This window comes from Sphingobium sp. S6 (assembly GCF_905120495.1).
Classification (GTDB): domain Bacteria; phylum Pseudomonadota; class Alphaproteobacteria; order Sphingomonadales; family Sphingomonadaceae; genus Sphingobium; species Sphingobium agri.
In genome coordinates this window covers 227,729-277,086 of sequence record NZ_CAJHOG010000004.1, presented here as the reverse complement: position 1 = coordinate 277,086, position 49,358 = coordinate 227,729, and the positions used below count along the sequence as shown (strand labels likewise).

Sequence of the window (49,358 nt, the reverse complement as noted above, 5' to 3'; positions counted from 1 at the left end):
ATAGACGCAGGAACAACACCACAACAACGCGCACAAAATGCGGTGGATTGCGTGAGAGCATTGCTGGACCAGTGAGGCCGCGGGAGGGCCATCGAGATTGGGCGGTAGATAGGGGATTTTTTTCGCATAGCTGAACCACCCGTTTCATACGCATCATCATGATGGATGATCGCTACCATCAAAACATGCGGCGTGACGGTGCGCAGAACTGTGCATTGTTGAAGACCGGGCGGCCACGGCCAGTCATCCGCTCCCGGCCGTCAGGTGGCACTCTGAATTCCTGCACGCTATAACCCGCGCATCTACGGGAGGCATGGGGAATGCAGATACGGAATGGGCGGATGGCAGCGCCGCCCGCACTGGATGCACTGGATAATAGCATCATCGAAATCCTGCGTACCAACGGGCGGGCGACCAACCAGGACATTGCGCAGCAATTGTCGGTGACCGCCGCTACCGTTTCGGCACGGTTGCAGAAGATGGAGGATGCGCGGGCGATGCGTGTCGTCGCCGTGACCGACTTCGCGGCGAGGGGGTATAATGTCATCATCGCCGTCGGCGTCAGGGTGCAGGGGCGTGGCATTCAGGAAGTGGGGCGCGACCTTGCCAAATTCCCCGAAGTGCTGAGCGTCAATGCCATGAACGGCGGTTATGATCTGGAGCTGATGGTGGCGCTCCATGATTTCTCCGAGGTTCAGGAATTTCTCTACGACCATATCTCCGGCATCGAGGGTGTGGCGCAGATCGATTCCGGCGTGGCGGTGGACATCGTCAAATATGAGTTCAACGTCGTGCCGCTGGGGCCGACATGAGCGCGCCGCTGCTGGATCCGCTGGACCGGAGGATCGTGGACAAGCTGTCCTTCGATGCGCGCATTTCGAACCGGGCGATTGCTGCTGAACTGGGCGTCACGGAAGGGACGATCCGGGCGCGGATAAAGCGGTTGCAGAATGAGGGGCTGATCCATTTCACGGTGGTGACGGATTTCCGCCTCGCGGGGTCGCCCAACCTTTGCATGATGGGGATCAACGCCGATCCGTCGCAGGTGACGGCGATCGCGGAGCAGTTGAGGCGGATGCCGGAGATCAATTGCGTCGTGCTGCTGCTGGGCCGGTTCAATTTGCTGGCGATGGGTCTTTTCACGAATATCGAGCAGCTGAATGACCTGGTTTCGGCAAAGATTCGCACCCTGCCTGGAGTGCAGCGGGTGGAGACGGGGATTTCCGTGCATAATCTGAAATATGAGGCGGGAGTGGCGCGGATTACGCAAATGCCAAAAGGAAATAGCGAAATAAACGCGATTTCTAGGAAAAAGATCGTTGCGGTGGAGTAACAATGCAGGCGGCGGCGATGTCGTTGGTGACGTTGCCGACGGTGCGGAAAAGGTCGGGGATCGCCTCTATCGCCAGGAGTAGTGGGAGCGCCGTCACGGGCACGCCAGCGGCGATGCAGACGGGGGCGATCGTCGCGAAGAAGGAGACTTGCGCGGGAAGGCCGACCGCGCCGAGGCTGACGGGCACGGCGACGAGGGCGATCAGCGCCAGGGTGGCGATGCCGATCGCTACGCCATGCATGTGGCCGAGATAGATGGCGACAGCGACGTTCGCGGCGACGCTGGAGGCGCGGAACAGCGACACGGCCATCGGCAGGACGATGGCGGCGGTTTCTTCCGGAACGTCGAGGTCGCGGGCAGCGTCCACCATGACGGGCAGCGTTGCGAGCGAGGATTGCGTGCCGAGCGCGACTGCCTGGGCCGGGAGGGCCGATCGGGCGAAACGGAAGGGAGAGCGGCGCCCGGCCACAGCTGCCCAGATATAGGCGAGCAGCGTCGCGGCAAGGCAGCAGGCAGCGACGACCGCGATATATTGGGCAAAGGCACCCACCGCGCCGACGCCGAGCTTCGCCCCCGCGCCGAAGGCCAAGGCCGCGATGCCGATGGGCGCGACGGCCAGCACCCAACCGACGATGACCAGCATGGTTTCGACAAGGCCGGTCAGGAGCTTGAGCAAGGCGTCGGCCAGATCCCGAGTGATGCGCGCGATGGCGAAGCCGAAGAAGATCGCGAAGACGACCAGCGGCACCATGGCCGTTTCAGCGGCGGCCTTGATCGGGTTTGCGGGGATGATGCCGCTGTACCATGCGCTCTGCGGCGTAGGGGGCGGCGGCGCCCCGACCGGCGCGAAACCCTGCGCGACTGGCCAGAGGCGCAACAGCCCCTCCGCCAGAAACGCCGCGCAGACCGAAGCTGCCGTCAGCATCAGCGCGAAGAGGATGAGGGCGCGGCCCGCGATGCTGCCAGCGGCGGCGTTGCGAGAGGCAGAAGCGATGCCGGTGACGAGCAAGCCGAAGACCAGCGGCACGACCGTCATGGTCAGCGCGTCGAGCCAGAGGCTGCCGACCGGCTGAAGAATGGTCCCAAGGGTCTGCTGCAGCGGCCCACTGGTAATGATGCCCGCCGCCAAGCCGAGGACAAGGCCAGCCAGCAAGTGCAGGGGTCGCGCCTTTACGGAGATCAATTCGAGGCCGCCCGGCGTTCGATCACCGCGGTGATCAGCGCGATGCGCTCGACATCGGCATAGGCGGGGTTTTCCAGTTCCTCCCCGAACACGTCCGGATCGATTTCGGCATAGCGGAGCAGGCAGTCATGCTCTTGCGCAAGGCTGGAAAGGCGCACCTTCAGTTCGTCGTTGCCGCCGACGATGGCGCTGCCGGTATAAAGGATGAAGCGGCCGTCATCAGCCAGCCGGGGCACGGCCTGCCGCGCCATCGTCAGTGATATCTCAGCCCCGTGCATGCCGCCGCCGTCGCGATAGGCGCGGCCTGCGGAGTCGACGATATAGGGCGGGTTGGCGAGGAGCAGATCGAACGTTCCGCCGATCGGCGACAGATCCCCAGCCTCGCAGAAGCGCGCATCGACACCCGCCGCCTGCGCGTTGATCCGGGCGAGGCGGAGCGCGGCCGGATTGACGTCGGTCATGATGATTTCGACACGCGGGCAATGATGCGCGGCGACGATGCCGCCGACGCCCGCGCCCGTCCCCATGTCGACAAGCCGTGCGCCGTCGCGCTGCGGGCATCGGGACAGTTCATCGCTGATCAGGCGGGCGAAGCGGTAACTGTCCGGCCCGAAGAAGATCGCGTCCTGATCATCGGTGGGATAGGCGGAATGCAGCAGCAGATCAGGGCCGAGCGACGACACGCGGAAGCGGCTTTTGAGACCGTCGCCATGCTGTTCGAGCGCGCTCGCTCGGTCGAGAATATGGAGCAGTTCGGGCTCAAGCAGATCGGCGTCGAATGGCAGCGACCAGCCGAACACGTCGCGCAGGTCGTGGGCGCGGCGCAGTGGCGCGCGTTCGATCAGGCGTGCATGTGTCGCGGGGGTGGGGGTGATGAAATGATAGCCGCGCGCCTTGAGCAGGGCGAGCAGGTCCAGCAGGGCGGCCGCTCTGCCGTCAGTATCAGCGACAGACGGGTTCCAGCCCTGTTCCTGCGACGGATCGTTGTCAAATAGCGCCCCCGATGCCATTTGCTCCATGCATCATTCTCCCTTCCGGCTAGAGAACGCCGGGAACGGCCTATCGGGTCCGGGGCGGGCTCCAAGGGCGTTCAGGAGCACATGGACTTGCTATCTGGCGCTGCGGAGGCAGCGGGACCCCGGGTCAAGCCCGGGGTGACGGAGAAGGAGCCTTCAAAGGCCCGCGTCATTGCCGCGAAGGGTGGGGGTGATGCCGTTCAGGAAGAGTTGGGTCACAAATCGCGCGTGCGCGGCCATTTCGTCGGGGGTCAGGGGAGGACCACCGAACAACAGGCGGCGTTGCCATTCGCCAAAGGCCATGGCGACGAACTGCTTGGCGAAGGCGCGGCTATCCGCTTCCGCGACACCTTCCTTTTCCAGCAATTCCGCGACCGGGCTGACCTGATGCCGTTCAAACTGGTGGCGGGCGATCTGGCGCAGTTCGTCAAATTCGCCGCCCTCCCGATAGATGAGGCGCGCGATGCGGGTGCTGCGCGTGGATGAAAGCTGGCGCTGCATCTCTGTCGCGTAGGTGACGAGCCGGGTGTGCAGGTCGCCTTCGAGGTCGGGCAGGTCAGGCATCAGCTGCGCGCCCGAATGTTCCAGGCTGGCTTCGAAAAGAGCCAGCTTGTCGGGAAAGTGATTGTAGAGCGTTCGGCTCGACACCTCAGCCTTTTCCGCGATGTCGCGCAGGGATGCGGCGTGGAAGCCGGAGCGCGCAAATTCCTCAAGCGCGACGAGGATCAGGTTCATGCGCTTTTGTTCGGCCACCTCCGCCGTCGGGCGGCCCGCACGCCTCTTGATACGCACTTCATTCATCTTTTGCCTCGTCGCGCAGCCGGAGAAGAATGGCAAGCATAGTAATGATTGACTAATTACACGATAATGTGAAAATTCCCTGATCGATTCCGGCGGGGAGCCGGACAGGTGAAGAGCGGAAATCAACCCGGGAGAGAATGATGGAACTGCCTTTTGGTGCGGAACAGGATATCGACTTCATGTTCCTGAAGTTGGTCGTCCATGACATCGGGAAGTCCGAAGCCTTCTACAAGTCCGTGTTCGGGCTGGTGGAAATGAACCGGATGGACGCGAAGATCACTGGGCGCGATGTTGTCGAAATCGTTTATCAGCCGACTTACAAGGGTGGTCCGCTGTTCATCCTGGCGAGCTTTCCCGAGGACACGCAGCCTGCGAACAATGAATCCATCATCGGCTTTGCGAGCGGAGACCTTGGCGCCTGTTTGCAACGCGTCGAGAAGGCGGGGGGCACGGTGGTGGAAGACCGGGAGGTTCCCGGCTTTGGGCGCCATGCCTTCGTGAAGGACCCTGAAGGGCATCTCCTTCAGATCAGCCAGCGGCAGGGCTGAGCGGGTCGTGCTTGAAGGCGCGGGCCGCAACCGGGGCGCGACGTCGCGTCCCGGAATGTGGCCCGATTACCGACACGGTCCGGGGCACCAGAGACTTTGCTTGTGATGCCAAATCAAACCGACATAAGGAGAGGTCGAGTTTAGGTTTTTGGACAGAGCATGCCGCGCACGGGAAAAGGGATAGAAAAGGCTGACACTGGCGAGGCGAAAGCGGCCGGGCAGCACGCTGCCGCGCGCCGGACGGGGAGGCCGCCGAACAAGAAGGCGGGCCAGATTGATGAAGCCATCCTGACGGCGGCGCGGGACTTGTTCCTGTCGACGGGGTATGAAGCGACGTCGATGGAGGCGGTGGCCCAGGCGGCGGCGGTGTCGAAACGAACGCTCTATGCGCGCCATCCGACCAAGGAAGCGCTGATGAAAGCGGTGGTCGAGGACCGGGTTCAGCGATGGTCGAGCGATGCCAGCGCGGGCAATGCAGACCTGCCGGAGCCATTTCCCGACCGGCTGAAGCGCCACGCTCAGATTTTGATGGCGTCGCTGGGCAATCCCGAAGTCGCGCAGTTCGACCGGCTGATACTGACCACCGCGTCACGCTTTCCGGAGATCGCGCAGAGCTTTTATCAGATCGGCTATCGCTATGAGCTTCAGTTCCTGACCGGCGAGATTGTCGCGGGGACGAAGGACGACCCGGCGCCGCCAGTCGAACCCGAGCGCGTGGCGCGGCAGTTGCTCAGCATGATACAGGGCTGGCGCAGGACGGAAGAAACGATCCGGGAGGTGAGCCGGGACGAGGCTGCGCGCTTTGCCGCAGATGCGGTGGACGTCCTGCTGCGCGGACGGGAAAGCTGGTGATCGGGCTGGCCGGGATGAACCACCCCGGCCAGAAAAGCGGTGATTATTTCTTGGCGGGGAGCTTCGCGAGGTCTGCGTCGATGGCGGCAAGAACCTTGTCCGTGATGTCATCGGGCGAATATTGCTGAATATCCTTGAGCGTCATCGCGCGGGCCATATCAACCTGATCATTGGTGGTCATGCCGGGGACGTGCTTTTCCAGGACAGCCTTGGCGGCCGGATCGTCGAGCAGTGTGCCGAGTTCGGTCGAAGCGGTGGAGTAGGCCGTCTGCGCGAAGGCGGGCATGGGCGACATTGCAATCAGGGCCGCCGCGATCATCCAGTTCTTCATCATGGTCTCCGTTTAACTGTGGCGAGAAACTATTGCAGCATTGCGGACAACGCAACGCACATGTTTACTTCTGCCCGAATATCCCGATATGCCTTTCGCGCTGCTGAACGTGGCTGGGTTTCGGGACGGTGCTTCTGAAGGCAGGGCGCTGACAAGCATGAAGGGGGATGATGGGATGGCGAAGGGTAGAAGCAAGGCGTGGCGTGTCATCAAATGGGTGGCGATCATCGTCCTGCTGGCGGTAGCCATCCTGGTGGCGATGACCGTGCGGGCGATTGGTCCGGGTAATTTTGGACGCATCGTGCTGGGCGTGGGCGCGAGTTATGACGAGACGCCGCCTATCCTGCCTGCGCTGTCGGACAAGGCGATCCTCATCTTTTCCAAGACCAATGGCTTTCGCGACGATGAGCAGATCGTGGCGGCGAACCGCGCGATTGCGGAGATCGCGAAGCAGCGGGGGTGGAGCAGCTACACGACCGAAAATGCGGCCATATTCAATCCCGCGCAGCTGAAGCGGTTCAAGGCGGTGGTGTGGAGCAGCGTCAGCGGCGATGTGCTGACGCCGACTCAGCGTGACGCTTTCCGTGACTGGCTGGAAAAGGGCGGCGGCTTTGTCGGGCTGCATGGTGCCGGTGGCGATCCGCAATATGCGTGGCGCTGGTATGTCGACAATCTGATCGGCGCGCAGTTCATCGGCCATATAATGGGTCCGCAGTTTCAGGAGGCGACGCTGAACGTCGAGGATCGCGATCATCCCGCGACCCGAGAGTTGCCCAAGACGTGGCGGCGGACGGATGAATGGTACAGCTTCGACGCGAGCCCGCGCGCCAAGGGCTATCGCATCCTCGTCACCATCGATGAGAAAAGCTACAGTCCGCTGCAGAAGCTGACATCCTTCACCAAGGCGAAGGACATCCGCATGGGCGCGGATCACCCGATGGTGTGGACGCATTGCGTGGGCGATGGCCGCGCTTTCTATTCGGCGCTGGGCCATGCCGCGTCGACCTATGGCGAGCCGCTGCATCGCAAGATGATCGGAGGGGCGATCGCCTGGGCGGCGGGGCTGGAGGGGTCGCGCTGTGCTGGCGGCGAAGAGGTTCTGCCCGCGCGCTGAGCCATTTTCCTGGTCGTCGGGACGATGCATAAGGACCGCCAGGCTCCTATATCGAGCCAGACGATGGCCGGGGCGCTGCACCGCCCCTGCCGACAGGTAAAGGAAAATGCCATGCAGGATGATCCTGTTGTGATTGCTGGCTATGCCCGGACGCCCATGGGCGGCTTTCAGGGTGTGCTTTCGCCGCTGAAGGCCACTGATCTGGGCGCTGCGGCGGTGAAGGCCGCGATGGAGCGGGCAGGGGCTCCGGTGGATGCGATCGACCGCATCTATATGGGCTGCGTACTGCCTGCGGGGCTGGGTCAGGCGCCCGCGCGGCAGGCGGCTCTGGGTGCGGGGCTCGGCCTCAATACGGAGGCCACCACCGTCAACAAGATGTGCGGTTCGGGCATGCAGGCAGCGATCATGGCGCAGGAGGCGCTGATGGCGGGGGCGGCCGATCTGGTCGTGGCGGGCGGCATGGAAAGCATGACCAACGCCCCCTATGCGCTGCCAAAGCACCGGTCGGGCGCGCGGATCGGCCATGACCGGATCATCGATACGATGATGATGGACGGGCTGGAAGATGCCTATGAGCCGGGCAAGGCGATGGGCGTCTTTGCCGAGGACGCGGTGCGCGACTATCAATTTACCCGTGCGGAGCAGGACGCCTATGCGGTGCGATCGCTGGAACGGGCACAGGCGGCGATCGCGAGCGGCGCTTTCCGGCGGGAGATTGCCGCGGTGACGGTGCGGGGCCGTGGCGGCGATACTGTGGTCGACACGGACGAGCAGCCGGGGAAGGCGCGGCCGGACAAGATTCCGTCGCTCAAGCCCGCTTTCGTTACCGATGGGACGATCACGGCGGCGAACAGCTCCTCCATTTCCGATGGCGCGGCGGCGCTGGTGATGACGCGGCGGAGCGTGGCCGAGCGGCTGGGGCTGCCGGTGGTCGCAACGGTGGTGGCAAGCGCTGCCCATGCGCATGAACCATCACGCTTCACCACGGCGCCCGTCCCGGCAATGCGCAAGCTGCTGGAAAAGGCGGGCTGGCAGGTGGAGGATGTCGACCTGTTCGAGGTGAACGAAGCCTTTGCCGTGGTGGCGATGATCGCCGCGAAGGAGCTAGGCATTCCGGCTGACAAGCTGAACGTGAATGGCGGCGCCACCGCGCTGGGGCATCCGATCGGCGCTTCGGGAGCGCGCATCGTGGCGACGCTGCTGGCCGCATTGCAGGAGCGCGGCCTGAAGCGCGGGGTGGCGAGCCTGTGCATTGGTGGCGGGGAAGCGACGGCAATGGCGCTGGAGCTGGCCTGACATAGCGGGCGGCTTTCCTTTTCGCCGGAGGCCGGTAAGCGGGTGGCGGATGATCGGCTTTTGGGGAGCAGGCTGGGCATGAAGGCGGTGGGTTTCAGGCAGGGCGGCCCGATCGATCGGGAGGATGCGCTGATCGACATCGAGGTCGCCGATCCGTCGCCCGGCCCTCGCGACCTGATCGTTCGTGTCCATGCCGTGTCGGTGAACCCGGTCGATACGAAGCTGCGTGGCGGCGCCAAGCCTGCGGACGAGCCGATGGTGCTGGGTTATGATGCGGCGGGCGTGGTGGAAGCCGTTGGCTCGGAGGTGACGTTGTTCGCGCCGGGCGACGAGGTCTTCCATGCGGGCACGGTGAAGCGGCCGGGCACCAATGCTGAATTGCATGCGGTTGACGAACGCCTGGTTGGCCGCAAGCCACGCTCGATCGACTTTGCGCAAGCGGCGGCGCTGCCCCTGACGGGGCTGACGGCTTGGGAACTGCTGTTCGACCGGCTGCGCGTCCCGCGCGGCGGGGGTGAGGGGCAGTCGATCCTGATCGTCAATGGCGCGGGCGGCGTCGGTTCGATGCTGGTGCAGCTGGCCCGGCAGCTGACGAAGCTGCGCGTCATCGCGACGGCCTCGCGCGCCGAGAGCATCGCATGGGTGAGGCAGATGGGCGCGCATGATGTGATCGACCATCGCGCCCCGCTGCATGACGGGCTGAGCGGGATCGGTGTAAAGTCGGTCGATTTCATCGCCAGCCTGGCCGCCAGCGACCGGCATCTGCCCGCCTATGCCCGCATCATCGCGCCGCAGGGCAGGCTGGCCCTTATCGATGACGTGAAGAGCTTCGACATCGTGCCGCTGCGGCAGAAGTCGGTCACGGTGGCATGGGAAGGCGTGTTCACGCGCTCCATCTACGGAACGTCCGACATGGTCGAGCAGCATCATGCCTTGTGCGAGATCGCGCGGCTGGTGGACGAGGGCGTGTTGCAGGGAACGATGACACGCGATCTGGGACCGATGAGCGCGGCGGCGCTGAGGCAGGCGCATGCGTTGGTGGAAACCGGCACGGCCATCGGCAAGCTGGTTCTTCGGGGCATCCCGAAGAGCTGAATCCAGAGCAGATTCCGATCCGATGGCATCGGTTCGGCTGCTCTAAAATTTTGCTTTTTGCCGCGTTTTCCGGGCCAGCAGATGATTCCATCTGCCTGGAAAACGCTCTAGTCGCCCCTGACGATGCAGCGGAAGCCGATATGGCTGGTGGAGCTGTCGATCGCCTGCGCGTGGCGGGCGGCGGGGCGGTAGCGCTGGCAATAGTTGGCGGCGCAAAGATGCGATCCGCCCTTCAGCACCTTTCGCGGGATCGGCGTGTGCGGCATGGCCGGGTCCAGGCTTTCCCGCTTCGTGCCGCCCCTTGGGTTGGCGGGGACGCAGCAGCTTCCCTTCGCCTTGCGCTCGATGCGCGGCTGGGCGTACCAGTCGGTCGTCCATTCCCAGACATTGCCGATCATGTCGTAGAGATCGAAGCCGTTCGCCGGATAGCTTTTGACGGGCGAGGTCCGTTCATAGCCGTCCTCAAGCGTGTTGCCATAGGGGAAGGCGCCCTGCCAATAATTGGCCAGCATCTTGCCACCGGGCGCGAGCTCGTCACCCCAGGCATATTCGCTGTTATCGAGGCCGCCCCTGGCCGCAAATTCCCATTCCGCCTCGGTCGGCAAAAGCTTCCCCGCCCATTTGGCGTAGGCTTCCGCATCGGGGAAGGCGACGTGCACGACCGGATGGTCCTCCAACCCCGCTATGCTTGTGTCCGGCCCGTGGGGATGACGCCAATCGGTGCCGAAGCTGAACGTCCACCACTGGCTGTAATCCACGAGGTCGACCGGACCCCGCGTCCGCTGGAACAGCAAGGAGCCTGCATTGGCCATGGCGGGGTCCATGCCGGGATAGTCACGCGGGTCGGGCGCTGTCTCAGCCAGCGTGCGATGCCCGGTCGCTTCGACAAAGCGCGCGAAATCGGCGTTGGTGACAGGCGTTTCATCGATCCAGAAAGGATCGACGCGCACTTGGCGCGAGGGCGCTTCCTCGGGATAGAAATTGTCCGATCCCATGCGGAAAGTCCCGCCGGGAACGTGGCGCATGCCCGCCCTCATCGTGCCGCTTGATCCTTTGCCCGAAGTGATAGCCTGCCGTTCATGCTTTCGAGGGAGCCCCATAGCATAGGGTAGCGCGTGGCTTAAAGCGGTGATGATCGCACCCCGTTGAGGAAAATCGCCACGGCGCTGTCGGCCCAGCGTTCCAGATCTTGCGGGCTCCACTTTCTGATCCCGAGCGCGGTGGAGCGGAGGGGGGCGGCGAGGACCATGTCCTGGAACATGAGCATGGCGCTTGCGGGATCATCGCAGCAAATCTCGCCGCTTTCCGAAGCTTGCTCGATGATGTGCAGGACCAGGAGGCGGGCGGGGAAGGATTGGTTGTCATCGGCGGCGTGGGCGAGTTCGGGGAAGCGGTGGGCCTCGGCGGTGATGATGGTGTACATCCGCACCATCTTCGGGTCGAGCATGGCTGCCAATATCTGGCGCGCCGCTGTGCCGAGCCGGGCGGCCAGGCTGGCGTCGCCCGAGGGCTGTACCGGAAACTTGGGTTTGAGCAGTCTTTCGCTGACAGCCAGGAACAGTTTTTCCTTGCTGCCGAACCGCGCATAGATGGTCTGCTTGCTCGTGCCAGCCGCAGTGGCGATCGCTTCGATGCTGGCTCCGGAAAATCCCTGGGCGAGGAAAATCCGTTCGGCGGCGTCCAGGATCGCGTGGCTGAGGCGTAACGCGGTTGCGGTGTCCGGGCGTCCACCTTTTTCCCTCGCTTGCCTGACCGTTCCCATCTGCAATTTTCCTTTCCGGCCGGAGGTTGATGTTTTTCGCTCCAGCTTAACTTGACGGATAGACAAGTTATCGTCAACCTCATGTCAAATTGAATCAGAGCTGGCGGGCGACTCTCGCCTGGGGGAGAGATGAATGTCTGACGTCGCGATGGCTGCCCTGGATCATGACCCGCGCAAGAAGCCGGATCACGCACCCGTTCCGCCTGGTGGGAAGGCGATAACGGATTGGGGCCTCGCCATCGAAGCGCCGCTGCATGTCGCTGATCCGGACGCTCATTCGTGGGACGAGCAAGCGGATATGGTGGTCGTGGGCCTGGGGGGCGCGGGGATCGCGGCTGCCTTGCACGGATTGGAAGAGGGCCTGAGCGTCATTGCCGTCGATCAATATGATGGCGGTGGGTCGTCGGCGGCCAATGGCGGCGTCTATTATGCCGGTGGCGGAACGTCGATCCAGCGCGAAGCCGGGATCACGGATGATCCGGAGCGCATGTTCGCCTATCTGAAGATGGAGACGGGCGGCATCGTTTCCGACGAGACGCTGCGCGATTTCTGCGAGAGCAGCGCAGGGACGTTCGAATGGCTGCGCAGCCACGGCGCGCCGTTCCAGGCAAGCTATCATCCCGGCAAGACCTCTTATCCGCCCATCGACAAATTCCTCTATCATCCTGACAGCAGCCTGGCGGGGCCTTATCGCGACCTGACGCAGCCCGCCGCGCGTGGCCACCGGGTTCATTTCCGCAATGGCAACAAGCCCTGGGGCGTGGGTGCGGGCATGTACAATGCCTTGCGGGCGAGCGCCCTCGCCAAGGGCATGATGTTCCGATCCGGGGCGGAAGCCCGGCAACTGGCGCTGGACAGCGAAGGCCGCGTCATCGGCGTGCGGATCGAGGAGTTTGCCGAGCCCGAGACGCGGCGCAAACATTCGCGCCACATCGCCCTTGCCAGCAAATGGATGTCGATGCTGCCCGGCACTTTTCCGGGATCACGTATCACCATTGCCGTGGGCTATCGCTATCTCGCCAAGGCACGGAGCCTGGAGAGCAGTGTGCGCAAGAGCAGTTGGATCCGGGCGCGCAAGGGATTGGTGCTGAGCGCTGGAGGCTTCATCTGCAATCCGCCGATGGTCGAACATTTCGCGCCCGAATATGCGCCGGGACTGCCCAATGGCACGCTGGGCGACAATGGCAGCGGGATCATGCTGGGCGTGACGGCTGGCGCCGCGACCGAGTTGATGGGGCGCGTGTCCGCATGGCGCTTCCTCTCTCCGCCCGAAGCATGGGGGCAGGGGATGCTGGTCAATGGCCGTGGCGAACGCTTCGTCAACGAGACCTGGTATGGCGCGCGGATCGGCGACGAGATGGTCGAGCGCAATGGCGGGCGGGGCTACATCATATTGGACCGCAGATTGTTCCGGAAGGCGCTGCGCGATGCTTTCCGCCGTGGCACACTGGGCTTTCAGCGGGACATCACGATCGTCAACTGCTTCTTCGCCGCCAAGAAGGGACGGACGCCCGAAGATCTGGCGCGGAAGATGGGTTTCGACCCCGCGACGTTTGCGGCGGAGGTCGCTGCTTATAATCGCGCGGCAAAAGGAGAGATCAAGGATCGGTTCCACAAGGCGGCGGATGAGATGCTGCCGTTGGAAAAGGGCCCCTATTACGCCATCGATGCGTCGGTCGATGCGCAGCTTTTCCCCATCGCCTGCATGACGGTGGGCGGGCTGGCGGTGGACGAGCGGACGGGGCAGGTGCGCCGCGATGGCGGGTTGGTTCCGGGGCTATACGCCGCCGGGCGCAACGCGGTCGGCATCTGTTCCAACCTGTATGTCAGCGGTCTTTCCTATGCCGACTGCATCTATTCCGGCCGACGCGCTGCTCGCGCGATCGCGGGCGGCGCCAGTTCGGAATAGTCGCAGGCGCTGTCGTCAGGACCTGTTGCCGCCCGCTTCGCTGAAGACGTCGTTGACGAGAGTGGCGCGGCTGTCGTCGTTCAGGTCGATCGATACCAGGATGGGCGTTTCCAGCGGTGCGTCGTCGCGTTCTTCTTCCAGAGGAGCGGCGGCGTCGCTTCCGCTGATCTCCTCGCCGACACTGTTGTTCGAGCCTTGAGGTTCGATGAAGATGTCGGTGCGTTCGAACCCATGTTCCTGCACCAGATGTTCCACCGCCAGTTCAGCCTCGCGGCGGGTTGAAAAACTATATTCTATCTTCGTGCTCATTGCATTCTCCTGGAACCGCCATGGATATGACCGGTGGCACCGGACACAAGTCCATTGTTGTTCGTAGAAATGCGCGGGAAGGACATTGGTTCTAGGGGTGCATTTAATTTAGCATGATTGCCGGATCGCCGCGCTTTCACTGCATGATCTCTGTTCATCCTGTGTTTAGACACGACAGGGCGACGGAAAAGCTGCGGCAAGTCGTTGAACTAATTCATTCCCCTTGCGCTGTGCACTGACCTCATGCGCTGCATCAGGACAATCATGGAAGGAGAGCATTATGCGCAACGGAATGATTATCGCTACTCTGGCCGCCGCGGGCCTGCTTGGAACGAGCGCGATCGCTCAAACGACGGCAGGCGGTGGCGTATCGGCGTCCACTCCTGAAGGTTCGGTGGTTGGCGGCGCGACCGCAGGCAGCAACGACCGCGCCCACGGCAAGCACAAGGCAAAGCGCCATGACCGTGAGAGCCGCCGCGACGGCGCGACATCCAATTCGGCATCCACCTATGGTTCGGGCACCATCTATACCGATCGTGATCGTGCGACGGGCGGCGTGACGGCTGGCGGTTCGGCCAGCGGCACGGGATCGCAGAGCACTTCGACGTCGATTGACGCCTATGGATCGACGGATCGCAATGGCTCGACCGGCGAGGTCTATGGTGATTCCACGGCGAATTCCACCAACCCGTCTCGCTGATTTTACTCCCACCTTTTGGGGACAAGCATGCTTGTCCCCAAGAAAGGTGTCACCATGGGACCCATCATCATGATGATCGCGGCGGCGGCAGGCGTTCAGTCGTCAGATGGAACGTGCCGTCGCACCCATATTTTCGCTGATGGCCGTGTCGAAACCTCTGTCATAGCGGATGATGGCCAAGGCGCTTCAGCTGCGTCGAGCAGTTCGCATGGCACGCATGCTTCGTCGCATGTCAGTGCATCTTCCTCATCGGCAGGCGGGTCCAGGGCATCGTCCAGTGCGTCCAGCTCGTCCGATGGTTCCGGGCGATCCATGACAGTGGCGCGCGGGCCGGAAGGATGCCGGATCATCATCGACGAGCGACCGGAAAGGAACGAATGATGAAGCGAGCAATAGCTATAATCCTGGCGTCGGCCTGTCTGGCTGGCGCGGGCGGCGTTTCCGCGCAGACCAACAGCGCGGCTTCCCAATCCTCCACCCCGACGACAGGCGACGTGTCCGCTGGCACCTATGGTTCCGGCACCACGGACGCGAACAGCGTCGGCGTATCGGGTGGCGGCACCGCCACGGCCGCAGATGGCGGCACGGCGACCACGGACTCGCGCGCCAAGTTCAATGACAATATGGCGCGGCAGCGCTCCGTTGCCACGGCACGCGATGATGACGAGCGGGCGCGGTCAATGACCAACACCCATGTGCGCAAGGATGGGCAGGTTCGATCCCGCTCCATGTCGATCTACAAGGAACGTGGCGAAAAGCCCGTGATCGATCGTCAGACGGCGACGTCCAAATAGCTGGCCATGGCTGCACAGGGCGAGCCCCTTCGATGGGCCGCCCTGCGCAGGGTCCCTTACCGGGTGCGGATGGTCACCTTGTCGACCTTCGCGCGGCTGATGGGGTAGCCGAGCGGGGCGTCGGCCGGATAGCTGCCCACGGGCGCTCCCGTGTCGAGGCCCACGCCGAACGTTTCGTGAATGCTGAAGAAGACGGGGTTGGCCGGGATGGTATCGGAAGCGATCGGCTGATCGTCCACCGTCATCTTCAACGTGCCGCCCTTGCCAAAGCCGCCGCCCGCATAGTCGAAATCCACCTGGATGCTGTGCTTGCCCGATGACAGGGGAGCAGGGCCGACGAGGTCGACGGTCTTCACATCGTAGAGACGATAAGTGAATTTGGGCCGTCCTTCGCCATCGAGATAGAGCGCCATGCCGGAGTCCGTGCCGCCGAGCGCAGCAACGACGCCGCGCGCGCCGGGGGTCGCATCGATGGTGGCCCGCATGGTCCAGGAACGGCTGAACAGGCGAGGCAGCGATACCTCTGGAACGCCGATGTCGCCTTGGCGATAGTCCGCAGCGCGGCGGCCGCCGGTCGGATCGGGAAGCCTGCCCTTGTCGAGCACCTGGCCGCCCAGCGGCAGGAGCTGATTGGCCGCGGCTTCCGTCATGAAAAGCGCCTTCAACTCTTCCAGCTTCTTCGGGTTCTTCGCGGCAAGATCATTGGACTGGGAGAAGTCGGTGCGAAGGTCGTACAGTTCCCACTCGTCTTCTTCCAGCGGGCGCTCCCTTGGGGCATAGGCCATCCAGGGATAGCGGCCATGGAAGGCCGAGGCCATCCAGCCATCATGATAGATGGCGCGATTGCCGAAGACTTCGAAATATTGGGTCGTGTGCCGCTCGCGCGCCTTGGGATCGTTGAAGCTGTAGGCGAGGCTGACGCCGTTCATCGGCTTTTGCCGCACGCCATCGACTTCGGCTGGTGTCGGGATGCCGGTGACTTCCAATATGGTGGGGACGATGTCGTTCACATGGCCGAACTGGCTGCGGATGCCGCCCTTCTGCTCGATCCGGTTGGGCCAGCTGAGCACCATGCCGTTACGCGTTCCGCCAAGATGGGAGGCGACGGTCTTCGTCCATTGGAAGGGTGTATCCGACGCCCAGGCCCAGGCGGAGTTGACATGGGCATAGGTCGAAGGGCCGCCGATTTCATCGATGCGGGCGAATGACTTTGCGTCAGGCGAGGGCGACACGCCGGTCAGCCTGCCCATATAATCGAGGCTGCCTTCCAGCCCGCCTTCCGCGCTCGCGCCATTGTCGCCGACGACATAGATGAAGAGCGTGTTGTCGAACTGGCCGTTAGCCTTGAGTTCGTCGACCAGCTTGCCCACTTGCGCGTCGGTGTGCGCGAGAAAAGCGGCGTAGCTTTCCATCAGGCGCGAGGAGAAGCGCTTCTGTTCGGGGGTCAGGCTGTCCCAAGTGGGCATTTCCGCCGGGCGCGGCGTCAACTTGGTGTTGGCCGGGATCACGCCCAGCTTCTTTTGACGCGCGAAAATCTCTTCGCGCATCTTGTCCCAGCCCTGGTCGAACTTGCCGCGATATTTGTCGATCCATTCCTTGGGCACCTGGATCGGGGCATGGATGCCGCCCGGCGCAAAATAGAGGAAGAAGGGTTGGCCGGGCGCTGAGGAGCCGATGGTGTGAACCCAATCCGCCGCGCGGGCAGCGAGATCTTCCGTCAGGTGATAATTGTCGCCCGCTGGCCGCATGACTGGCGTGGTGCCCTGATAGAGTGTCGGGTTGAACTGATCGGTCTCCCCACCCTGAAAGCCGTAGAAGGTGTCGAAGCCCTCTCCCGTAGGCCAGCGGTCGAACGGGCCCGCCTGGCTCAGTTCCCAATCGGGCGTCTGGTGCCATTTGCCAAAGGCCCCGGTCGCATAGCCATTTTCACGCAGGATACGGGCGATCGTTGCGGTATCCTTGCCCTGGAACCCGCTATAGCCTGGCCGCCCGTCGGCGGAATTCATGACGGAGCCGATCCCGGTGGCATGCGGATTACGGCCGGTCAGCAGGGATGCGCGGGTCGGCGAGCAGATCGCGGTTGTGTGGAAGCGATTGTAGCGCAGCCCATCGCGGGCCAGCCGGTCGAGCGTCGTCGTTTGCGCCGGGCCGCCGAACGTCGAGGTGGCGCCAAAGCCAACATCATCGAGCAGCACGAGAACGATGTTGGGCGCTCCCTTCGGGGCTTGGCGCACATATTGAGGTAACGAAGGGGCGGCCGCGGGGGCTGAGGTTGTGGCGGGAGGCTGGGCATGGGCCATTGCGGCCACTCCAGCCGCTGAGAGAGCCAGGGTTCTTAAAAGCCGCCGCACATTCTTCATCTCGCCAACCTCTTCCGTCATTTATGTACGATACTATATAGTACAGATGGCCATGGCAATGATTTAGCGTCATGCCTATGCGCGTGCATGTCCAAGCTTGACCTCTCCCCACTAAAATCTGCAGAGACGCACGACAATTCAGGGCGGAATCAAAAGCCGTGGCGCGAGGGGATGAGCGAGTGAGCAGGGAAGAATCTGTCGAAGCCGGCGGCAGGACCAGTTTGCGGCGGGCCCATGTCGCGCTTGGCATATTCCTTCTCGCCTACATATTGTCCTTCGTCGACCGGCAGATTTTGAGCCTGATGGTCGAGCCGATCAAACAGGATCTGGGCCTCAGCGATTTGCAGGTCGGCTTGTTGCAGGGGCTGGCCTTCGCCATGCTGTACGCGGTCGTTGGGATCCCCATCGGCATGCTGGCCGACAGGATCAGCCGCCGCCGGATCATCGCGGTGGGCGTATTATTCTGGAGCGCCTGCACGGCCCTTTGCGGCTTTGCGGGAAGCTATGCCCATCTGTTCGCCGCGCGGATGGGCGTGGGATTGGGCGAAGCGTCGCTTTCTCCATCCGCCCATAGCTGGCTGAGCGATGCCTATCCGCCCGCGCAGCTTTCACGGGCGATGGCGATCTACAATCTCGGCATCACGATCGGCGGCGGACTGGCGTTGCTGGTGGGGGGCGCTGTGGTTGACATGGTCGCCGAGCAGGGGGCCTTGATGGTTCCCGGAGTCGGGCCGATGCCGACATGGCGCGCGGCCTTCATTCTGGTGGCGCTGCCCGGCCTGGTGGTGACGGCGCTTGTTTTCCTCGCGCGTGAACCGGCGCGCCGGGCGGGATGGGTAAGCGCGGGCATGCCGTTGCGCGCCGCGCTGTCGCATCTGCGCGCGCATTGGCGGACGTTCGCTGCGATCTACGGCAATTCCACAATGCTGGGGATCATGGGTTATGGCCTGATGGCCTGGTATCCGACGCTGCTGATCCGGACGTTCGGCATGACGCCGGGGCAGGCGTCGCTCCGTCTCGGCTTGATCTATCTCGTCCTCGGGAGCCTCGGGTCGCTGGCTGGCGGGTTCGCGGGGGAGAGGCTGTCGCTGAAGGGCGTTCGCGATGCCAATTTGCGGATGACGATGATCCTCGCCTTCCTGTGCCTGGTCCCGGCCGCCCTTGCGCCGATCATGTCGTCGGCGACGCTGTTGCTGCTGTTCTTCTCCCTGCTGACCTTTTGCTTCAACGGCTATTTTGGCTGCTCGCTGGCCGCGATTCAGCTTGCAACGCCGCCGAGCATGCGGGCGACGGGCGCTGCGCTGTTCCTGCTTGCCAACAGTCTGGTGGGGCTGTCGCTGGGTACTGCCATCGTGCCGTTGATCGACAGCGCCTTGTTTGGCGGGCAGGGACAGATCGGCCCGGCGCTGGCGACGGTGGGCTTCTGTGCGTCGCTCTTCGCTGCTCTGGCCGCATGGTCCGGCCTGCGCAGCTATGCGGTGACGAGCGAGGCGGTGGCGCGCGGCTGAGTGGCCCGATTTCGTGCCTGGCCGGGTGATATTGTTGATTATAGCCTTGGTTATAGCTGGCGCCAAAGGCCCCCGTTTCCGGGACGTTTCAACATATTAACCATCAAGGCGGCGATGTTGCCTTCACTTCGACCTCGGAACCCGAGGGCCGAGATGCTGGTTGGCTGCCCGCAGGTTATCCTGCAGTGCGACCCAAACTGCCCTGCCTTCTGATCAGGAGGTGGGGCTCTTTGTGTCTGGAACAGCTCAGGCCACTGGCCGCAGATGGTCAGGCAGATCGTCGGCCGAATAATCGCGGCACTCGATCCGGGGCGAAGCGCTGTAGGTGCTGAAATGTTCAAGCGGCATGGCAGAGCCGCAAAAAGTACATTCGGCAGTCATCCGGCCGATGATCCATTGTTGCCGGTCACATCCGGGACAATGGTTTGGCTCATCTTCCCGATAGAGGGGTGAATAGCTATATGTTGCCGACCAACCTGTCGCGCTTTCCATCCGCATTGATTTGCCTCATTTTTTTGACGACCTGTCAATGTAACGGAAGGCGCGACGTTCAGTTGCATGGACCTTGCTGCAGATCATGCAGCTAAGCAGCCTGTATGTTGATCCGGTTCAGGACAGCAATTTGATGATCGAGGAGAAATCCTGACCCGCTTCCCCCTTGTTCGCGAGCAGCTGGTAGAGGCTTTCCGCCTGCGCCCCCATGGGCACGCTGGCGTTGACCGACGCTGCTGCTTCGAGTGCGAGTTTGAGGTCCTTCAGCATAAGGGCGACGGCAAAACCGCCGTTATAGCCATTGTCGGCGGGTGATTGGGGGCCGACGCCCGGGACGGGGCAGTAGCTGGTCATGGACCAGCTTTGCCCTGACGAGACGCTGGAGATATCGTAGAAGGTCTGCGCGTCGAGCCCGATCTTTTCCGCCATGGCAAAGGCTTCGCAGGTCGCCACCATGGTGGCGCCGAGCAGCATGTTGTTGCAGATTTTCGCCGCCTGGCCATTGCCGTCGCTGCCGGCGTGGATCACCGCCTTGCCCATGGCGGACAGGATGGGCTTTGCCTTGGCGAACGCGTCATCGTCGCCGCCGACCATGAAGGTGAGCGACCCGGCACTGGCCGCCGCGATGCCGCCGGAAACGGGTGCGTCGGCCATCTGGAAGCCCTTCGCCTTCGCTGCGGCGATCACTCGGCGGGCGGTTGCCACGTCGATGGTCGAGCAATCGAGGAATAGCGCACCGGGTTTGGCGGCGCCGAACACCTCACCGGTATAGACGGCTTCCACATGCTTGCCCGCCGGAAGCATGGTGACGACGGCATCCGCGCCGGTGACTGCTTCGGCAGCGCTGCCCGTGCGGATCGCGCCTGCTGCCTCTGCCTTGGCAAGCGCGTCGTCGGACAGGTCGAAGGCGCGGACGGTGAAGCCGTTCTTCGCAAGATTGGCGGCCATTCCGCCGCCCATGTTGCCCAGGCCAATGAAGGCGATCGTTTCAGTCATCCTGCTTCGTCCTTATCTTGATGCACAGCGCCATCACCGCTGCGTTTCGGGCAGCGGCGTCCATTCCTTGTCAGCGGGCAGGGGCGCGAAAAAGCTGTCGATCACGGCGTCATCCACCTCTTGCGCCGTGGCCGGATCCCACTTGGGCGCATTGTCCTTGTCGACGATCACCGCGCGCACGCCCTCGATGAAGTCGGGGCGGCGGATAACCCGGCAGGCGATGCGATATTCATTGCGCATATTGTCGGCGAAATCGGTGAAGGCCGCGCCCTCGCGCAACTGGCGCAGGGCAACCTTGACGGTTTGCGGCGACTTGGTGGCGATCGTTGCCAGCTGCTGCTGCGCCCAGTCGGACCCATCGTCGCGCAGGGCGGCCATGATGTCTTCGATCCTGTCGGCGGCGAAGAGGCGGTCGATGTCGGCCCGTTGCTCCGTCAGCGAGGATGCGGGCGCGGTCTCGTTCGCTTGGTCGAGAATGGCGGCCAGATCATCCGGACGGTCGAGGATGGCTTCCTTGATCGCCTCCAACTTGTCTGAAGCGATATAATGGGTGGCGATTCCAATCGCGGCGCAGTCCGCTCCGTCGATCCGCGCGCCTGTGACGGCGAGCCATGTGCCGATCCGGCCGGGAAGGCGGGGGAGGAACCATCCGCCGCCCACGTCAGGGAAAAGGCCGATGCCGGTTTCGGGCATGGCGAAGGTCGTCCGCTCGGTCGCGACGCGATAGCGGCAGGGGAGCGACAGGCCGACGCCCCCACCCATCACGATGCCGTCGATGAAGGCGACGATCGGCTTTTCATAGGTGAACAGCAGATGGTTCATCCGGTATTCGTGACGGAAGAAATGCTCCGCTTCGACCCCGTCAGTCTTGGCGCTGCTGGCGATGAGGGCGATGTCGCCGCCCGCGCAGAAGCCGCGTCCTTCGGCATGGTCGATCATCACCGCCTTGATGGCCGGATCGCTGCGCCATTCGAGAAGCGCGACATTGATCGCATCGCACATCTCCAGCGTCAGCGCATGGAGGGCTCGGGGGCGATTGAGGCGGATGCGCCCGACGCCGTTGCTTGCCGATATCAGCAGTTGGTCGGTCATGGTCGGCCCCTTCACTGACGCAGCAGGTCGCGCGCGACGATCATGCGCATCACCTGGTTCGTACCTTCCAGGATCGAATGCACCCGCAGGTCGCGCCAAAAGCGTTCGACCGGATAGTCCATCAGATAGCCGTAGCCGCCATGCAGTTGCAGCGCCCGGTCGGCGATGGCTGACCCGGCGTCGGTGGCAAGGCGCTTGGCCATGGCCGCGAAGCGGGTCTTGTCGGGCGCGTTTTCCGTCACCTTGACCGCCGCCATGTAGAGCAGCGCGCGCGCGGCTTGAAGCTCCGTCTCCATGTCGGCCAGGGTGAATTGCGTGTTCTGGAAGTCGGCGATGGCCTGCCCGAACTGCTTGCGGTCCTTGGTGTAGGCGATGGCTTCGTCCAGGCAGCGCTGCGCCCCGCCCAGCGAGCAGGCGCCGATGTTGAGCCGCCCGCCATCAAGCCCCATCATCGCGATCCGGAAACCTTCCCCTTCGGCGCCGACGAGATTTTCAGCAGGCACGCGGACATTGTCGAAATTGACCTGCGCGGTAGGCTGCGAATGCCAGCCAAGCTTGCGCTCCTGCGCGCCGAAGCTGACGCCCGGCATGTCCTTTTCGATGACGAGGCAACTGATGCCCTTGGGCCCGTCCTCGCCCGTGCGGACCATGGTGACATAGATGTCGTTTTCACCGCCGCCGGAAATGAATTGCTTGGAACCGGTGACGAGATAGTCGCTGCCGTCCTTCACGGCGCGCGTCTTGAGCGCCGCCGCGTCCGAACCTGATCCCGCTTCGGTCAGGCAATAGCTGCCCATCCGATCCATCGGCACCATAGAGGGCAGATATTTGTCTTTGACCGGCTGCGCGCCGAAGCGGTCGATCATCCAGGCGGCCATGTTGTGGATCGATATGAACGCGCTGGTCGATGGACAGCCATAGGCCATGGCTTCCATGATGAGCGCGGATTCCAGCCGCCCAAGGCCAATGCCGCCGGATTCTTCCGACACATAGATGCCGCCGAAGCCAAGCTCTGCCGCCGCGCGGATCGTGTCGCGCGGGAAGATATGGCTTTCATCCCATTCAGCCGCATGGGGCGTGATCGCGTCGGCGGTGAAGCGCCGCGCCATGTCCTGAATCTGGCGTTGGTCGTCGGTGAGGTCGAACTGGGTCATCATGCATCCTGTGGAGTGATGGGAGAGCATGCGCTCTCCCCTCGCGGCTGTCACCCCATGGTGGGGATGACGAAGGCGCTGTCGCCGGACGCGCCGCCATCGGGCCAGCGCTGGGTGATGGTCTTCACCTTGGTCCAGAATTTGACGCCTTCCATGCCATGCTGGTTGGTGTCGCCAAAGGCCGACCGCTTCCAGCCGCCGAATGTGTGATAGGCGACCGGCACCGGGATCGGCACGTTGATGCCGACCATGCCGACATTCACCCGCGCGGCGAATTCGCGCGCGGCATGGCCGTTGCGGGTGAAGATGGCGACGCCATTGCCATATTGATGCTGGCTGGGCAGGGCGAGCGCGTCCTCGAAGCTTTCGGCGCGCACCATTTGCAGCACGGGGCCGAAGATTTCTTCTTGGTAGGTCCGCATCGTGGGCTTTACTTGGTCGAACAGCGTCGGGCCGACGAAGAAGCCCTGCTCATGCCCCTGCAGCGTGAAGCCACGGCCATCGACGACCAGTTCAGCCCCTTCATCGACGCCCATCTGGATATAGTTTTCGATCTTCGCCTTGTGCGCGGCGTTGATCACCGGACCATAATGGGCTTCGGGATCGGTCGAAACGCCGACGCGCAGCGCCTGGATCGCGGGGATCAGCTTTTCGCGCAGGGCAAGCGCGGTCTTTTCACCCACGGGCACGACGACGGGCAGCGCCATGCAGCGTTCGCCAGCCGAACCGAAGGCCGCACCGGACAGATCGTTGACGACCTGGTCGAGATCGGCGTCCGGCATGACGATGCCGTGGTTCTTCGCGCCGCCCATTGCCTGGACGCGCTTGCCGTTGTCGACACCGCGCTTGTAGACATAATGGGCGATGTCGGACGATCCGACAAAGCTGATCGCGCCGATATCCGGGTGGTCAAGGATGGCGTCCACCATCTCCTTGTCCCCCTGGATGACCTGGAAAATGCCCTCGGGCAGGCCAGCTTCCAGAAAGAGTTCGCCAAGGCGCACGGCGACGGATGGATCGCGCTCCGATGGCTTCAGGATGAAGGCGTTGCCGGTGGCGATCGCGACGCCGGACATCCACAGCGGGATCATCGCCGGGAAGTTGAAGGGCGTGATGCCCGCGCCGATGCCGATCGGCTGGCGCATGGAATAGACATCGATGCCGGGGCCCGCGCCCTGGGTATATTCGCCCTTCAGCGCATGGGGGATGCCGCAGCAAAATTCGATGACTTCCAGGCCGCGCTGAATGTCGCCCCTGGAATCGGCGATCACCTTGCCATGTTCGGACGAGAGCAGATGGGCGAGTTCGTCCATGTTCTTTTCGACCAGCGCCTTGAAGTTGAACATGACGCGGGCGCGCCGCTGCGGATTGACCGCTGCCCAGGCAGGCTGCGCCGCCTTCGCCGCTTCGACCGCCCGGTCGAGCAGCGCACGGTCGCCCAGGGCGACGCGGGCCTGAACCTGCCCGTCATTGGGATTGAACACATCACTGTAACGCGCAGCTTCGCCGTCATGGGCAAAGGCGAGCTTGTGGGAAATATCGCGCATGGCATCCTCTCGATGAGATTTGCCTTATCATGCCGAAAGGCGATAATGCATTCAATTCCCCTTTATTGCAGAGTTGATCTGCATTTTTGCATGGGTGCGGTTGATGTTCGATTGGGACGATTTGCGGATATTCCTGACGGTCGCGCGGTTGAAGCGAGTGGCTCCGGCGGCGCGGATGCTCGGCATTGATGCGACGACGATTTCCCGCCGATTGTCGCGCCTGTCACAGGCGCTCGATGCGCAATTGTTCGAGCAGACGGGGGCGGAAAGGGCGCTGACGGAGCATGGTGCGGCCTTGCTCCGCCATGCAGAAAGCATCGAGAGCGCGGCAATGTCGGCCATCGTCGATGTGAAGGGGGAACGGCACAGTCTGAACGGACAGGTGCGCTTGTCCGTGGCGGAAGGCTTTGGCCGATGGATATTGGCGCCTGCGATTCCCGGCTTTCATGCGCGTCATCCCGGCATCCGGCTGGACGTCATCACCGCTTCCGGTTTCCTTAATCCGTCAAAGCGGGAGGCGGACATGGCGGTGATGCTGGCGCGGCCGCAGCGCGGGCATCTGGCGGTGCGCAAGCTCGCTGATTACACGCTGCATCTCTATGCCTCGCCCGCCTATCTCGCGGCGCGCGGCGCTCCGGCAGCCCGGGAACAGCTGCATGAGCATATGCTGATCGGCTATGTCCCCGAGTTCCTCTATTCGCCGGAACTGGATTATCTGGACGAGGTGCAGGCGGGGTTGGAAGCCTCGCTAAGGTCCAGCAGCATCGGCATGCAGCGCCAGCTGATCCTGGATGGCGCGGGCATCGGCGTGCTGCCCGATTTCATCGTGGCCGATGATGAGACGCTGGTGCGCCTCTTCCCGGAGGAGGTGGAGATTGCACGCTCCTTCTGGCTGGTGACGCACCCGGAAATGGCGAAGCTCGCCCGCATCCTCGCCGTGTCCGACATGCTGCGGGAACGATCGGAAGCGCTGCTGGGCCGGGGCACTTCAGTCAGTTGAAGAACCCCGGCGGAGGCGGCGAGGTCAGGCGACCAGACGCGGTTCGACCGGGTCCTGCGGTACGCCCTTGGGCTTTCCGACATCATAGACGCGGGTCAGCAGGCCGATGAAATTGGTGTCATGCAGCGGATCGCTCGGCATCTCGAAGATTTCGCCGCGCGCCCGAAGGTCCTTCACGAAAATCTCGAACGCCATGTCTGTCGTGATGTCATCGCTATGGTCGCGCGAAATCCGCAGGTCGTTGAGGTCAGTGTAAACCTGGGCATTCCAGTGAAGGAGCAGGCGGAACTCCTGCTCCGGGATCTTCGCCACTACATCGTCGCCGGTCATGATCCGCCAGCCGCCAGCCACGTCAGGATCAGCCGACATGGTCGAATTGATCGCGAGGCCCGCCGGCTTGCGCTGATCCACCGGGCCACAGCCCTGCGCGGTGTGGAACATCATCTCATTTTCCACAACGACGCCGCGCCCCCACATCGGCGCTTCCAGGCAGGCAGGGTCATTTTGCGGCCCGTTCGGCCAATAGTGGAAGCCGCCGCCGATCGAACCCTGATAATACCAGGCGATGACCTGCGCCTTCTTCGCCTGCCAGCGTTTGAAGAGGCCGGACTTGGCCATGATGTTCAGCAACCAGATCGGGCAGTTGACTTCGTACAGGCCGCGAAACTGCGTGCCATCGACATGCGGCGAACCGCCCGCCGAGCTTGGACCCTGAATGTTGAACATCAGCTGGTCGCATTCGACATAGGGCGTGTTCCAATAGCTGCGCGCCATGTCCAGGAACTTCTTGTTGTAGAAGCAGTCGTCGAGTTCGGGAAAGCGATTGACGCCGTTGTCGGCGATGTAGCCGCGAAACACCGGGTTCATGAACATGTCCCAGGTCGGCGTGAACCCTTCCGGAATGGAGCCGGTGGAGGTCGCGATCACTTCTTCGGGCGAAGAGAAATATTGCGCGAGAATGAGGGACCAGGGGCCTTCGCGGCGAATGACATCCAAGACTCGCTGATGCTGGTCTTCGGTGTAGAGATCGTCGACGATCCTGGGCGGCGCGACGGGCAGGAAAGTGGAAGCGACATCGGCAGGCATATGCTCTCTCCAGCGATCGATTTCCCCACGTGAACGGCAGGGTCGAAGGTGGGAATATCCCATCGTCGCCCAGCCTGCAATAATTTCCGAAAATATGTTCGACTATTCGCCGCGTCGCGCCGCCACTCCGTCGAGCACCAGTGCCAATGTGGTGCGCCAGCGGGGGAGGGCAGTGTCGGCATAACGGTCAGGATGCGCGGCGATGACCGGCACATCTTCCGCCGAACGCTGATCGATCGAAGCGCGCACGGCGTCGCGATATTCCGCTTCGCCGCCTGCCACCGCGCGGGCGTAGGAAGAGAGGAACGCGCCGCCCAGCACGATCAGGTCGATGGAGCGTAACAGGTCGAGCGCTTCCGGCAGGTCGAACCCGCGCGCCAGCATGACTTGCAGCCATTGTTCCGAACTGTCGATTTCGACCGCAGGTCCCAGATTGCCGCTGACGAGGGTGGAGACAAGCTGCCCCTCCTCCACCAGCTTGTGGAGCGCTTGTGCATATTGGGTGGCATATTCGCGCCAGGATTGGCCTTCGTCCTCCGGGAAGGTGGCGGCCCCCGAAGCGCGCTGCGCCGCCAGCCGGACCAGTTCCTTCCGCCCGGTGACATAGGTGTAGAGCACCGCCGGGCGAACGCCGAGCCGATCGGCGAGCGCCGCGATCCTCAGGCCATCCAGCCCCATCTCGATCGCTGCGTCCAGGATCTGCGCCAAGGTCAATCGCCGCGGCCGTCCGACAGAGCGGGCAGCAGGTGGCGGCCCTTCCGCCTCGACAGGGGAAGATTCAAGATTTTCGCTGCTCATCGGCTGACCCATAACGATGGAAATATCAGGCGTCGATCCGATGCAATCGGTCAAGGAAGCTGGCGAAGGATGATCGATCCGGACGATTATGCGCGCTTCACGACATAAAATGGGGCTGATGACGCGCCAGAGCTTGCGGTAGGCATCGGCCGCCGAGAGCGGGCATGGTATAAGGCTGTTGGAGAGGCAGGGAGAAAATCCGGTGAGGACAAGCCTGGTCCATCTCATTGGAGTGGCGAGCCGGCATGCGCTGACGGAAAGCGGGCAGGATCTCGATGCGATCATGGCGACGATGGAGGGCGAGCCGACCTACCAATATTTCCCTGTCGGCCGACGCTTTACCGGTTTTGAAAAGACGCGCCGCCTCTACCGCCATTTCATCGATGACGTGCAGCCGCGTATCGCCAACTATCATGTCATCAGTGAGTCCGTTGGCCCGCAAGGCGTAGTGCAGGAATATGACATCCAGATCAGGTTAATCGGGGAAACAGAGCTCAGCTGGCATCGCATCATGGCGATCCTGGTCTTTGGAGAACAGGGGCTGACCGGAGAGCGGATGTATTCGGACGAAGAGCTGTTCCGGACGCTGACTGGCCCCATCTGGGATGAGATGGAGACGATCTCGCCCGATCCTCAACAGATATGAACGACGTATATCAGGACTTCCTCCAGACAGGCGACGACTTCAATGGCCTCCAATTCTTTGCAACATCTTCTTTCCCCCGGCCGGATCGGCGGCATGGAATTGCGCAACCGGATCGCCGTGACGGCCATGGGGGCGAGCCTTGCCGAAGCCGATGGCCACTGCGGCGAGCGGATCATTCGCTATCATGAGGAGCAGGCGAAGGGCGGCGTCGGGCTCATCATCACGGGCGTTGCCGGTGTGGCGTGGCCGGTCGGAGGCAATCAGGTCAACCAGATCGCGATTTCCGACGATCGCTTCCTGCCGGGCCTGAAGGCGCTTGCAGAGGCGGTCCACAAGCATGGCGCGAAGATCGCGCCGCAAATCCATCATGGCGGCCTTGTCGCGATGGAGGATATGCTGGGCGGCCGACCGGTCTGGTGCCCGTCGCTGCCCGAAGCACCCGAAGGCGACTTTACAGAGGCGTTCCTGCTCGAAGAACTCGCCGTCGCGCCGTTCAGCAAGATCCAGGCTGTCAGCTTCAAAGAAATGACGCTTGAGGACATCCGGACGGTCATCGGCCAGTTCGCCGCCGCCGCAGACCGGGCGAAGCGCGCCGGGTTCGATGGCGTGGAAATTCATGGTGGGCATGGATATCTTCTGTCATCCTTCATCTCGCCGAAATCGAACCGGCGGACGGATGCCTATGGCGGGCCGCTGGAGAACCGCGTCCGCATCCTGGTCGAAGTCATCCAGGCCGTTCGGCAGGCTGTAGGTCCTGACTTCCCCGTCTGGTGCAAGCTGGACTCTCGCGAAGTCGGGAAAAAAGGCGGCCTGACGATCGAAGACGCCGCGCAGGTCGCCCGCATGGCGGAAGCCGCAGGCGCCGACGCGATCACGGTGACGGCCTATCACGACACGGCGCAGGGAAAGCTGCACTCGGGATCGCACACGCCCCACGAACCCGCCGTGAACCTTCCCTATGCGGCGCAGATCAAGGCTGCGGTCTCCATTCCCGTCATCGCATCCGGCCGGATCGAGCCTGATGTCGGCGACAAGGCGATTGCCACCCGGCAGATCGACTTTGTTTCAATGGGCCGCAAGTTGCTGGCTGATCCGCACCTGCCGCGCAAGCTGACGGAAGGCCGGGCGGCAGATGTCTTGCCCTGCATCTATTGCTATACCTGCATCAGCGCCATCTATGTCTGCGATCCGCTGCGCTGCGCGGTCAATCCGGAAACGGGATTTGAATATCTGCGTTCGGAAGCGCCATCATCCGCGCCCAAACGGATAGTGGTCATTGGCGGCGGGCCGGGCGGCATGGAAGCCGCGCGCCGACTGGATGGCCTGGGGCATCAGGTCATCCTGCTCGAACAGGGTGAATATCTGGGCGGCACGTTGCGCTTCGCGGCCCTTGCCTATCCGGCGAATGAGCGGTTGCTTGACTGGCTGCAACGGCAGATCGCGTCTTCACAGGTCGATGTGCGGCTGCGCACCCCCGCGACGCCAGAGCTTCTGCGTACGCTTCAGCCTGACGCGGTCGTGGTCGCGACGGGCGCGGTGCGTGGGATGCCGGACATTCCGGGCAATGACCTGGCCCATGTGTTCTCGGGCGATGACATGCGCCGGATGGTGCTTGGTCAAAGTTCCGACGAACTCAAGCGCAAGACCGGGCTGCTGACGCGGGCCGCGACGAAGCTCGGCTCCATGACAGGCATGACCGCCAACCTCGATTTCGTGCGCAAGGCGACGCACCAATGGATGCCGCTGGGCAAGCGGGTCGTCATTATCGGTGGAGAACTGGTCGGCCTTGAACTGGCAGAGTTCCTGAATGAACGTGGCCGCGAGGTGATCGTGGTCGATGATGCCCCGCGCCTTGGCGCCGGTCTGACGATCGTCCGCCGGATGCGGTTGCTCGGGGAACTGAAGGAGCATGGCGTTGATCTCCATGCGGGGGCGAGCGCAATCCGGATCGAGCGGGACGCCATCCGCTTCATGGACAAGGATGGGGCGGAGCAGTCGGCTGCTGCCGATCATGTGATTGTCGCTAAGGGCGCAACCGGGGACCTGACGCTCGCCAACCAATTGGAGGAGCAAGGCTTCACCGTTCACGTCGTCGGCGATGCCAAGGGGGTTGGTTATATCGAAGGGGCGATGCGCGGCGCGGCGGAGGCGGTGGACGCAATAGCCGGGTGAACGCCCGGCCCATATTCACGCGGAACCAGCGGGGGAATGTGCGCTGCGGTCCGGAAATATCGATGATCGAGGCCATATGAACCGGACTGATACACGCCTTTCCTTTCAGGATGTGGAGCCTGCGGCGGCGGGCGGCGGCAACGGGACGCGGGGGAAGAGAGGCCGCCGTGGCTGGCGCCGCGCTGTCCTGATCGGTACTGGCGCCATTGCCGTCCTGGGCGGCGCATATTGGGCCTATAGCGAAAACCTGTTCCGGCCGACTCCCGCGATCGACTATAGCGGACCGACGGCGGGCTGGAGCTATTATGGCGGGGATGCGGGCGGGACGCGCTATTCGCCGCTGACCCAGATCACGCCTGAAAATGTCTGGGCGCTAAAGCCTGCATGGACCTATCATATCGGGATGGTGACGGCCCCTGAGCCGCTTTCCCCGACATTTCAGGCGACGCCGATCATCGCGGAAAACCGGCTTTATCTCTGCTCGGGCAACGGCCGCATCGCGGCGGTGGACCCGGAGACGGGCAAGGAAATCTGGGCCAAGCAGCCAAGCTCGGACAATTTCAGCACCTATCTGCTGAACTGCCGTGGCGTCACCTATGCCCGTGACGAAAGCGTGCCAGCCGGTGCGGAATGCGCGGGGCGGATCTTCGCCGGGACGCTGGACGGGCGGCTGGTGGCGCTCGATTCCGCCACGGGCCGCGAGTGCCGCTCCTTCGGCCGCAACGCCGTGGTCGATCTGAAACCGGGCCTTGGCAAGATGGAGCGGGGCGACCTGTCCATCTCTTCGCCGCCCGTCGTCATCGGCAATGCCATTGTTGTGAATGGCCGACTTACCGACAATATGCGGGTCGACATGCCCGCGGGTGCAATCCGTGCCTTCGACATCCATTCCGGCAAGCCCTTATGGTCATGGAACGGCCTGCCGCCGGGGATGAGCGATGCCAAGGATGCGCCCGAGGGTGAGCAGTTCGTCCGGCGCACGCCCAATAGCTGGGCACCGATGGCGGTCGATCCGAAGCTGAACCTCGTCTATGTGCCGATGGGCAACGCACCGCCCGACCATTATGCCGCCAACCGGCGTGGCCTGGACTATTATGCAAGTTCGGTCGTAGCGCTTGACGGAACGACCGGCGAAGTCAAATGGCGTTTCCAGACGGTCCATAACGATGTGTGGGACTATGATCTTCCCGCGCAGCCGGTGCTGTTCGACTTGCCCACGGGCAGGGGGTCCATCCCCGCGCTCGCGCAGACCACGAAGGTCGGGCATATCTTCATTCTCGACCGGCGCACCGGCAAGCCGATTTTCCCCGTCGTCGAACGGCCCGTCCCGCAAGAGGGCAAGGTGCCGGGCGAAAAGCTGTCGCCTACCCAGCCATTCCCCGCCAATCCCGCGTTCATCATTCGTGACCCGGACCTGCGCGAAGAGGATATGTGGGGCTTCACCCCCTATGACAAATATAAGTGCCGGGAACTGTTCCGATCGGTGAACTATAAGGGCGTCTTCACGCCTCCCTCGACAAGAGGGTGGCTGCAATGGCCAAGCTTCGAGGGCGCTTCCAACTGGGGTGGGGTAACCGTCGATCCGCAGCGCGGCATCCTGATCGCCAACACGACGCAGGTGGGCGCGATCATGAAGCTGATCCCGCAGGCAGAGGTCGCGTCCCGCACCGCCGCGGGCGAGCCCATCCTTCCCACCAAGGGCGCGCCCTATGGTCTGCAGATGAAGCCGATGCTGTCGCCATTCGGCGCGCCATGCAACCGTCCGCCCTGGGGCCGCCTGACCGCGATCGATTTGAAAGCAGGCAAGACGCTGTGGAATGTGCCGCTCGGCACCACGCGCGACCAGGCGCCGCCGCCCATGTGGCTGAAACTTGGCGTGCCGAATCTTGGCGGCAGTATCGCTACGGCTTCGGGGCTGGTGTTCCTTGGCGCGACTACGGACAATTATCTGCGGGCCTATGACATCGCTTCCGGCAAGGTCGTGTGGCGCGTTCGCCTTCCTGCCGGGGGACAGGCTACGCCCATGACCTACCGCCTGAAAGAGGATGGCCGCCAATATGTGGTGATCGCTGCGGGCGGGCACAAATTCCTTGGCACAAAGCTTGGGGATTCACTGGTCGCTTATGCCTTGCCCAAATGAGCTGTCCGGCGGCGGCTGATCAATCTTGTCGCCGCCGCCGCGTCTTTCCAATAAGAGAGGGGAAAGACTCAGCCCGCATATGGCGCGGCGGATGGAGAGCGCGGCAGTGCACGAATATGTCAGCTGGACGGAGGAACGGCTTGCGACATCGCGCCTTCCGGGTGTGCTCGTCCGGCTCAACCTTCCTCATGGCGGGCATCTGCCGCACCATTTGGCGGGACGCGTAGCAACTCATCAAGTGGGGCTTTGGACGTCCAGCATCCACCGGCCACGCGGGCGTTTCCGTTATGCCAACCAGCGCGATTATCATGAGATGAAGCAGGCCACGTTCGTCCCTGCCGAAATCGACTGGGTCGCCGAAGTCGAGGAGTCAGGTCCGCTGAAGCCTGCGATCTTTTGCGACTTTGAAAATGACTATATTCACGAGACGACCGGCATCGATCCACATCATTGCACTGAGCAGTTGATGGCGTGCGAAAATGGCGATGTGTCTCAACAGGCTTTGAGGTTGCTGGCGGATGAGCTTCGCGCGCCGGGCTTTTCCCATGCCGTGAAGGTGGACTCGCTGTGCCGGTTGATCCTGGTGGAACTGGCGCGGCAACTCGACGGCGTGGGCCCTAATGTAGTTGGAGGCGTGAAAGGCAAGCTTGCCGCATGGCAGCTTCGCCGTATTCGCGATCTTGTGGAGACCGTTGAGGGGCGTCCGTTGACCGTGTGTCGACTGGCCGAGGAATGCGGCATCAGCGCGTCCCATCTGCGCCGCCTGTTCAGGGCAACGATGGGGACGTCCGTCAGCACCTATGTCGAAGGCATTCGGCTGGAACGCGCAAAGGCGATGCTCGCCGACAGGACGCTGCCGCTGAAGGGGATCGCCCACCGTCTGGGCTTTGCCAACGCCAGCGCCTTTTCCGCCGCGTTCAGGCGCGAGGCGGGGACCAGCCCTAACAAATACCGGCAGCAGATTATCGCCTGACACTCCCGTGCCGACCGGGCTTGTGTGGTCTGCCTGAACGCCGGGCGAGCAAGACCAAGGAACGGCTTCATCAAAGGCGCGTTTGCGGTCTTGAAATACAGGGAGATGAAAAAATGCGCATCACATTGATGATCGTCGGCGCCGGGCTTACGCTCGCGGCCTGTAATCAGGCGAGTGAACAACGCACTGCCGACGCATTGGACTCCGCTTCCAATACAGCAGAGCGTGCGGGCGACCGCATCGAAAATGTGGCGGACAATGCGCTTAACTCCTTGAAACCGGCACCGAACGCGCAGGAATTCGTGAACCTCGCCGCCAAGAGCGATGCGTTCGAAATCGCCGCTGCGAAACTCGCTGCGACCAATGCCGCGTCGCCCGAGGTCAAGGCGTTCGCACAGCAGATGATCAAGGCGCATTCGGAATCCACCGCGAAGATCAAGGCGGCTGCTGGCAAGTCACGCCCGACCGTGACGCCCGACCCGGCGCTGACGGCTGATCAGAAAGAAGAGCTGGACGAGCTGCGGCAAAAGAAGGGCGCGGCCTTTGACGAGGAATATGTCGATGGGCAGGTGGATGCGCATGAGGATGCGCTGGCGCTGATGCGATCCTACGCATCCGGCGGCACGCATGCGGCGCTGAAGGCGGTAGCGGGCGAGATCGCGCCGGTTGTCGAAGGTCATTTGAAGATGGCGCGTGATCTGGAGGCGAAGACTGATAAATAACGGTCCGGCAGCGGCAGCCTGCACGGAGCCGCTGTTCCGGTCTCTGCCTTGTCCTGAACGCATAAAATGAACCTGTTTGACCTCGATCTCGCTCTGCCAATCCTTGGTGCTATCGTCGCCGGTGGTATCGTTGGTGCCGAGCGGGAATATCGCGCCAGCCCTGCCGGGTTTCGCACGCATATTCTGGTCAGCCTGTCCTGCGCGCTGCTGATGCTGGCGGCCGTGCACCAGGTTCGGTGGCTCAGCGACACGCCGGACGATATTATCCGGATCGACCCCGTGCGCATGGCGCATGGCGTGCTGACCGGTATCGGCTTTCTGTGTGGTGGCGTGATATTTCGCGAAGGGTTCAACGTCCGGGGCCTCACCACCGCTGCATCGCTATGGTCCACATCCTCGCTGGGAGTGCTGTTCGGCGTCGGCTTTTACAGCCTCGCCATCGGGGGAACGGTGGCGACTTTGCTCGTCCTCACGGCGGTGAATATCTCCGACCGCTTCCTGCCGCAGCGCCGCCATGCCCTCGTCAAGGTGCGCTATGATCGTGGTTCGCCGGTTTCGCAGAAAGCGTTCCGCTCTCTTCTTGCGGACGCTCATCTGCATCCCAGTTCGATACGGCAGCAGCTGAAGGACGATTATCTGGAGTTCAGCACGACGGTCGCGGGTGATAATGAGGAGAGGATGGAGCTCCTGACCAGCGCGCTGAGGCAAGATGCGCATGTCGTGGGCTTCGACTATGTGCCCCATGGGGCATAACCCAATGGTTATCGATCCTGTCAACTAGACTGGAGCGGCTGGCGAAGGGGCTCTCCCGAGGATCATGTCGGAAGCCTTCTCGGCAATCATGATCGTCGGCGCATTGGTGTTGCCGGAAACCACCTGCGGCATGATGGAAGCGTCCACAACGCGCAGTTTCTCGGTCCCGTGCACCCGCAGGGTGGCGTCCACGACCGCGTCATCTCCGCTGCCCATCTTGCACGTTCCGGCAGCATGATGATCGTTGGTCAGGGTCGCGCGGATATAAGCGTCGAGCGCCGTATCATCGTCCAAGTCGCGAACGGGAATGTCTGCCTGCACGCCAAATTCCTGGAAGGCTGGCTGGCGGTAAATCTCGATCGCCGTACGCAAGGCCGCTCGCAAACGCTTCCGGTCCCCTTCTTCCCCCAGATAATTGGCGTCGAGGATCGGCAAGGCCGACGGATCTGCGGAGGCGAGGCGCAACTCGCCCCGGCTTTCCGGCACGGTAAGCTCCATCCGGTTGACCATGCCATGTTCGGGCAAGGGATCGCCCGTCATATGATCGAGCCTGATGGGGACGAACTGATATTTGATGTCCGGCACCGCCTGTTCCTGCACCGATCGGATCATGCCCACCGCCTCGATCGAACATTCCGCCATGAAGCCACTTCGGCCAAAGACCCCCCGCATCAACTCTTTTCCGGCATAGAGCGGGCTCAGCAGCCTAGCTTGCGACAAGGGCGCGGTGCAGGTCGCGTGGGCAGTGATGCTGGCATGATCGTGCAGATTGCGGCCCACGCCCTTCAGGTCCGCATGAGCGGCAATGCCGTGGGAGGCCAGTTGGTCGCCATCGCCGATGCCGGAAAGCAGAAGCAGATGTGGAGACTGGAACGCACCGGCGGACAGGATCACTTCGCCCGCCGCGAAGCGATGCAGGTTCCTGCCTTGCCGCAGTTCGATGCCGGTGGCCCTTTGCTTCTCCAATATGATGCGGGTGACGTGGGCACCCGTCATCACCGTCAGGTTCGGCCGATGGCGGGCAGGACGGAGATAGGCCGACGCCGTACTCCAGCGCCGCCCGCGCCAGATCGTGGACTCGGCAGGCCCGAAGCCTTCCCTGCGCGCCCCGTTTATATCTTCATTATAGGGATAGCCCTCCTGTACCCCCGCCTGGATGAAGGCCTTCGCCAGCGGGTTGTTCACCGGCGACCGCTGCACATGCAGTGGTCCTCCCGTGCCATGATAGGCGTCCTCACCGCATGCATGATCTTCCGCGCGCTTGAAGTAGGGCAGCACCTCCCGATAGCTCCAGCCATCATTCCCCATCGCGGCCCAACCATCATAGTCCTGCGCCGCGCCACGGCAGTAAAGCATGCCGTTGGTGGAGCTTGACCCGCCCAGCACCTTGCCGCGCACATCGCGCATGACCCGGCCGTCGACATGGGCCTGCGGCGCGGTGGGATAGACCCAGGCGAACTTGCCGGGCCGGTACATGGCGGTGAAGAAGCCGGGCATATGGATCAGGGGGCTGCGATCGGCAGGGCCAGCCTCCAGCAGCAGCACGTGCAATCCCGTGCCATCCGTCAGGCGATTGGCCAAAACGCAACCGGCGGACCCGGCGCCGACGATGATGATGTCAAAATGCTTTCGCGCCACTGCCCACGTCTCTCCTGCCGGGCATTGATGCAGCGGAGGAGCGTCTCTTCCTCCCGATGCTCATGCCTCTTGTGGAGGAGTGGTACTCAACTGTTCGGTTGCCGTAAAGGAGGATGCATGCCCTCTTAGACGACGCCATTTCCTAACCTGAGATGGCGGCTGTTTCGATCGGCGGAACCCGGCCCCCATGAAAGGAGTCGCTTGTAGACCTGGCGCATCATGCGCGCTGGCAAGGAGGTTCTCATGGCTCAAAAAGGTGCAGGCGGTAATCCGGGGGCGATCACGAAGAAGGGCGGCGATGGCGCCAGCGGAAGCACGGGCACGGGACGCGGCGGCGGCAACAATGCCCGGGGGTCGCAGTCCGCCTCGAAGGGCAAGGACAAGCAGATGCAAGCGCAGGAGAATGCCGCTCAAAAGCGCAAGGACGAAGGCGGCTATCAGTAACCACCAGGGTTTGAGCCGTTCATCCCGGCGAGGAAGGCGCGAAACTGACGTCCAGAAAGTCCTTCAGCGCCTTCCATGACAGGATATGCGCGGCGCGATCATAGCGCATGCGGGGGTCGCCGAGCGAACCGACATCTTCATTGGTGAAGCTGTGGAAGGCTGGGCCGTAGTTCGTCAGCTGCCAGACCGCCTCCGCATGCCGCATCTCTTCCTCGAAAGCGGCCACATCTTCCGGCGGCACGAGCGGGTCACGATCGCCGGTGAACACAGCGATCCGCGCCATCTTCTGATCAGGGCGTGCCGGTGCGTTCGTCGTCAAGAGGCCGTGGAAGCTGCCGACAGCGGCGACCGGCGCACCCGACCGCGCCAGTTCCAGCACGGTGAATCCGCCAAAGCAGAAGCCGATCGCCGCACATTGCGTAGCATCGACGCCGGAGATCGCCAGCAGTTCGTCAAACCCCGACCGCACTCGTTGCCGCAGCAGCGGAGGATCGTCCTTGAACCGCTGAAGAGCCGCGAACATCGCCTCGCCTTGCAGCACATGGCCGCCGCCATGCATGTCCGCCGCCAGCACGAAATAGCCGTCCTCTGCGAGCATGGCGCAATGACGCCGGACATTGCCGCCGATTCCATCTGCTTCATGGACGACCAGCATCGCCCTGCCATTAGGCTGACCCGAAGGGCGGTAGATCTCGCCGATCAATTCGACATCGCCGTCGCGATAGACATGCGGTTGGCCAGCGGCGATCGAGTTCATGCGCGTCTCCCAAGCGGTTTGCAGGCTCAACCTTGTGGGTAGGAAATCGATCCCGCCTCAATGCAGCCCGATGGCGTGTAATGCGGCCTTCAGGCCTTGGCCCGCGCATGTTCCAGATGGGAGTCGATCAACGCCGCGCAGGTGTCTTCCAGCGCCTGTGCCGGACCCTGGCTGCCGAAGACATGATGCGTCGCCATCGCGCCCTCGATGACCAGGATCAGCCCGTCAGCCAGCTTCTCCGGCTCGGCCACGCCCAGATCCCGGCTGAGATCGCAAAACAGCGCACGGAAATCCGATTTACAGCTTTCCACGATCAGGCGGCCCGGATGACCGGGCTCGGGCAGTTCGACCGCGACATTGCTGATCAGGCAGCCGCGAAAATCGGCCCGGCGCATCTTTTCCGCCTTGTGCCGGATCACGGCATCCAACCGATCGCGCGGGTCCGGACCGGCCGCGTTCAGCGCCGCGTAAATACCCGCAACGCCAGCCTCCACATCTTCCCGCAGGCAGGCGGCGACAAGTTCGTCCTTTGACCGGTATGCGCGGTACAGGCTGGGTTTGGTGACGCCTGCCTCGCAGACGATCTCATCCACCCCCACGGCCCTGATTCCGCGCCTGTAGAAGAGATCCTTGGCCGTCTCGAATATCTTCGAAGCTGCTGTTTTCTTTGGCGTTCCTTCCGCGCAGCCGCAATCGGAACCAAATGTCAGGCCCATAAACAAAAATTCCGCATCCTCTCGCTTGACGGCCATGTAACAGATCGGTACGTACCGCGCAAGAGACGTACCGGTCAGTAACATAACCGTAAGATAAGTGTGGGGCAGACGATGTATCTTTCCAAAGTCAAAGCCGACTCGGAAATCCAACAGGATGCGCCTGAAGGACGGCGTTGGAAGCCTGCCTACCTTCTGCTTCCGGCGGCAGGAGTGCTCGCCATATGGGCGGGCATGAGCTGGTGGAACGGCACGCCCGCACCCGCCGCACCGCCTCCGGCGGTGGTAACCGTCGCCACGCCGCTATCCCGGATGGTCGTCGATTGGGACGATTATGTCGGCCGGTTCGAGGCAAGCAAGGCAGTGGAGGTCCGGCCCCGCGTGTCAGGCCAGCTTGTCGGCATCCACTTCCGCGATGGCGATGTGGTGAAGAAGGGGCAGCTGCTCTTCACCATTGACCCGCGACCCTTCACAGCCGCGTTGCAGGAATCGCAGGCACAGGTCGCCAGTGCATCGACCGCATTGGGGCTTGCCCGGGCTGAGCTTGGCCGTGCCACGCGGCTGATCGCTGACGAAGCCGTCAGCGCGGAGGAAGTCGATTCCCTTCGCGCCCGGGTGCGATCGGCGCAGGCGCAGCTTGCCGCCGCCCAGGCAGGTGTACGGGCGCGCCGCCTCAATGTCGAGTTCGCCTATATTCGCGCGCCGATCACCGGGCGGATTTCCGACCGCCAGGTGGATGTCGGCAATCTGGTGGCGGGCGATACGGCCGCTGGGGCAACGGTGTTGACGACGATCAACGCGCTCGACCCGATCTACTTCTCCTTTAACGGCTCCGAAGCGCTCTACCTGAAGCATCGCCGCCAGGCGGATGCGAGCCAGCAGGTGGAGATCCGGCTCCAGGACGAAACCGGCTACAAGTGGAAGGGCAGGGTCGACTTCACCGACAATGCGATCGATCGCGGGTCGGGCACCATCCGGGGCAGGGCGGTCGTTTCCAATCCTGAATCCTTCCTGGTGCCCGGCATGTTCGGCAATATGCGCCTGGGCTCTGGCGCGCCGCATCGCGCGTTGCTGGTCCCGGATGGGGCCGTCATGACCGATCAGGCGCGCAAGCTGGTATATGTCGTCAACAAGGATGGCAGCACCACGGCCAAGCCGGTCCAGATCGGCGCGCTCGCCAATGGCCTGCGGGTCATCCGGTCGGGCCTGTCGCCATCCGATCAGGTAGTCATTCAGGGCAGCCAGTTCATCCAGCCCGGCAAGAAGGTCAAACCCGTCGCGGGGCGTATCGAAGCAGCACCGTCATCGACCAGCGAACCGGTTTCCGCGCCGGTCGCGTCGCAGGCCACGCTGGCCGACTGACCATAGGGCCGGCATGGGAGCCGCAGCGCCGGACGGCGCCACGGCGGCCCCTGCCCGGGAAAGGGAATAAGGGAAGAGATCATGCGTCTCAGCCACGTCTTCATCAAACGGCCGATCTTCGCCGGCGTCATCGCAGTGATCATCACCATCGTCGGCGCGCTTGCCTATTTCGGCTTGCCCGTCGCGCAATATCCCGACGTCGTGCCCCCCACGGTCACGGTCAGCGCCAACTATCCGGGCGCGTCGTCCGAAACGATCGCCGACACCGTGGCCGCGCCGCTGGAGCAGGAAATCAACGGCGTCGACGACATGCTCTACATGTCGAGCCAGTCGACCGGCGACGGACGGCTGACCATCACGGTCACCTTCAAGCAGGGCACCGACCTGGATGAAGCGCAGGTGCTGGTGCAGAACCGGGTCGCGCTCGCCGAACCCCGGCTGCCCGAGGATGTGCGGCGGCAGGGCGTGGTGACGCGCAAGACCACACCCGACTTCCTGCTGGTCGCGAACTTGATTTCGCCCGGCAACACGCTCGATCGCGCTTACCTTTCCAACTATGCGCTGACCCAGATGAAGGACCGGCTCGCGCGCATCGACGGCGTGGGTGAGGTTCGCATCTTCGGCGCGCGTGACTATGCGATGCGCGTGTGGATCGATCCCGGCCGGGCGGCTGCGCGCAACATGACGGCGGGCGAGATTGTCGAGGCGCTTCGGTCCCAGAATGTACAGGTCGCCGCCGGCGCCATCGGCAAGCCGCCGGAAAGCAGCGCGCCCGCCTATGAGGTGAACCTGGAAACGCAGGGCCGCTTCACCGCGCCCGATCAGTTCGCCAACATCGTCATCAAGAGCGATGGCGATGGCCGCCTGACCCGTCTGTCCGACGTTGCCCGAGTGGAGCTTGGCGCGGAGGATTACGGCATCAACACCTATTTGTCCGGCCAGCCTTCGGTCGGCATCGGCATCTTCCAGCGTCCGGGCAGCAATGCCCTGGCATCCGCGGACGCCGTGCTTGCCGAGCTGAAGACGATGTCCGCCAAATTCCCGGCGGGCATGGAATATCGCGTCATCTACAATCCCACCGACTTCATCCGGGAATCCGTGAGCGCGGTCCAGCACACGCTGCTGGAGGCGGTGGTGCTGGTCGTCATCGTCATCCTCGTCTTCCTGCAAAGCTGGCGTGCGGCGATCATTCCCGTCCTTGCCATCCCCGTATCGCTGGTCGGGACCTTCGCGGTGTTGGCGGGACTTGGCTATTCGCTCAACAACCTGTCGCTGTTCGGGCTGGTGCTCGCCATCGGCATCGTCGTCGATGACGCCATCGTCGTCGTCGAAAATGTCGAGCGCAATCTGGAACATGGCATGACCCCGCGCGAGGCGTCGCATCGATCGATGGACGAAGTGTCGACCGCGCTGGTCGCCATCGTGCTGGTGCTGTGCGCGGTGTTCATCCCGACGATGTTCCTGACTGGCCTGACGGGTGAATTCTACCGCCAGTTCGCCGTCACCATCTCGGCGGCGACGATCATCTCGCTCATCCTGTCGCTGACCTTGTCGCCCGCGCTCGCCGCCTTGCTGCTGCGTCCGAAGGCGGAGGATGAGCCCGAAGGCCGGTGGAAGCGCATGGCCTATCGCGGGGGCAAGCGGTTCAACGCCGCCTTTGATCGGCTCAGCCACTGGTATGCCACCGTCACCCGCGCGATGCTGGGGCGGTTGAAGCTGGTGCTGCTCATCTATGTCGGGCTGGTCGGCCTGACGGCACTGGTGTTCATGTCCACCAAGGCAGGGTTCGTGCCCGCGCAGGACCAGGGCTATGCCATCACGGCGGTGTTCACGCCGTCCGGCACGTCGCTCGCCCAGACCGACAAGGTGCTGCGCGAAACAGCGGCCAAGATGGGCAAGATCCCGGGCGTCAGGGGAACCGTCATGCTGACCGGCTATCATGCGCCGAGCGGCACCGTCGCCCCCAACGCCGCTGCGGCGTTCCTCGTCTTCGACAGCTTTGAAGAGCGCGGCAAGCATGGCTGGACAGAACAGTCCATCATGGCCGAGGCGCGCAAGATCGCGGCGCAAGTCAATGAAGGCCGGGTATTCGTCATCCCGCCGCCGCTGATCCGCGGCATCAGCACCGGCGGCGGCTTCAAGATGATGATCCAGGATCGATCGGGGCGCGGCTATGCGGAACTGAACAAGATCATCGGCGGGCTGCTTGCCGAAGCGAACAAGGATCCCAACCTCTTCTTCGTACACACGAAGTTCGAGGCGTCGGCTCCCCGCATCTTCGCCGATGTCGATCGTGCCAAGGCGGACATGATCGGCGTGTCGCCTGCCCGCGTGTTCGAAGCGATGCAGGTCTATCTTGGCTCGGCTTATGTGAACGACTTCAACCTGCTCGGCCGCACCTATCGCGTGATCGCGCAGGCCGACCTGCCGTTCCGGGATGATGCGGGCGACGTCGCGCAGCTGAAGACGCGCTCGGCCTCGGGCGAGATGGTGCCGGTGGGCGCCGTCGCCACCCTGCATGACAAGACGGGCCCCTATCGCGCCGTTCGCTACAATCTCTATCCCGCGATCGATGTGGAGGGCGATGTCGCGCCCGGCCATTCCTCGGGTCAGGCGATGGCGGCGATGGAGCGTCTGGCGGCCAAGCTTCCGACCGGGGTCACCAGCGAATGGACGGAGGTCGCCTATCTTCAGAAGGTGGCGGGCAATGCGGCGATACTGGTGTTCGCCGCGGCAACGCTCTTCGTCTTCCTGGTGCTGGCGGCGCAGTTTGAAAGCCTGATGCTGCCGCTGGCGATCATCCTGATCGTGCCGATGACGCTGCTCGCTGCCATGATCGGGGTCAATCTGCGCGGCATGGACAATAATATCCTGACGCAGATCGGGCTTGTCGTGTTGATCGGCCTCGCCGCCAAAAATGCGATCCTGATCGTCGAGTTCGCCAAGCAGGCGGAAGAAGAAGGCATGGGTCCGATCGACGCCGTGGTTCGCGCGGCGCAAAACCGGCTGCGGCCGATCCTGATGACCAGCTTCGCCTTCATCCTTGGCGTTGTGCCGCTCGTCATCGCAAGCGGTCCCGGTGCGGAGTTGCGGCAGGCGCTGGGAACGGCGGTCTTCTCCGGTATGCTCGGCGTCACCTTCTTCGGCCTTGTCTTCACGCCAGCCTTCTACGTGGTCACTCGCGCGCTGTCGGAACGGATGCAGCGTTGGCGGGAGCGGAAGGGGCCACGTCATGCGGTGCCCGTGCTGGGCCCAGCGGAATGAGAAAAATGATGACGACACGATATCTGCTGATCGGCGCAGCCTCCCTGACGCTCGCCGCCTGTGCTGCGGGGCCAGACTATGTCCGTCCGCAGCCGGGGGCCAGCGCGCAGGGCCAGTTCGTCGCCGCACGCCCCGCGATCACCACGCCTGATGCGCCGCAGGACGGCTGGTGGCGCCTGTATCAGGACCCGGTGCTTGACGGCCTCGTCGGCAACGCCCTGGCCGCCAATACCGACCTGCGGGTAGCGATCGCCAATCTGGAACGAGCGCAGGCGTCGCTGCGGGAAAGCCGCACGCAATTGCTGCCCCAGACCACCGTTTCGGCACAGCCTACCTATGGCCGCACCTCCGCGCTCCAGCGGGCGCCCGGCTTGCCAGCGGAAGACTGGCGCATCGATGCGGGCCTGAACGTCAATTATGAGGTCGATCTGTTCGGCCGCGTTCGCCGCGCGCTCGAAGCGTCACGCGCCGATGTGGGTGCCGCTGTCGCCGCCGCCGATGCCGTGCGCGTCACCGTGGTTGCCGAGACGGTCAGGGCCTATGCCGAGGCATCGTCGGCGGCCGAGCGGATCGCGGTGGCAGAGCGCACGCTGGACCTGCTCGATCGCACCGTCGATCTCAGCGCCAAGCGCTTCGCCGCCGGGCGCACCAGCCGCCTCGACGTCGCGCGCGTGACTGCGCTGCGGAGCCAGCAGCAGGCGACCATTCCACCCCTTCGCGCCCAGCGCGACGCAGCGCTGTTCCGGTTGGCCCTCCTCACCGGAAGAGCGCCGGCTGACCTCCCCCCCGAGGTCGGCCAGCGCGCGGTCACCCTCAGACTGGATCGCCCCATTCCGGTCGGGGATGGCCGCGCGCTACTTGCCCGGCGGCCGGACGTGCGGGAGGCGGAGCGCAGACTTGCGGCTGAGACCGCCCGGATCGGCGTGGCAACGGCTGATCTGTATCCGCGCATCACCCTGGGCGGGTCGATCGGATCGACCAGCAACACGATAAGCGACATGTTCGGGGCCGGACCGCTGCGCTGGCTTGCCGGGCCACTGCTCAGCTGGGCCTTCCCCAATATGGAAGGAGGCCGCGCGCGCGTGGCGCAGGCGGAAGCGGCCACCCGATCGGCGCTCGCGACTTTCGACGGGGCGGTGTTGAAGGCGCTTCAGGAAACGGAAACGGCGCTGTCTGCCTATGCGCACAGGCTGGAACAGCGGCAGGCACTACTATCTGCCGTAGAGCAGGCGCGCGTCGCGGCGCGGATCAGCCGGGCGCAGCTTCGCGAAGGGCGCGCGGACTCGCTCACCGTCCTTGATGCGGAGCGGACTCTGGCCGGAGCGGAGGCTGATCTTGCCAATGCCGATGCGCAGGTCGCCGCCAGCCAGATCGACCTGTTCCGGGCGCTCGGCGGCGGTTGGCAGACGGACGCGGCTCCGACGGCTCAAGCTGCCAGCAGCGTCCAGTGATGAGGGGGTGGGCCGCAGCCCACCCCGCACATCTTATAGGCCGTCCAGGCCCTTACTGACCAGAATGTTCACCGCGACACGGCGGTTCTGGGCCTTGCCTTCAGGCGTATCGTTGCTCGCGACCGGATCGGCTTCGGACATGCCGGTCGGCGTCAGCATGCGGTAGGGCTTCCACTTGCAGGCCTGCTGCAGATAGTTGACGACCCGGCCAGCGCGCTTCTCGCTAAGCTCCTGGTTATATTCCTCGTCACCCACCGAATCGGTGTAGCCCACGACCAGCAGCAGGGCGTTGTTCATGCCCTCGGCGGTGCTCGCCGCTGCGCACAGGTCATTCTTGGCCTGCGGCGACAGCACGGCCTTGCCAGTGTCGAAATTCACGTTGGTCGTGGCTTTGACATTATACTGGTCGATCTCGCTCATGCGTCCGCGCAGCGCATCGGTCGCCGCCGTCTGCTCGGCGAAGCGCTGGTCCGTGCCGTTGTAGATCATCGACGCGGTCTTCAGATCCTTGTTCTGAAGCTTGATCGCGCTCGCCACCAGGCCATCGCCTGACTGAAGCGTCTGGACGGTCACCGGCACGCCGTTCAGCAGCGAGGTTGCAGCCAGCCGCGCGCGACCAAGGCCCAGGAAGCCCTTGACGGCGCTGATCTTCGTCGCGTCGTTGATGGTGATCACCGACTTGGTGCCGTCTTCCGCCGTCACCTGCATCCTGTCACCGCTGCGCGCGGAGATGATTCCCTTGACCTCGGGGCCCTTGACGGCCTCGGCCGAAGGAACATAGGCAGTTGCCGAGACATCCGCTGCAGGCTGTTCCTGGGTCTGCTCCTGCGTCTGCGCCAGGCTGGCCGAAGACACCCCGCCAAGCAGGGTCAGCATTAAGAGACAATTATATCCCTTTGAAAAGACAGTCATCACGCTACTCCTTTTAAGATCCGGACAGTCGGGCCTGCTTCATTGCAGCTTTTCGTCCGACCGCCGATCGCGTGATGGCGTATTCAGCTGTCAGAACCCCCTCCATTACTTCACAAGATATGCCGCATGGCGCCAAGAATAGCGCCACGTGCGCCTTGCCTGTTCTTGCCAACCTTTCTCTTACATGAACGCGCGGTTGTTGCCCTGACATGTTCGGCCATTGGAGCGTCTCGTGCGCCGGATGGATGCGCGCCGATATGCGCTTGATGCGTTCAGGGCGTTCGCTCACTCATCATGTCGGACTTAGTCCATTTGTGGGTGGTCGCCACGAATCTGGCAGCGAATAATGCCGCTCGCCACCCGCTAAGTGGGGGTATGAGCCTTCTCAAGGGCCGGTAAGGAGAGACGATGACTGCCGACGATTATTTCGCCATTCAGAATGTGCTGTTCAGCTATCCCTTCGCGCTCGATGCCGGTGATTTCGATGCGGTGGGTGAATTGCTGGGCGATGCCGTGGTGCGCAGTGGTGGCGCGATCATGGCGGACCGTGATGCCGCAGCGGTCGCAAAGTCATTTCGCGACTGGGTGCTGACCTATGCCGATGGATCGCCGCGCACGCGCCACATGCTGGCCAATGTGATGATCGTGCCCGAAGGCGAGGGGAGGGCGAAAGTCAGTTCCTACGTCATGGTCTTCCAACAGGCGGATGGCGGCCCGCTTCAGCCGGTCATCGGCGGCGACTATCTCGACCGGATGGAAAAGATCGACGGGCGGTGGCGCATTGTCGAACGGACCATGGGCAATGACCTGATCGGCGACCTGTCCCGTCATGGGCGCGACTTCGGCATCATCCGGCCGACGCGCGCAAATGGCGCGCGGCCGCTGTCAGAATAGCGCAGCGCCGCCTTCACTCCCCAAGGAGAACAGCCAACCTCGCGGCTTGTGCTCTGACTGCGCTTAGAGATGCCACGGGCATGTCGGCTACATTCATCCTGGCTCTCCTTCTGCTATGCGCGGGAGAGCGCGGCCACGGCGAGCATCCGGGAGACCTACAAATTGACTAGATGAAGCAGAAACTCTTGGCCAACCTCCCATCTGGGAAGCGGTAGCACCGGGGCAGCTGCTAGAATCGTCGCCATAAAAAGGAGAGACATGATGAGCGACGATCCGGTGACAAACGGCCATGCGTGGCGCGCCTTTTGTAACGAACTGGCGGACCTGGGGGACCTTGTCCTCGATCCCGGCAATCCCGCCTCGCCGCTCGACCGGGCGGAGGGCTACCGCTACCTCACACGCCTCCTGCGCCTAGGGCTGGAGCAGCATGTGGAGGCGCGCGATACCAGCTTTCCCTTCTTCTACCAGCTCAGCCATACGACCGGGAAAATTGGTGCGGACAATCCCGACAATGTCTATTGGAATGCCCGGATCGACGGCCGGTTCGACTATCGACTGACGGTGAAGCGCGGCACGATGGCTTACCTTTCGATCGTCGCCAACGCCTTCCGCTATCATGAGGATGGCACGAACAAGGCGACGGGCGCGCTCGTCGACAGCGAGATCATATGGGATGAGAATGGCGTCGCCGAGATCATCGCCAGCACGACGCCCCAGCCGAAGAACTGGCTGCGGCTGGAGCCTGATGCGAGCATGATCATCGTCCGGCAAAGCTATCTCGATCGGTCCAGCGAGAAGCCCGGCGAGTTCAGGATCGAACGCATCGATGGCCCCGCGACGCCCACGCCGCTCGACGCTGCTGCACTGGGCGCGGGGCTGAAGGAAACGACCGCCTTCATCCGTGGCATTGTCAGCACCTTCATCGACTGGTCGAAGCTGTTCCGCGAAACGCCCAATCAGTTTCCCGACATCGACCAGTCGATGTTCCAGAAGGGCGGCGGGGCCAAGGATATCTTTTATGCTCATGCCTATTGGAAACTGGCACCCGATGAAGCCTGGGTGATCGAAGTCACCCCGCCGGACTGCTATTACTGGAATTTCCAGATCGACAATTGGTGGATGGAATCGCTCGACTATCGTTTCCTCAAAGTCACGGTGAACCAGAGCAGCGCGCATCTGGAGCCGGGCGGACGCCTCATCATGGTTGTCGCCGCTCAGGACCCGGGCTTTGGCAACTGGCTCGACACTGCCGGTCATGAGGAAGGAACGGCACTGCTTCGCTGGGCAGGGGCGACTGATCATCCCTTGCCGACGGCAAAGGTCGTGAAGCTGAGCGACATCAGGCGATGATTTCATGACCAACATATCACCCCGTCACAGCAGGCGGGGCGATATGTTGCTTCAATCTTCGCGCGTGAAGTTGTCCGGCCCCCAATAGGCGACCATTTCCGTGATCAGTCCCGCGTCATCAAAGGTCATGACGTCGAGCGTTTCGACACGGTACACAGGGCGGCTGCGAAGGGTCCGGACGATGAAGGCGGCCGCTGCCTGATTGCCCGCGATGCGCACGGCGCCTTCCAGCTTCATGTCATTCGCGCCGCCCGATGCGGCAAAGCCCGCCTCGAAAAAGGACCGCAATGCAGCCTTGCCGTGATGGGAAGGCGCATTGGCGGGATCACGCACTACCGCCTCCTCCGCGAACAGCGCAAGGATGCCCTCGACATCGCCCGCGCTTTGCCGTTCCGCATAAGCTCCGAAAACGGACCTTATATGGTCGGCAGGCGGCCCTTTGCTCTCCTGCGGGGCCATGTCACTCGCGATGCTGGGCAGTTCTGCCATCCCATGTTCTCCGTTGTGTCAGGCGGATAGCCAAAGCAGGACGGGAGCCATGCCGCCTCCCCCATTTGGACTAATCGCGGATCAATGCGCGAGCGAAGGCATGGTCCGGGCGCTGGAACTCTATCAGCGGTTCGAACAATCAAGGTCGGAACGGGCCGTGATGATTGAGGCTGTCGAGCAGTTCGCCGTCGGCACGATCCTGCTCGATGCCGCCCGTTCGCGCTCGCCCCCACCGAAGGCGCGATCGCGGCAGCGCTTGCCAACGGCGCGTCCCTCTGGGAAGCCGCCCGACGACCGCGCACGGCGGAAAATACCGTCCGTGCGCATCTGCACTCGATCTTCTCCAAGCTCGGGATAAACCGGCAGTTGCAGCTGGTTCACCTGATCCACACCAGCTTCCCGGAAATCCTCTAATTCAGCCCGATACCGGCCGCATCAGCTCGATCCGCACCCCATCGGGATCAGCGCCATGCAGCAATTCGATCTGCGGCGTCTTCACATGCGCCTCTTCCACAAAATAGCCGCCCCGCTCGCTGAGCGCTGCTGATGTCTTTTCCGGCTCATCATCCCAGAAAGCCAGATGCGTCAGGCCAAAGCGATTGAGCGGCTGGCGCTCACGCGATCCGAAGCTGTCCGGTTCGAACACTTTCAAAAGCTCGACCGTGTTGCCCTGCGCGTCGCGCACCATCTGCGCGCGCAGCTTGATGCCGGGCACCTCGTTGATCACGCCCAGCCAATCAAGCCCCTGATCCAGAACATAATTCTCCGCCGCCGTGAAGCCCAGCGCCTCATAATAGCGGAGCGAAACGTCGATATCCTGCACGCAGATGCCGCTGTGCGAGAAGCGTTCCGCCTCGCCCGGTGCTTTCATCAACTCGACACGCACCCCATCGGGATCGGTGCAATAGAGCATCGTCGTGTCGTTCCCGGCAAAATAAGCGCGCGTTTCTTCATAGACCTTGCCTCCCGCCTCACGGATCCGCGCGGCCCAGGCATCGATGTCGTCCACGTAAAAGGAAATGTGCACCAGCCCATATTGCAGCGTCGACCGCTTTTCCCGTGGGCCGGTCGCCGCAGGTGCCAGAAACTGGAGCAGTTCGATCACCGGCCCATCGGCCCGCTTCAGCATCACCGCCCGCAACCGCACGCCGGGCAGTTGCATGGTCTTTTCCATGTCGGCGCCTTCGATGACGCCATGGTCCTGATAGGGTTCGAAACCAAGCGCATCCTGATAGAAGCGCGACGATGTTTCGATGTCGCTCACGCAAATGCCGCGATGTGATAATGTGACCATAGCTCTCTCCTGGATAGAGGCCGCAGTCTGGGTGCCCCAGCCCGGTCCTTCTTTCGAAAATTCGCTTATGAATCACTCGTAGACGAGCAAGGCCGACGCGGCCACAAAGAATTACGCAGATGCACTCTTTTTGCCTGGCTTATCCCTGAAGATAGGTCGACCTCAGCGCTTCGATCTCCGCATCTCCCAAGCCCAGCCCCTCGCGAACATAGGCGTCAAAGCTGCCATAGCGCTTCGCCACTTCATCGAACGCGGCCTCCAGATAGCTGGCCCGCACAGTCATCACCGGGTCCAGATGGGCAGGATCG

General features: G+C 63.1%; 47 protein-coding genes (1 of these 47 cut by a window edge). 25 read left to right on the top strand and 22 right to left on the bottom strand.

Annotated elements, in window-relative coordinates:
* The first annotated feature begins 341 nt into the window (after nt 1-341).
* Nucleotides 342-812 carry an Lrp/AsnC family transcriptional regulator gene (locus SPHS8_RS14570; protein WP_201516144.1) on the top strand — a complete coding sequence of 157 codons (471 nt, stop codon included), beginning with the start codon at nt 342-344 and terminating at the stop codon, nt 810-812.
* Nucleotides 809-1,333, top strand: coding sequence for an Lrp/AsnC family transcriptional regulator (locus tag SPHS8_RS14565; RefSeq protein ID WP_201516143.1), 525 nt, complete (start codon nt 809-811; stop codon nt 1,331-1,333). Before SPHS8_RS14570 ends, SPHS8_RS14565 begins: the two co-directional genes overlap by 4 nt.
* Here the strand turns inward: SPHS8_RS14565 and SPHS8_RS14560 are convergent.
* The 3 genes from SPHS8_RS14560 to SPHS8_RS14550 form a co-directional block, all read right to left on the bottom strand.
* Nucleotides 1,305-2,486, bottom strand: a complete 1,182-nt coding sequence (locus SPHS8_RS14560; RefSeq protein ID WP_236575179.1) for a dicarboxylate/amino acid:cation symporter — start codon at nt 2,484-2,486, stop codon at nt 1,305-1,307. The two genes, SPHS8_RS14565 and SPHS8_RS14560, sit on opposite strands and share 29 nt — an antisense overlap.
* A gap of 26 nt (nt 2,487-2,512) precedes the next feature.
* Nucleotides 2,513-3,535, bottom strand: a complete 1,023-nt coding sequence (locus tag SPHS8_RS14555) for a methyltransferase (RefSeq protein ID WP_236575178.1) — start codon at nt 3,533-3,535, stop codon at nt 2,513-2,515.
* Between the two features lie 153 nt (nt 3,536-3,688).
* Nucleotides 3,689-4,333, bottom strand: coding sequence for a TetR/AcrR family transcriptional regulator (locus tag SPHS8_RS14550; RefSeq protein ID WP_236575177.1), 645 nt, complete (start codon nt 4,331-4,333; stop codon nt 3,689-3,691).
* 137 nt (nt 4,334-4,470) lie between these two features.
* Here SPHS8_RS14550 and SPHS8_RS14545 point away from each other — a divergent pair, with 137 nt between their 5' ends.
* Together SPHS8_RS14545 and SPHS8_RS14540 are read left to right on the top strand one after the other, a co-directional pair.
* The gene (locus SPHS8_RS14545) at nt 4,471-4,881 is read left to right on the top strand and encodes a VOC family protein (RefSeq protein WP_201531143.1); all 411 of its coding nucleotides are present in this window, start codon (nt 4,471-4,473) and stop codon (nt 4,879-4,881) included.
* A 159-nt stretch (nt 4,882-5,040) separates the two neighbouring features.
* Nucleotides 5,041-5,733: a TetR/AcrR family transcriptional regulator gene (locus SPHS8_RS14540; protein WP_201516140.1), complete on the top strand. Its 693-nt coding sequence runs from the start codon at nt 5,041-5,043 to the stop codon at nt 5,731-5,733.
* A 43-nt stretch (nt 5,734-5,776) separates the two neighbouring features.
* Here SPHS8_RS14540 and SPHS8_RS14535 read toward each other — a convergent pair whose 3' ends face one another.
* Nucleotides 5,777-6,067 carry a hypothetical protein gene (locus tag SPHS8_RS14535; RefSeq protein ID WP_328805341.1) on the bottom strand — a complete coding sequence of 97 codons (291 nt, stop codon included), beginning with the start codon at nt 6,065-6,067 and terminating at the stop codon, nt 5,777-5,779.
* Between the two features lie 172 nt (nt 6,068-6,239).
* On the opposite strand from SPHS8_RS14535, the gene SPHS8_RS14530 reads away from it, so the two are divergent.
* The 3 genes from SPHS8_RS14530 to SPHS8_RS14520 all read left to right on the top strand — a co-directional run bounded on the left by SPHS8_RS14530 (nt 6,240) and on the right by SPHS8_RS14520 (nt 9,569).
* A complete protein-coding gene (locus SPHS8_RS14530) occupies nt 6,240-7,178 on the top strand; it encodes a ThuA domain-containing protein (protein ID WP_201516138.1) in 939 nt (312 codons plus the stop codon).
* Between the two features lie 111 nt (nt 7,179-7,289).
* Nucleotides 7,290-8,474, top strand: coding sequence for an acetyl-CoA C-acyltransferase (locus SPHS8_RS14525; protein ID WP_201516137.1), 1,185 nt, complete (start codon nt 7,290-7,292; stop codon nt 8,472-8,474).
* A 78-nt stretch (nt 8,475-8,552) separates the two neighbouring features.
* Entirely contained in the window at nt 8,553-9,569 is a 1,017-nt protein-coding gene (locus tag SPHS8_RS14520) for a zinc-binding alcohol dehydrogenase family protein (RefSeq protein ID WP_201516136.1), read from the top strand.
* Between the two features lie 107 nt (nt 9,570-9,676).
* On the opposite strand, the gene SPHS8_RS14515 is transcribed toward SPHS8_RS14520, so the two are convergent.
* Nucleotides 9,677-10,594 carry a formylglycine-generating enzyme family protein gene (locus tag SPHS8_RS14515; protein WP_201516135.1) on the bottom strand — a complete coding sequence of 306 codons (918 nt, stop codon included), beginning with the start codon at nt 10,592-10,594 and terminating at the stop codon, nt 9,677-9,679.
* Nucleotides 10,595-10,689: 95 nt separating this feature from the next.
* Nucleotides 10,690-11,331 carry a TetR/AcrR family transcriptional regulator gene (locus SPHS8_RS14510; RefSeq protein ID WP_201516134.1) on the bottom strand — a complete coding sequence of 214 codons (642 nt, stop codon included), beginning with the start codon at nt 11,329-11,331 and terminating at the stop codon, nt 10,690-10,692.
* Between the two features lie 133 nt (nt 11,332-11,464).
* On the opposite strand from SPHS8_RS14510, the gene SPHS8_RS14505 reads away from it, so the two are divergent.
* On the top strand, nt 11,465-13,240 hold the full coding sequence (locus tag SPHS8_RS14505) for an FAD-binding protein (protein WP_236575176.1): 1,776 nt from the start codon (nt 11,465-11,467) through the stop codon (nt 13,238-13,240).
* Between the two features lie 15 nt (nt 13,241-13,255).
* Here SPHS8_RS14505 and SPHS8_RS14500 read toward each other — a convergent pair whose 3' ends face one another.
* A complete protein-coding gene (locus tag SPHS8_RS14500) occupies nt 13,256-13,549 on the bottom strand; it encodes a hypothetical protein (protein ID WP_201516133.1) in 294 nt (97 codons plus the stop codon).
* 280 nt (nt 13,550-13,829) lie between these two features.
* Between SPHS8_RS14500 and SPHS8_RS14495 the strand changes: the two genes are divergently transcribed.
* Both SPHS8_RS14495 and SPHS8_RS14490 read left to right on the top strand, forming a co-directional pair.
* Nucleotides 13,830-14,249: a hypothetical protein gene (locus tag SPHS8_RS14495; protein ID WP_201516132.1), complete on the top strand. Its 420-nt coding sequence runs from the start codon at nt 13,830-13,832 to the stop codon at nt 14,247-14,249.
* A 377-nt stretch (nt 14,250-14,626) separates the two neighbouring features.
* On the top strand, nt 14,627-15,043 hold the full coding sequence (locus tag SPHS8_RS14490; RefSeq protein ID WP_201531145.1) for a hypothetical protein: 417 nt from the start codon (nt 14,627-14,629) through the stop codon (nt 15,041-15,043).
* Between the two features lie 56 nt (nt 15,044-15,099).
* Here SPHS8_RS14490 and SPHS8_RS14485 read toward each other — a convergent pair whose 3' ends face one another.
* Nucleotides 15,100-17,424 (bottom strand): arylsulfatase, encoded by a 2,325-nt coding sequence (locus SPHS8_RS14485; protein ID WP_236575175.1) that lies wholly within the window; start codon nt 17,422-17,424, stop codon nt 15,100-15,102.
* 158 nt (nt 17,425-17,582) lie between these two features.
* Here SPHS8_RS14485 and SPHS8_RS14480 point away from each other — a divergent pair, with 158 nt between their 5' ends.
* Nucleotides 17,583-18,911: an MFS transporter gene (locus SPHS8_RS14480; RefSeq protein ID WP_201516129.1), complete on the top strand. Its 1,329-nt coding sequence runs from the start codon at nt 17,583-17,585 to the stop codon at nt 18,909-18,911.
* 246 nt (nt 18,912-19,157) lie between these two features.
* On the opposite strand, the gene SPHS8_RS20610 is transcribed toward SPHS8_RS14480, so the two are convergent.
* The 5 genes from SPHS8_RS20610 to SPHS8_RS14460 all read right to left on the bottom strand — a co-directional run bounded on the left by SPHS8_RS20610 (nt 19,158) and on the right by SPHS8_RS14460 (nt 24,192).
* Nucleotides 19,158-19,292, bottom strand: a complete 135-nt coding sequence (locus SPHS8_RS20610; RefSeq protein WP_268933213.1) for a hypothetical protein — start codon at nt 19,290-19,292, stop codon at nt 19,158-19,160.
* Nucleotides 19,293-19,520: 228 nt separating this feature from the next.
* The gene (gene mmsB, locus SPHS8_RS14475) at nt 19,521-20,399 is read right to left on the bottom strand and encodes a 3-hydroxyisobutyrate dehydrogenase (protein ID WP_201516128.1); all 879 of its coding nucleotides are present in this window, start codon (nt 20,397-20,399) and stop codon (nt 19,521-19,523) included.
* 33 nt (nt 20,400-20,432) lie between these two features.
* On the bottom strand, nt 20,433-21,491 hold the full coding sequence (locus tag SPHS8_RS14470; protein ID WP_201516127.1) for an enoyl-CoA hydratase/isomerase family protein: 1,059 nt from the start codon (nt 21,489-21,491) through the stop codon (nt 20,433-20,435).
* 11 nt (nt 21,492-21,502) lie between these two features.
* Nucleotides 21,503-22,648: an acyl-CoA dehydrogenase family protein gene (locus SPHS8_RS14465; protein ID WP_097093619.1), complete on the bottom strand. Its 1,146-nt coding sequence runs from the start codon at nt 22,646-22,648 to the stop codon at nt 21,503-21,505.
* Nucleotides 22,649-22,695: 47 nt separating this feature from the next.
* A complete protein-coding gene (locus tag SPHS8_RS14460) occupies nt 22,696-24,192 on the bottom strand; it encodes a CoA-acylating methylmalonate-semialdehyde dehydrogenase (RefSeq protein ID WP_201516126.1) in 1,497 nt (498 codons plus the stop codon).
* 103 nt (nt 24,193-24,295) lie between these two features.
* On the opposite strand from SPHS8_RS14460, the gene SPHS8_RS14455 reads away from it, so the two are divergent.
* Nucleotides 24,296-25,192, top strand: a complete 897-nt coding sequence (locus SPHS8_RS14455; RefSeq protein ID WP_201516125.1) for a LysR family transcriptional regulator — start codon at nt 24,296-24,298, stop codon at nt 25,190-25,192.
* 24 nt (nt 25,193-25,216) lie between these two features.
* On the opposite strand, the gene SPHS8_RS14450 is transcribed toward SPHS8_RS14455, so the two are convergent.
* Nucleotides 25,217-26,278 (bottom strand): hypothetical protein, encoded by a 1,062-nt coding sequence (locus tag SPHS8_RS14450; RefSeq protein WP_201516124.1) that lies wholly within the window; start codon nt 26,276-26,278, stop codon nt 25,217-25,219.
* A gap of 102 nt (nt 26,279-26,380) precedes the next feature.
* A complete protein-coding gene (locus tag SPHS8_RS14445) occupies nt 26,381-27,076 on the bottom strand; it encodes a TetR/AcrR family transcriptional regulator C-terminal domain-containing protein (RefSeq protein ID WP_141397898.1) in 696 nt (231 codons plus the stop codon).
* A 202-nt stretch (nt 27,077-27,278) separates the two neighbouring features.
* Between SPHS8_RS14445 and SPHS8_RS14440 the strand changes: the two genes are divergently transcribed.
* From SPHS8_RS14440 to SPHS8_RS14415, 6 genes are all read left to right on the top strand, one after another.
* Nucleotides 27,279-27,722, top strand: a complete 444-nt coding sequence (locus tag SPHS8_RS14440) for a hypothetical protein (RefSeq protein WP_201516123.1) — start codon at nt 27,279-27,281, stop codon at nt 27,720-27,722.
* A 42-nt stretch (nt 27,723-27,764) separates the two neighbouring features.
* Nucleotides 27,765-29,894 carry an oxidoreductase gene (locus tag SPHS8_RS14435; RefSeq protein ID WP_201516122.1) on the top strand — a complete coding sequence of 710 codons (2,130 nt, stop codon included), beginning with the start codon at nt 27,765-27,767 and terminating at the stop codon, nt 29,892-29,894.
* A gap of 76 nt (nt 29,895-29,970) precedes the next feature.
* Entirely contained in the window at nt 29,971-32,034 is a 2,064-nt protein-coding gene (locus SPHS8_RS14430) for a pyrroloquinoline quinone-dependent dehydrogenase (RefSeq protein ID WP_201516121.1), read from the top strand.
* 79 nt (nt 32,035-32,113) lie between these two features.
* Entirely contained in the window at nt 32,114-33,007 is an 894-nt protein-coding gene (locus SPHS8_RS14425; protein WP_236575174.1) for a helix-turn-helix transcriptional regulator, read from the top strand.
* A gap of 113 nt (nt 33,008-33,120) precedes the next feature.
* Nucleotides 33,121-33,729: a DUF4142 domain-containing protein gene (locus SPHS8_RS14420; protein ID WP_201516119.1), complete on the top strand. Its 609-nt coding sequence runs from the start codon at nt 33,121-33,123 to the stop codon at nt 33,727-33,729.
* A 66-nt stretch (nt 33,730-33,795) separates the two neighbouring features.
* Nucleotides 33,796-34,482 (top strand): MgtC/SapB family protein, encoded by a 687-nt coding sequence (locus tag SPHS8_RS14415; RefSeq protein WP_201516118.1) that lies wholly within the window; start codon nt 33,796-33,798, stop codon nt 34,480-34,482.
* Nucleotides 34,483-34,506: 24 nt separating this feature from the next.
* Here the strand turns inward: SPHS8_RS14415 and SPHS8_RS14410 are convergent, their stop codons facing one another.
* Nucleotides 34,507-36,120 carry a GMC family oxidoreductase gene (locus SPHS8_RS14410; RefSeq protein ID WP_201516117.1) on the bottom strand — a complete coding sequence of 538 codons (1,614 nt, stop codon included), beginning with the start codon at nt 36,118-36,120 and terminating at the stop codon, nt 34,507-34,509.
* A 243-nt stretch (nt 36,121-36,363) separates the two neighbouring features.
* Between SPHS8_RS14410 and SPHS8_RS14405 the strand changes: the two genes are divergently transcribed.
* Complete coding sequence (locus SPHS8_RS14405) at nt 36,364-36,564, top strand: hypothetical protein (RefSeq protein ID WP_141397896.1); 201 nt, start codon at nt 36,364-36,366, stop codon at nt 36,562-36,564.
* A gap of 19 nt (nt 36,565-36,583) precedes the next feature.
* Here SPHS8_RS14405 and SPHS8_RS14400 read toward each other — a convergent pair whose 3' ends face one another.
* Nucleotides 36,584-37,321, bottom strand: a complete 738-nt coding sequence (locus SPHS8_RS14400) for a dienelactone hydrolase family protein (RefSeq protein ID WP_201516116.1) — start codon at nt 37,319-37,321, stop codon at nt 36,584-36,586.
* Nucleotides 37,322-37,410: 89 nt separating this feature from the next.
* Nucleotides 37,411-38,037, bottom strand: coding sequence for a TetR/AcrR family transcriptional regulator (locus SPHS8_RS14395; protein WP_201516115.1), 627 nt, complete (start codon nt 38,035-38,037; stop codon nt 37,411-37,413).
* A 111-nt stretch (nt 38,038-38,148) separates the two neighbouring features.
* Between SPHS8_RS14395 and SPHS8_RS14390 the strand changes: the two genes are divergently transcribed.
* The 3 genes from SPHS8_RS14390 to SPHS8_RS14380 all read left to right on the top strand — a co-directional run bounded on the left by SPHS8_RS14390 (nt 38,149) and on the right by SPHS8_RS14380 (nt 44,111).
* Nucleotides 38,149-39,396: an efflux RND transporter periplasmic adaptor subunit gene (locus SPHS8_RS14390; RefSeq protein WP_201516114.1), complete on the top strand. Its 1,248-nt coding sequence runs from the start codon at nt 38,149-38,151 to the stop codon at nt 39,394-39,396.
* Nucleotides 39,397-39,477: 81 nt separating this feature from the next.
* Nucleotides 39,478-42,660 carry an efflux RND transporter permease subunit gene (locus SPHS8_RS14385; RefSeq protein WP_201516113.1) on the top strand — a complete coding sequence of 1,061 codons (3,183 nt, stop codon included), beginning with the start codon at nt 39,478-39,480 and terminating at the stop codon, nt 42,658-42,660.
* Nucleotides 42,661-42,665: 5 nt separating this feature from the next.
* On the top strand, nt 42,666-44,111 hold the full coding sequence (locus SPHS8_RS14380) for an efflux transporter outer membrane subunit (protein ID WP_443018596.1): 1,446 nt from the start codon (nt 42,666-42,668) through the stop codon (nt 44,109-44,111).
* A 33-nt stretch (nt 44,112-44,144) separates the two neighbouring features.
* Here SPHS8_RS14380 and SPHS8_RS14375 read toward each other — a convergent pair whose 3' ends face one another.
* Complete coding sequence (locus SPHS8_RS14375; RefSeq protein ID WP_201516111.1) at nt 44,145-45,023, bottom strand: OmpA family protein; 879 nt, start codon at nt 45,021-45,023, stop codon at nt 44,145-44,147.
* Between the two features lie 408 nt (nt 45,024-45,431).
* Here SPHS8_RS14375 and SPHS8_RS14370 point away from each other — a divergent pair, with 408 nt between their 5' ends.
* Nucleotides 45,432-45,917, top strand: a complete 486-nt coding sequence (locus tag SPHS8_RS14370; RefSeq protein ID WP_201516110.1) for a nuclear transport factor 2 family protein — start codon at nt 45,432-45,434, stop codon at nt 45,915-45,917.
* A 258-nt stretch (nt 45,918-46,175) separates the two neighbouring features.
* Complete coding sequence (locus SPHS8_RS14365; protein WP_236575173.1) at nt 46,176-47,267, top strand: hypothetical protein; 1,092 nt, start codon at nt 46,176-46,178, stop codon at nt 47,265-47,267.
* 51 nt (nt 47,268-47,318) lie between these two features.
* Here SPHS8_RS14365 and SPHS8_RS14360 read toward each other — a convergent pair whose 3' ends face one another.
* A complete protein-coding gene (locus tag SPHS8_RS14360) occupies nt 47,319-47,756 on the bottom strand; it encodes a nuclear transport factor 2 family protein (RefSeq protein ID WP_201516108.1) in 438 nt (145 codons plus the stop codon).
* A gap of 243 nt (nt 47,757-47,999) precedes the next feature.
* Here SPHS8_RS14360 and SPHS8_RS20675 point away from each other — a divergent pair, with 243 nt between their 5' ends.
* Nucleotides 48,000-48,170 (top strand): LuxR C-terminal-related transcriptional regulator, encoded by a 171-nt coding sequence (locus tag SPHS8_RS20675; protein WP_201516160.1) that lies wholly within the window; start codon nt 48,000-48,002, stop codon nt 48,168-48,170.
* A gap of 1 nt (nt 48,171) precedes the next feature.
* Here the strand turns inward: SPHS8_RS20675 and SPHS8_RS14350 are convergent, their stop codons facing one another.
* Together SPHS8_RS14350 and SPHS8_RS14345 are read right to left on the bottom strand one after the other, a co-directional pair.
* On the bottom strand, nt 48,172-49,050 hold the full coding sequence (locus SPHS8_RS14350; protein WP_201516107.1) for a VOC family protein: 879 nt from the start codon (nt 49,048-49,050) through the stop codon (nt 48,172-48,174).
* A gap of 139 nt (nt 49,051-49,189) precedes the next feature.
* Nucleotides 49,190-49,358 carry the 3' portion of a tyrosine-protein phosphatase gene (locus tag SPHS8_RS14345; protein WP_201516106.1) on the bottom strand. It continues 947 nt past the right edge of the window, so 169 of the gene's 1,116 nt are visible here — the last part of the coding sequence; its start codon lies beyond the right edge, outside the window; its stop codon occupies nt 49,190-49,192.

Bases quoted from the DNA above. Each gene is read 5' to 3' on its own strand.
- SPHS8_RS14570 (WP_201516144.1), top strand. From the start codon at position 342: ATGGCAGCGCCGCCCGCACTGGATGCACTGGATAATAGCATCATCGAA.
- SPHS8_RS14565 (WP_201516143.1), top strand. From the start codon at position 809: ATGAGCGCGCCGCTGCTGGATCCGCTGGACCGGAGGATCGTGGACAAG.
- SPHS8_RS14555 (WP_236575178.1), bottom strand. From the start codon at position 3,535: ATGGAGCAAATGGCATCGGGGGCGCTATTTGACAACGATCCGTCGCAG.
- SPHS8_RS14550 (WP_236575177.1), bottom strand. From the start codon at position 4,333: ATGAATGAAGTGCGTATCAAGAGGCGTGCGGGCCGCCCGACGGCGGAG.
- SPHS8_RS14545 (WP_201531143.1), top strand. From the start codon at position 4,471: ATGATGGAACTGCCTTTTGGTGCGGAACAGGATATCGACTTCATGTTC.
- SPHS8_RS14540 (WP_201516140.1), top strand. From the start codon at position 5,041: ATGCCGCGCACGGGAAAAGGGATAGAAAAGGCTGACACTGGCGAGGCG.
- SPHS8_RS14535 (WP_328805341.1), bottom strand. From the start codon at position 6,067: ATGATGAAGAACTGGATGATCGCGGCGGCCCTGATTGCAATGTCGCCC.
- SPHS8_RS14530 (WP_201516138.1), top strand. From the start codon at position 6,240: ATGGCGAAGGGTAGAAGCAAGGCGTGGCGTGTCATCAAATGGGTGGCG.
- SPHS8_RS14525 (WP_201516137.1), top strand. From the start codon at position 7,290: ATGCAGGATGATCCTGTTGTGATTGCTGGCTATGCCCGGACGCCCATG.
- SPHS8_RS14520 (WP_201516136.1), top strand. From the start codon at position 8,553: ATGAAGGCGGTGGGTTTCAGGCAGGGCGGCCCGATCGATCGGGAGGAT.
- SPHS8_RS14515 (WP_201516135.1), bottom strand. From the start codon at position 10,594: ATGCGCCACGTTCCCGGCGGGACTTTCCGCATGGGATCGGACAATTTC.
- SPHS8_RS14510 (WP_201516134.1), bottom strand. From the start codon at position 11,331: ATGGGAACGGTCAGGCAAGCGAGGGAAAAAGGTGGACGCCCGGACACC.
- SPHS8_RS14505 (WP_236575176.1), top strand. From the start codon at position 11,465: ATGTCTGACGTCGCGATGGCTGCCCTGGATCATGACCCGCGCAAGAAG.
- SPHS8_RS14500 (WP_201516133.1), bottom strand. From the start codon at position 13,549: ATGAGCACGAAGATAGAATATAGTTTTTCAACCCGCCGCGAGGCTGAA.
- SPHS8_RS14495 (WP_201516132.1), top strand. From the start codon at position 13,830: ATGCGCAACGGAATGATTATCGCTACTCTGGCCGCCGCGGGCCTGCTT.
- SPHS8_RS14490 (WP_201531145.1), top strand. From the start codon at position 14,627: ATGATGAAGCGAGCAATAGCTATAATCCTGGCGTCGGCCTGTCTGGCT.
- SPHS8_RS14485 (WP_236575175.1), bottom strand. From the start codon at position 17,424: ATGACGGAAGAGGTTGGCGAGATGAAGAATGTGCGGCGGCTTTTAAGA.
- SPHS8_RS20610 (WP_268933213.1), bottom strand. From the start codon at position 19,292: ATGACTGCCGAATGTACTTTTTGCGGCTCTGCCATGCCGCTTGAACAT.
- mmsB (WP_201516128.1), bottom strand. From the start codon at position 20,399: ATGACTGAAACGATCGCCTTCATTGGCCTGGGCAACATGGGCGGCGGA.
- SPHS8_RS14470 (WP_201516127.1), bottom strand. From the start codon at position 21,491: ATGACCGACCAACTGCTGATATCGGCAAGCAACGGCGTCGGGCGCATC.
- SPHS8_RS14465 (WP_097093619.1), bottom strand. From the start codon at position 22,648: ATGATGACCCAGTTCGACCTCACCGACGACCAACGCCAGATTCAGGAC.
- SPHS8_RS14460 (WP_201516126.1), bottom strand. From the start codon at position 24,192: ATGCGCGATATTTCCCACAAGCTCGCCTTTGCCCATGACGGCGAAGCT.
- SPHS8_RS14455 (WP_201516125.1), top strand. From the start codon at position 24,296: ATGTTCGATTGGGACGATTTGCGGATATTCCTGACGGTCGCGCGGTTG.
- SPHS8_RS14450 (WP_201516124.1), bottom strand. From the start codon at position 26,278: ATGCCTGCCGATGTCGCTTCCACTTTCCTGCCCGTCGCGCCGCCCAGG.
- SPHS8_RS14445 (WP_141397898.1), bottom strand. From the start codon at position 27,076: ATGAGCAGCGAAAATCTTGAATCTTCCCCTGTCGAGGCGGAAGGGCCG.
- SPHS8_RS14435 (WP_201516122.1), top strand. From the start codon at position 27,765: ATGGCCTCCAATTCTTTGCAACATCTTCTTTCCCCCGGCCGGATCGGC.
- SPHS8_RS14430 (WP_201516121.1), top strand. From the start codon at position 29,971: ATGAACCGGACTGATACACGCCTTTCCTTTCAGGATGTGGAGCCTGCG.
- SPHS8_RS14425 (WP_236575174.1), top strand. From the start codon at position 32,114: ATGGCGCGGCGGATGGAGAGCGCGGCAGTGCACGAATATGTCAGCTGG.
- SPHS8_RS14420 (WP_201516119.1), top strand. From the start codon at position 33,121: ATGCGCATCACATTGATGATCGTCGGCGCCGGGCTTACGCTCGCGGCC.
- SPHS8_RS14415 (WP_201516118.1), top strand. From the start codon at position 33,796: ATGAACCTGTTTGACCTCGATCTCGCTCTGCCAATCCTTGGTGCTATC.
- SPHS8_RS14405 (WP_141397896.1), top strand. From the start codon at position 36,364: ATGGCTCAAAAAGGTGCAGGCGGTAATCCGGGGGCGATCACGAAGAAG.
- SPHS8_RS14400 (WP_201516116.1), bottom strand. From the start codon at position 37,321: ATGAACTCGATCGCCGCTGGCCAACCGCATGTCTATCGCGACGGCGAT.
- SPHS8_RS14395 (WP_201516115.1), bottom strand. From the start codon at position 38,037: ATGGGCCTGACATTTGGTTCCGATTGCGGCTGCGCGGAAGGAACGCCA.
- SPHS8_RS14390 (WP_201516114.1), top strand. From the start codon at position 38,149: ATGTATCTTTCCAAAGTCAAAGCCGACTCGGAAATCCAACAGGATGCG.
- SPHS8_RS14385 (WP_201516113.1), top strand. From the start codon at position 39,478: ATGCGTCTCAGCCACGTCTTCATCAAACGGCCGATCTTCGCCGGCGTC.
- SPHS8_RS14380 (WP_443018596.1), top strand. From the start codon at position 42,666: ATGATGACGACACGATATCTGCTGATCGGCGCAGCCTCCCTGACGCTC.
- SPHS8_RS14375 (WP_201516111.1), bottom strand. From the start codon at position 45,023: ATGACTGTCTTTTCAAAGGGATATAATTGTCTCTTAATGCTGACCCTG.
- SPHS8_RS14370 (WP_201516110.1), top strand. From the start codon at position 45,432: ATGACTGCCGACGATTATTTCGCCATTCAGAATGTGCTGTTCAGCTAT.
- SPHS8_RS14365 (WP_236575173.1), top strand. From the start codon at position 46,176: ATGATGAGCGACGATCCGGTGACAAACGGCCATGCGTGGCGCGCCTTT.
- SPHS8_RS14360 (WP_201516108.1), bottom strand. From the start codon at position 47,756: ATGGCAGAACTGCCCAGCATCGCGAGTGACATGGCCCCGCAGGAGAGC.
- SPHS8_RS14350 (WP_201516107.1), bottom strand. From the start codon at position 49,050: ATGGTCACATTATCACATCGCGGCATTTGCGTGAGCGACATCGAAACA.